Raw genomic sequence first — 57,671 nt, forward strand, 5'->3', positions numbered from 1 at the left:
CACCACCCGGAAGCAAAGTATTTCAATGTCTGAGTTGTTGACCGAAGTATCCGAATCAACGCTCGGTGGTGTCCTGTGGGACATGGACGGCACCCTGCTCGATTCGGAGAAGCTGTGGGACATCGCGCTTCGTGAGCTGTCCCTACGCCTGGGCGGACCGATGACGGAAGCGACACGCGTTGCCGTCATCGGTGCGTCGAGTCCCTTCGCCCTTGCGACGGTGTTCGACGCGCTCGGCCTGGAGAAGCATCCCGATGCCATCGCCGAGGCGAAGGACTGGATGTACACCCGCGTCGGCGATCTGTTCGAGGACGGCGTGACCTGGCGGCCGGGTGCTCGCGACGCACTGTCGACCGTGCGTGACGGTGGTTTGCGTTCGGCACTGGTCACCAACACCGAGCGAGTTCTGGTAGATCGGGCACTCGGCATGCTCGGCCGTGAGTTCTTCGACCATTCGGTGTGTGGCGACGAGGTCCCCAACGGGAAACCGGCAGCGGATCCGTACCTGCGCGGCGCGCATCTGCTCGGACTCGAGCCTGCGCAGTGCCTCGCGATCGAGGACTCGCCGACCGGCACGGCGTCGGCCAGCGCTGCGGGTTGCGCGGTGCTCGTCGTTCCGTGTGAGGTCGACGTCCCGGCCGGCCCTGGACGCGTGTTTCGAGAGTCTCTGGTGGACTTGTCCATTCACGATCTTCACGACGTTCACTCGAGCGCGGCACGTTAGGCTGGATTTGCTGTGGCTATTCCGAAAATTGTTCTCTTCTACCAGTTCACGCCGTTGGCGGACCCGGAAGCGATCAAGCTGTGGCAGCACAGCCTGGCCGAGTCCAACAACCTGACGGGCCGGATCATCGTCTCGCCGCACGGGATCAACGCGACGGTCGGCGGAGACATCGAGGATGTCAAGCGATATGTCCGTGGTACGCGTGGTTACGAACCCTTCCGTACCGCTGACATCAAGTGGTCGGACGGCCTCGGGGACGATTTCCCTCGTCTGAGTGTCAAGGCACGCTCGGAGATCGTGACGTTCGGTGCCCCCGACGAGCTGAAAGTCGACGAGAACGGTGTGGTCGGCGGAGGAGTTCACCTGGTGCCCAAGGAACTACACGAACTCGTCGACACTCGCGGTGACGACGTCGTGTTCTTCGACGGGCGCAATGCCTTCGAAGCCGAGATCGGCCGTTTCCGAGATGCGATAGTTCCGGACGTCGCCACCACTCGGGATTTCGTCAACGAACTCGACAGTGGCAAATACGACCATCTCAAGGGCAAAGCCGTGGTCACGTACTGCACTGGCGGAGTGCGCTGTGAGGTGTTGTCTTCGCTGATGCGCTCACGTGGCTTCGACGAGGTCTATCAGTTGGACGGCGGAATCGTCCGTTACGGCGAGACTTTCGGCGACCGCGGCCTCTGGGACGGTTCCCTGTACGTGTTCGACAAGCGGATGAACATCGAGTTCTCATCCGAAGCCAAGACTCTCGGCGTGTGTGTCGATTGTGGTACTCCGACCCCGCGGTACCGCAACCGGATCGACGGCGACGGCCGAACCCTCGAATTGCTCTGCGAGAGTTGTTCACCAGACCTCGAGCAGGACTGAGCTGTGCCCAAGGCTCCGTTGCCGATCCGAAACGGTCTCGGACCTGACCGGCTGCGGATGCCGGCGGAGTCGTCGGCGCGGACCGTCCTCGAGCACCTGGTCGGCGAGCATCCCGGGGAGCGGGACCTGTGGGCGGACCTCGTCAGCGCCGGGGACGTCGTCGACGAGCACGGGCGGAAGATCACGAGCCGAACGCCCTATCAGCCGACCCGGTTCGTGTACTTCTACCGCGAGCCGGCCCCCGAGATTCCGGTTCCGCACGAGATCGAGATCTTGTACCGCGACGACTCGATTCTCGTGATCGACAAACCGCACTTCCTGGCGACCATTCCACGGGGAGCGCACATCGTCGAAAGCGCAGTCGTGCGCCTGCGTCGTGACCTGGACCTTCCGGATCTTGCGCCAGTTCACCGCCTCGACCGGATGACGGCGGGTGTCATCGTGTTCACCGTGACACCGGACCTACGACGGCCGTACCAGGAACTTTTTGCCGAGCAGCGGATCGTCAAGGAGTACGAGGCGATTGCGGGCTTCGATCCGGAACTGACTTTCCCTCGCACGGTGCGCAGCCGCATCAACAAAGTTCACGGCGAGATGACGGCTACCGAAATCGCGGGCGAGCCGAACAGTGAGACCTCGATCGAACTGATCGAGGTGATCACCGACTCGGCCGGCCGGACGCTCGGGCGATACAGGTTGCTCCCACGGACCGGCCGGACCCATCAGCTTCGGCTGCACCTCAACTCGCTGGGCGTCCCGATCGTCGGTGACAACTACTATCCGGAGTATCTGCCCGCAGTGCCCGGTGACTTCTCGACTCCGTTGCGATTGTTGGCGCGAGCGTTGGAGTACCCGGATCCGATCACCGGGCAGACCCGCAGGTTCGTGAGTTCGCGCAGCCTCGACGCAGGCCTGTGAACACCGCTGTTCGTGGGCGTGTGAAAACCGCTTCCGTCCTCGTGAAAGAATGGCTACCCGTGAAGACCTTCGAATCCTTGTTCGCCGAATTGACCGAGCGCGCTGCTACTCGCCCCGAGGGGTCCGGCACTGTCGCCGCCCTCGACGCCGGTGTGCATGCTCAGGGCAAAAAGGTCATCGAGGAAGCCGGTGAAGTGTGGATCGCTGCGGAATACCAGAGCGATGAGCAGCTAGCCGAGGAAATTTCCCAGCTGCTGTACTGGACGCAGGTGTTGATGGTCGGTCGCGGACTGACCCTCGAGGACGTGTACCGACATCTGTGATCGGAGCTGACCAGCGAGATGTACTCCGTCTCGCTCGTCCAGGGCTTCCGATTCATGTCGTCTCACGTCACCCACACCTTCCGAAAGGACATCCACCATGCTGCGCGTAGCAGTTCCCAACAAAGGCTCACTGTCCGAGTCCGCCGCCGAGATTCTCAGCGAGGCCGGTTACCGTCGACGCACCGATTCCCGTGATCTGACAGTCCTCGATCCGGCCAATCAGGTCGAGTTCTTCTTCTTGCGCCCCAAGGACATTGCGATCTACGTCGGCTCCGGTGAGCTGGATCTCGGCATCACCGGTCGTGATCTCGCCGGCGACTCGGGTGCTCCCGTATCCGAGCGTCTGTCACTGGGCTTCGGCCGTTCGTCGTTCCGTTACGCAGCACCGGCCGGCAAGGACTGGGCCGTCGAGGATCTGTCCGGCCTGCGCATTGCAACGTCGTACCCGAACCTGGTCCGTAAGGACCTCACAGATCGCGGACTCGACGCCACCGTCATCCGTCTCGACGGAGCAGTGGAAATCTCGATTCAGCTCGGCGTCGCCGACGCGATCGCCGACGTGGTCGGATCGGGTCGTACTCTCCGCCAACACAACCTCGTGGCTTTCGGTGAATCGCTCTGCGATTCCGAAGGTGTCCTGATCGAGCGCACCGGCGCTCCGCAGGACGATCCCGCCCGCAACCAGCTCATCGAACGCGTTCGCGGAATTGTCTTCGCGCAGCAGAATCTGATGATCGACTACGACTGCCCGCGCACCATCCTCGACGACGCCATCAAGATGACACCCGGTATGGAGTCGCCAACGCTCTCGCCGTTGGCCGATCCCGACTGGGTCGCGGTTCGCGCGATGGTCCCGATCAAGGGACACAACCAGGTGATGGATGCCTTGGCCGAACTCGGTGCCAAGGCCATCCTCGCGTCGAACATCCGCTCGGTACGCGCTTTCTGATCACTGCCTGAATAGATTTACGCGCATTCGCGCCCGTTCCTGGAAATCAGGAACGGGCGCGAATCTGCAAAGTCTGGGCGATACGGCCCACGGCACCCTGCTCGTCGTAGAGCACGCCCGCACACATGCCGACGCCGTCCGGACCCGTTGTGGTTTCGGCGGCGACACCGACCCACTCTCCCTCGGGCACACGGAAGATATGCACCGTGAGATCTGTGTTGAGGAACGTCCAGTGCTCCGGGTCGAGCTTGGCGCCGACCCCGTTTGAGATGTCGGCCACCGCGAACAAACGCTCGAGAGCAGACATCTTCTCACCCTCGACCAGCTCTGGCTTGGGGCGCGCCCATACCTTCCCGGTTCCCACGCACCCGATCGGAGCAATCCAGGACCAGTCGAGGGTCTTGAGATAGCCGACGCTCCACAGACCCTCGAGAACGCCCGGGGTGCCGCTGTCGCGGGGTTCGAGCGGGGGATCGACTACGTGGACGACGTCGCCGGTATCCACCGTCTCCATCCGCCACGCCGTACCGCGCGCAACCGCGCGTGCAGATCCGTCGGCGGTGGTTGCCCACAGTTCGGCGACGATCAATTCGATTCGGCGACCGGGTCGTTCGATCCAGGACCGGACTTCGAGGTCGGCAATCGGAATCGGTCCGAGAATCTCGACGACGACGCGCGTCAGACGGGTTTCGTCGCGCGCACCGCACCGCTCGAGGGCTCGTACCAACAGCGCCGACGGGGGAGCGCCGTGCTGCAGTGTCGGGCCCCAGATGCTGACAGTTGCCTGCGTGCTCGCGAACCGCTCGTGCCCTTCCTCCGTCGTTCCGAGGTAGCGGTAGTACGAACTGTCCGTCATGTTATGAATTCTCCTTTGCGGCAACAGGTTCGGTGCTCAGTAGGTCCGGCCAACCTGGATACGGCGGAGGTGTTCCGCCGAACGAGGGGCACAGTGACTTGTGATCGCACCAGTCGCACAGTTTGCCAGGCTTGGGTCTGAAGTCTCCGGTCGCACCTGCCGCGAGGATCGCTTTCCAGATGGCGGAGAGGGTTCGCTCGAATCGGATGAGCTCGTCGTGATCCGGGGCGTACGTGAGAATCGAGCCGGAGGCCAGATAGATCAGGCGCAGTTGTGCGGGAACGATTCCGCGAGTGCGCAGCAGTACGAGCGCGTAGAACTTCATCTGGAAGAGCGCCTTGGATTCGGTGAACTCGCGAGGCGCTTTTCCGGTCTTGTAGTCGACCACCCGCACCTCACCCGTCGGTGCAACGTCTATCCGGTCGACGAAGCCGCGGAGTCGAACGCCGTTCTCCAATTCGGTCTCGACGTAGACCTCGCACGCCTCGGCATCGAATCGAGTGGGATCTTCGAGCGTGTAGTACGTCGCGACGAGCTTGCCGACTTCGTCGAGGAACGAATCCAGCTCGCCCTCCGGAACAAGGTCAGCGGCCTCGGGAGACTCGGCACTGACACGTTCCCACGCGGGACGGACGAGTTCGGCTGCGCGATCGGGAACCCGGTGACCGGTCGGGAGTGCAAACAGTGCTTCCAGTGCCGCGTGTACGACGGTGCCTCTGACCTGGGCTCTGGTTGGCGTTTCCGGAATTCTGTCGACTGCTCGGAAGCGATAGAGCAGGGGGCATTGTTTGTAGTCACCCGCCCGAGACGGAGAGAGCGCCGGCCGACTACGCGGGCGCTCGTGTGATGTTGCACCCGTTGGAGTGGGGGTTGGCAATTCGACAGAGCTCACACCTGGCAGGCTATGCGGTTGGTCCGACAACTCCGTCGGAGCCGGTGGCGAGGACACCGGAAACAAGCGAACAGGGATCATCTGCGCATGGCGAACGAGCTGCAACCAGAAGAAGGCACGACCGAAGTGGATGAGGTTGTGCAGTCCGCTGTCGCCGAGATTCCCGAACAAGAGCTTCCAGAAGCTGATCTCACTGCGCCGGGCAAGCGGCCGTCAGGTCCGTTCCGCGTCGGCGACCGAGTACAGCTGACCGACGGCAAGGGACGCCACTACACGATCGTTCTCGAGGCGAACCGCGAATACCACACCCACAAGGGCGGAATCGTTCACAACGATCTGATCGGTGCCGACGAGGGCAGCGTCGTCAAGTCGGTCAACGGCACGCCCTATCTCGCACTGCGCCCCCTGCTGGTGGACTACGTGCTGTCCATGCCGCGCGGTGCCCAGGTCATCTACCCGAAGGACGCAGCTCAGATCGTCCACGAAGGCGACGTGTTCCCCGGAGCGCGCGTGCTCGAGGCCGGAGCCGGCTCCGGCGCACTGACATGTTCGCTGCTGCGTGCCGTCGGACCCGAGGGCAAGGTCATCTCCTACGAGGTCCGCGACGATCATGCCGAACATGCGGTTCGCAACGTCGAGACCTTCTTCGGGGAACGTCCGCCGAACTGGGAACTGACCATCGCCGATCTCGCCGAGTTCGATCCGGAAGCGCACGGAGGCAAGGTCGATCGCGTCGTCCTCGACATGCTGGCCCCGTGGGACGTCCTGCCCGCCGTCTCGAAGGCACTCGTGCCGGGCGGCGTGTTGATCGTCTACGTTGCGACCGTTACTCAGCTCTCGAAGGTCGTCGAGGCGATGCGGGAGCAGGAATGCTGGACCGAGCCCCGCTCGTGGGAATCGATCGTGCGCGGTTGGCACGTCGTCGGTTTGGCGGTGCGCCCCGAACATCGGATGCAAGGCCACACCGCGTTCCTCGTGAGCGCTCGTCGTCTCGCCGAAGGAACCGTCACCCCGAAGCCGCAGCGGCGTGCGGGCAAGGGCTCGAACACCGCGGCCAAGTAGTCACACGAAAACAACAAGAGCGGCGATCCGGTATCCGGATCGCCGCTCTTGTCGTAGCTGGAAGTTATGCGGTGCAGGAAGCGCGGCCCATTTCCAGGAGCACGCAAGCCGAGGTGTCGGACAGCTTCCAGGAGCCGTCTTCGAGCTCCCAGGTCCACGGGGTGGCCGGGGCGGCGCCGTGCGGGCTGACGACGGCGACGTCTGCAGTTGCGGTCTGACCGTCGACCTTGACGTTGTCCACGTTGAACGTGATCGCGTAGGCCGGGTTACCGCCCAGTGCAGCACTCATCGTCTCGATGTTGGCCTGACGCTTGGTTCCGTCGACCACCAGAGCGGTCTTCTCCTCGATCGGCTTGGCCGGATCGATCAGCGCGACGAGCGAAGCGTTGAGCTCCTCGGCCGTCGGAGCCGCTGCGGCAGCGGCAGCTGACGTCGTGGCGGAAGCCGAGGCCTTGGCCGTGGTGCTCGAGGCGGCGGCGGAAGTAGAACTTGCAGCCGTCGAATCCTTGTTGTCGTCCGAGCTGCATGCACCCATGGTCAGGACGGCAGCGACAGCACAAGCGCTGATGAGAGTCTTGCGGATGATCACAGCGTTACCTTTCGTTGTAAAGAGAGACAGGCGCTGTCTCCATCTTGTAGGCAAGGCTAACATGACCAAAATCTGGCTCGAGACCAGTCGGCACGGTCCGCGCGCAGGTGTGAATTCGCACTCGCGCACCGTGTCTGGCGACAGTTGGGGCCTTATGCCGGTAGCGTTGATGGATCGCACTGGGAGGAGACGCACATGAGCTCGACAGAGAACCCGGATTCGGTTGCGGCAGCAGAAGAACTCCACGCGCTACGAGTGGAAGCACAAGTACTGCGCCGACAACTTGCACAATCGCCGGAGCAGGTGCGTGAGCTGGAGTCGAAGGTGGACTCGTTGTCCATCCGAAACAGCAAGTTGATGGACACCCTCAAAGAGGCCCGTCAGCAGCTCATCGCGCTTCGTGAAGAAGTCGACAGACTCGGTCAACCGCCGAGCGGTTACGGAGTCCTTCTCTCGGTACACGAGGACAAGACCGTCGACGTGTTCACGTCGGGTCGCAAGATGCGGTTGACGTGCTCACCGAACATCGACACGGACACCCTCGCCCTCGGGCAGACGGTTCGCCTCAACGAGGCACTCACCATCGTCGAGGCCGGCACCTACGAGCAGGTCGGTGAGATCAGCACGCTCCGTGAGGTACTCGACGACGGCTTGCGCGCACTGGTGGTCGGCCATGCCGACGAAGAGCGCATCGTCTGGCTCGCAGCGCCGTTGGCAGCCGTCTTCGCCGACCCCGAAGCCGACATCATCGCGTACGACGCCGATTCTCCGACCAGGAAACTGCGTCCGGGCGACTCGTTGCTCGTCGACACCAAGGCCGGGTACGCCTTCGAGCGCATCCCGAAGGCCGAGGTCGAAGATCTGGTTCTCGAAGAAGTTCCGGACGTTCACTACGACGACATCGGTGGTCTCGGGCGTCAGATCGAACAGATCCGTGATGCCGTCGAACTCCCGTTCCTCCACAAGGATCTGTTCCACGAGTACTCACTGAGGCCGCCGAAGGGTGTACTGCTCTACGGTCCGCCTGGTTGCGGCAAGACGCTCATCGCCAAGGCCGTCGCCAACTCGTTGGCCAAGAAGATCGCCGAAGCCCGCGGTCAGGACAGCAAGGACGCCAAGTCCTACTTCCTGAACATCAAGGGCCCGGAACTTCTGAACAAGTTCGTCGGCGAAACCGAGCGTCACATCCGGATGATCTTCCAGCGTGCTCGTGAGAAGGCGTCCGAGGGCACTCCGGTGATCGTCTTCTTCGACGAGATGGACTCGATCTTCCGTACCCGTGGTTCGGGAGTCTCCTCCGACGTGGAGACAACGGTCGTTCCGCAGCTGCTCAGCGAGATCGACGGTGTGGAAGGGCTCGAGAACGTCATCGTCATCGGCGCTTCCAACCGTGAGGACATGATCGACCCGGCCATCCTGCGTCCCGGCCGACTGGACGTGAAGATCAAGATCGAGCGCCCCGACGCGGAATCCGCTCAGGACATCTTCTCGAAGTACCTGGTGGACGGTCTGCCGATCAATGCAGACGACCTCGCCGAGTTCGGTGGAGATCGCACTGCATGCTTGAAGGCGATGATCGTTCGCGTCGTCGATCGCATGTACGCGGAGAGCGAAGAGAATCGTTTCCTCGAGGTCACGTACGCCAACGGCGACAAGGAAGTTCTGTTCTTCAAGGACTTCAACTCGGGGGCGATGATCCAGAACATCGTCGACCGCGCCAAGAAGTACGCGATCAAGTCTGTGCTCGACACCGGTGCTCCGGGCTTGCGTGTGCAGCACCTCTTCGATTCCATCGTCGACGAGTTCGCCGAGAACGAGGATCTGCCCAACACCACCAATCCTGATGACTGGGCACGTATTTCGGGCAAGAAGGGTGAGCGGATCGTCTACATCCGCACTCTCGTCACGGGCAAGAACGCCAGTGCGAGCCGCGCGATCGACACGGAGTCGAACACGGGCCAGTACCTGTAACGAAACGAACATCGATCGGGCCGGCCACTCCGCGAGAGTTGTCGGCCCGATCTCTGCGTCGCTGCCGTTGACTTCGTTGCGATTGGACCGGTCGGTCGCGCTGGTTTAGAGTCCCGCCGTGCAGATACATCTTCGACACAATCCGTCGTCCACAGTCGCTCGCTGCTACCTCGCGCCCGGCGAACCGCTGCGCGTGGAGAGCGGGGCGATGCTCGCGCATTCTGCCGGCGTAGTTCTCGAAGCGAAGGCGCAGGGCGGCGTCCTGCAGGGACTCAAGCGGTCGATGCTGAGCGGCGAATCATTTTTCGTCACGACGTATACCGCTCCGCCGCAAGGTGGTTGGGTCGACGTGACTGGTGTGCTTCCCGGAGATCTGATCCCGCTGACCATCACCTCTGATCGCCCGTTCTTCCTCAACCGTGGAACCTGGTTGGCCAACTCCTACGGTGTGACGGTCGAGTCCAAGTGGGGCGGCATGTCCAACCTCTTCGGCGGTGAAGGAGGCTTCGGCCTGCGGGCAAGTGGCGACGGTGAAGTAGTGCTGGCCGTCTACGGCGCGATCGACGTCATCGACTTGCAGCCAGGCGAGACAGTCACGATCGATACCGGTCACGTGGTCGCCTACGACCTCGGCATGAATTTCAACATGCGGCGCGCCGTTCAGGGGCGCACCATTCAGTCGATGAAGTCCGGTGAAGGATTTGTCTTCGACTTCACCGGACCCGGTCGCGTTCTCGCGCAGACCCGCAACCCCAGCGCGTTCGCTGCGTGGCTCTCGGCGATCACCCCGGGCTGATCACAGGTCCCACCAGTGTTCAGTCCCAGCGGTGTTCAGCTCCAGCAATAGTCGGCCAGCAGCGCGCGTGAGTCCGGAACGAACGGCCACGACGGGTCCTGCAGGTGGGCGCCGAGTTCTTTCGGCGTCCACCACCAACCTTCGGCGATCTCGCTGGGCTGATGTGCCATCGGCCCGTCGTATCTGAGTTCGAACGCAAACAGGTGACAGCGCAACGGAGAGTTGTTCCACTCGCCGTCCCAGGATTTTCGAGCGATCTCCGTCAGTCGGAGTGGCTGGTCTGCCGTTCCGAAGATTCCGAGTTCTTCACCGACTTCACGGATCGCAGTTTCCTGCGGCGTCTCACCTGGATCGACGACACCTCCGGCAAGACAGTCGTGATAGCCCCCGAACACCGCTTTCGTGTCGGTTCGGCGATGGACGTAGATGCGGGAGCCGTCCCCGGTACGAACCAGGACGCCCGCACTCGCGTGCCAGAGCCCACCCGAGTAGACGACCGAACGTGGTGCTCGGCCGATCGGATTACCCGTCCGGTCGTACACGGCGACTACCTCGTCCGCGGGATTCAGGTCTGCGGTGAGAGGTTGGTGCATTCCTCCAACTGTGCCACGCCTGTGGGTGCCGCGCCGCAATCACATAGGCTCTTGTGTCATGCAGCGGATCATCGGTGTCGAGGTCGAATACGGAATATCTTCACCCAGTGAGCCGTCGGCGAATCCGATTCTCACTTCAACCCAGGCGGTGCTTGCCTACGCCGCCGCAGCGGGCGTGCCACGGGCCAAGCGCACACGCTGGGATTACGAGGTCGAATCTCCGCTGCGAGATGCCCGAGGCTTCGATCTGGGGCGAATGAGCGGTCCCGCGCCGGTGATCGACGCGGACGAGATCGGCGCCGCGAACATGATTCTCACCAACGGGGCACGGTTGTACGTCGATCACGCCCATCCGGAGTATTCGGCGCCCGAGGTCGCCGACCCGCTCGACGCCGTGATCTGGGACAAGGCCGGCGAACGCGTCATGGAAGCGGCTGCGCGGCACGCATCCAGCGTGCCGGGTGCGCCACGGCTGCAGCTGTACAAGAACAACGTCGACGGCAAGGGTGCCTCGTACGGCACGCACGAGAACTACCTCTGCTCACGTGAGACCCCGTTCGCCTCGATCGTGACCGGTTTGACGCCGTTTTTCGCGTCCCGGCAGGTGATCTGCGGTTCCGGTCGTGTGGGTCTCGGTCAGTCCGGCGACGAGGCCGGATTCCAGCTTTCGCAGCGATCCGACTACATCGAGGTCGAAGTAGGCCTCGAGACCACTCTCAAGCGCGGAATCATCAACACCCGCGACGAACCGCACGCGGATGCGGACAAGTATCGCCGCCTGCACGTCATCATCGGTGACGCGAACCTCGCGGAGATGTCGACGTACCTCAAGGTGGGAACAACGGCGCTGGTACTCGACCTGATCGAGGCAGGTGTCGACCTCACCGATCTGCAACTGGCGCGTCCGGTCACCGCCGTCCACCACATCAGTCACGACCCCACTCTGCGCAAGACCGTTGCGCTGGCCGACGGACGTGAACTGACAGGGCTTGCGCTGCAACGCATTTACCTCGAACGTGTCTCGAAGTTCCTCGACCGTGAGGCCGATCGTGATCCGCGAGCGGACGATATCGTCGCCAAGTGGGCGATGGTTCTCGATCTCCTCGAGCGCGATCCCATGGAGTGCGCGAACATCCTCGACTGGCCGGCCAAACTGCGTCTGCTCGAAGGGTTCCGCAATCGTGAGGGACTCGCGTGGTCGGCGCCGCGATTGCATCTGGTGGATCTGCAGTACTCCGACGTGCGACTCGACAAGGGCCTGTACAACCGCCTGGTTGCTCGCGGCTCCATGGAGCGGCTTGTCACCGAACAGCAGGTTCTCGACGCGGTCACGAACCCTCCCACCGACACTCGCGCATACTTCCGGGGCGAGTGCCTACGCCGATTCGGTGCCGATATCGCGGCCGCGAGCTGGGATTCGGTCATCTTCGATCTCGGCGGTGAATCGTTGATCCGTATCCCCACCCTCGAGCCGCTTCGAGGTACCAAAGCGCACGTCGGAGCGTTGCTCGACTCCGTGGACAGCGCCGCGGAACTGGTTGATCAGCTCACTCACTGAAATCAGCCGATGCGGCTCGCCGTCGCGTCTCTCCACACCTGACGGTGCCGCTCGGTAGGGTGAAGGTCCGAGCGGGATCAGTTACCGACTCTGCTGGGCCGAACAGGATGCTCGCGAGAGCTCCCTTCACACAAGGAGGTCGACGGCGATGGCTCAAGAACAGACGCAGCGTGCCGGTGGCGGCGAAGACGACGAAACCACTGGTGGCGACGGCAGTGCCGGCCAGGAACGTCGCGAGAAGCTCGCTGCAGAAACCGACGACCTGCTCGACGAGATCGACGACGTGTTGGAAGAGAACGCCGAGGACTTCGTCCGTGCCTACGTCCAGAAGGGCGGCCAGTGACGGTGGATCGCGCGCCCCGGATCACAGACGGGGACACACGGTTGAGCTTCGGCTCGAATCTGTCGTCATTCTCGGAATACCTTCGGGTGCATGCACCGGAGCATCTTCCGCAGAACCGCTTCGCCGACACAGGAGGTGTTGTCATGGGCGGGGGAGACGTAGCTCCGCACGGCACCACCATCGTCGCGATCAGCTATGCGGGTGGTGTTCTGCTCGCGGGTGATCGCCGAGCGACGATGGGCAATCTCATCGCCAGCCGTGACGTGCAGAAGGTGTACGTCACGGACGACTACTCGGCTGCGGGTATTGCCGGTACGGCCGGGATCGCAATCGAACTGGTCCGGCTCTTCGCGGTCGAGCTCGAACATTACGAGAAGATCGAAGGCGTCCCACTCACGTTCGACGGCAAGGCCAATCGACTTTCGTCGATGGTTCGAGGAAATCTCGGAGCAGCGATGCAAGGTTTGGCGGTTGTGCCACTGCTCGTGGGTTACGACCTGGACGCGGTCGATCCGTCCACCGCCGGTCGCATCGTCTCCTACGACGTCGTCGGTGGGCGATACGAGGAGCGCGCGGGCTATCACGCAGTCGGATCCGGCTCCCTGTTCGCGAAATCGGCGCTCAAGAAGCTGTATTCACCGGGAATCGACGAGGACACCGCGCTTCGGTTCGCCGTCGAGGCGCTGTACGACGCGGCAGATGACGATTCGGCTACCGGTGGTCCTGATCTGACACGAGGGATCTATCCGACGGCGGTCACCATCACCTCGGCCGGCGCTGTGGAGTTGTTGCCCACCAGGGCTGCCGAGATCGCCAGGGAGATCGTCGCGGCTCGCACGGCGACCGTGAGTCCGGAAGGGGAGTCTGCGCTATGACGATGCCGTATTACGCATCAGCCGAACAGATCATGCGCGATCGTTCGGAATTGGCGCGCAAGGGAATTGCCCGCGGGCGCAGCGTCGTCGTTCTCACCTACCGCGACGGAGTGCTCTTTGTCGCCGAGAATCCGTCGCGTGCTCTGCACAAGGTCAGCGAACTGTACGACCGTCTCGGATTCGCGGCAGTGGGCAAGTACAACGAGTTCGAGAATCTGCGCCGCGCGGGCATCGTCCACGCAGACATGCGTGGGTACTCGTACGACCGTCGGGACGTCACCGGGCGTTCGCTCGCCAATGCGTACGCACAAACCCTGGGAACGATCTTCACCGAGCAGCCCAAGCCGTACGAGGTCGAGATCTGTGTTGCCGAGATCGGTCGCTTCGGAAGCAGTACGCCGGCTCAGCTCTACCGGATCACGTACGACGGATCCATCGCGGACGAGCAGGAATTCGTGGTCATGGGCGGCACGACCGAACCGATCGTGACGGCGATGCGCGAGTCGTACCAGCGAGACCTCGACCTCGAATCCGCAGTGCGGATTGCAGTCGGGGCGCTCCAAAAGGGCGGCCCGGCACCGGCCGGAACCACTGAGGCGGAACCACGAACTCTCGATGTGAGTGCACTCGAGGTTGCCGTACTCGACAGCAATCGTCCACGCCGTGCGTTCAAACGGATCGCTGGAACGGTTTTGGAAGAGATGCTTCCAGCTCCGGCCGCAGTCGAGGATGCGCCGCCGGCAAACGGCGACGCACCCTCGTAGATACTCCGTAGGTCTGGGAGTTACTGCAGGTCTGGAGTTACTGAGTGACTCGGTAGACGGCCACCGCGCCCGGTTCGGTGTCGAAATCGAACCGGCGCGCGTCTGCCACCACTTCACCGTCGGTGGCGATGGCTACCGGTGAATCGGCGACTCGAACCGACATCGACGAGACGAGTTCGCGAACGTAGACCCGCGAGCTGCCCAATGTTCCTGTGGCAGCCGCAAACAGCAGACGTGAGCGCGAGAATTTCTTGTCCGCGCGCAGATAGCGGACGTCGAGTAGTCCACGGTTCATCTCCGGACGCGACATCGGCACCTGATCGGCGGGGGAGTATCGCCCGTTTCCGACGAACAGCATCCAGATTGTGGTCCGCTTCCCGTCGATGGTCACCGTCATCGGCTCAGCCGCTGCGAGAACCCGGATCATCGCGGCTCCTGCGGCCGGCCATTTACCGAAACGCGGTTCCCATTTTTCCCTCAGGCGCACAGCATCCGGGTATCCACCGAGGCTGGCTGTGTTGAGAAACCGTGCAGTCACTCCGGAATCCGTGCGCACCACCGCGTGGTCGACGAATGCCGCCTGACCGGACTCGACTGCCTGTGCGGTCTCCTCGACATTCACCGCCCCGACGTCGCGGGCGAAATGGTTCAATGTTCCGCCGGGAAAAACCGCAAGTGGTAGCTCGTGCTTTGTCGCCGCGGTCGCGACCGTGACCACTGTTCCGTCGCCGCCGCATACACCCAACGCTTTCGGCGAGAGCTCGGGGATCTTGGCATCGATCTGCATGTCGAAGTCGATGTCCGCGTCGAACTCGTAGACGATCGCTTCCGGTAGTAGTTCTCGAATCGATTCCACGATCCCGTCGTCCTCGGAGCCTGAACCAGGATTGGTGAAGACCAACAAGCCTTCTCCGCGCGGGAGCGCGGGAACCACGCACTCGGGTCCGAGTTCGGCGGGTTCTTCGTCGCGTACCGCCCACCAACGACGCGTGCCGGCAGCGATAGCACCGCCGACCGCGAGGCCTGCGAAGACGTCGGACGGCCAGTGGACTCCGTTGTGAACGCGTGAGTACGCCACTGCTGCGGCCAGTGGTGCGAGAGCAGCTCCAGCAACCGGGGACTCCATGGCCACTGCCGCGGTGAATGCCGCGGCCGAAGACGAATGTCCGGAGGGGAACGAGGACGACGTCGGAATGTCGACGCCTCGCTTCGGGCTCAGCCAGACGCGTGCCGGTGGGCGTCGGCGGGGAAAGAGGGGCTTGAGTATGCCGTTGGCCAGCGCGCTGGAACCGGCCAGTGCGAGCAGCCCGCGTGCTGCTGCCCTACGGGGCCGCCCGCCGATCATCGCGAGCAAGGCGGCGACAACCATCCACAAAACGCCGTGATCGGCGGCTCTGGAGAGAAACCGCATGGTCGGGTCGAGCACGGAAGGGCGCAGTGCTCCAGTGCTTTCCATGACTTTGACGTCGCTTCGGACAACTTTTCGGCGAATAAGGCTCACACCGTCACACTATGCTGCCGCCCGACGTTGTCGAGTCGTGACTTACGACGCGATCGAAGTACACGGGTGAACCTCGCATTCTGGTTGTACTGTCGAAGTGTGCAGAGACGAATCATGGGTATCGAGACGGAATTCGGCGTTACCTGCACCTTTCACGGGCACAGGAGACTGAGCCCCGACGAGGTTGCTCGTTACCTCTTCCGTCGTGTCGTGTCGTGGGGTCGCAGCTCCAACGTCTTCCTCCGTAACGGAGCTCGCTTGTACCTGGATGTGGGTTCGCACCCGGAGTACGCGACGGCCGAGTGCGACAGCCTCATCCAGCTGGTCAATCACGACCGTGCCGGTGAGCGTGTGCTCGAAGAACTGCTGATCGACGCCGAGGCGAGACTCGCCGAGGAGGGTATTGGTGGCGACATCTATCTTTTCAAGAACAACACCGACTCGGCCGGAAACTCGTACGGCTGCCACGAGAACTTTCTCGTCGCGCGCGCCGGTGAGTTCTCCCGCATTTCGGATGTCTTGTTGCCGTTCCTCGTCACGCGCCAGTTGATCTGCGGCGCCGGAAAGGTACTGCAGACTCCGAAGGCAGCGACGTTCTGCCTCTCGCAGCGCGCGGAACACATCTGGGAGGGCGTCTCGTCGGCTACCACTCGCTCGCGTCCGATCATCAACACCCGCGACGAACCGCATGCCGACGCCGAGAAGTACCGCCGCCTGCACGTGATCGTCGGCGATTCGAACATGGCCGAAACGACGACGATGCTCAAGGTCGGTTCTGCCGCACTGGTGCTCGAGATGATCGAAGCCGGGGTGTCGTTCCGCGATTTCGCGCTGGACAACCCGATTCGTGCCATCCGCGAGGTCAGTCACGACGTGACCGGTAAAAAGCCGGTTCGCCTTGCTGGTGGACGTCAGGCCAGTGCCCTCGATATTCAACGCGAATACCACGCCAAGGCAGTCGAACATCTGCGTAACCGCGAACCGGACCCGCAGGTGGAGCAGGTAGTCGACCTGTGGGGTCGCACCCTCGACGCCGTCGAAGCTCAGGATTTTGCGAAGGTCGACACGGAGATCGACTGGGTCATCAAGCGCAAGCTGTTCCAGCGCTACCAGGACCGTCACGGTTTCGATCTGTCCGATCCCAAGATCGCGCAGCTCGACTTGGCTTACCACGACATCAAACGCGGCCGGGGCGTCTTCGACGTTCTCCAGCGCAAGGGCTTGGTCAAGCGGGTCACCGAGGACGAAACGATCGACGACGCCGTCGAGAATCCGCCGCAGACCACGCGCGCCAAATTGCGGGGCGACTTCATCACCGCAGCCCAGGCAGCAGGCCGGGACTTCACAGTCGACTGGGTTCACCTCAAGCTCAACGATCAGGCGCAGAGAACGGTGCTGTGCAAGGACCCGTTCCGCTCCGTCGACGAGCGTGTCGAGCGTTTGATCGCTTCGATGTAGGTCACTCAATTTCGAGATGTACAAGACGGCAGGTCTGTTTTGCGGCGACGCGCCGGGCACGAAAGTGTCCGGCGCGCGTTCGGTTATCGGATAGCCACTAGGATTTCGGCGTGGCGACATCAAAAATCGAGCGGTTGATGAACCTGGTGATCGCATTGCTGTCCACCAGACAGTTCCTCACGGCGGAGAAAATCCGTGACAGTGTGGCCGGGTACAACGATTCCGCGAACTACGAAGCGTTCAGTCGGATGTTCGAGCGCGACAAGAACGAACTTCGTGACCTGGGTGTCCCGTTGGAAACCGGTCTGGCAGGACGGTTCTCGACCGTCGAGGGGTATCGGATCAATCGCAATGCCTACGAGCTTCCGGACGTGGACCTCACCAGCGAGGAATCTGCTGCAGTCGCCGTCGCGGTGCAGTTGTGGGAGTCGCCGGAACTGATTTCGGCAGCCCAGAGTGCACTACTCAAACTCCGAGCGGCCGGCGTCCAGGTCGACTCAGAAGTCAGTGCCGCCCCGGTCACCGCGATTCCCGCGCGCACCCGCGGTTCGGAGCCCGCGCTCGGCAAGCTTCTTGCAGCGGTCGACGCCGGCCGAGCAGTTCATTTTCAGCACCGCGGCGCATTGAACGAACCGTTCACCGAGCGGACCGTCGAGCCGTGGGGCGTCGTCACGCACAACGGCAAGTGGTACCTGGTCGGGCACGACGTCGACCGTGATGCGGTGAGGACCTTCCGGCTCTCACGGATCGGTGACGACGTCAGGGAGTTCGGCCCGGCCGGTTCGGTTCACAAACCTGAAGGTGTCGACCTTCGCGAGGTCGTCGATCGCGTGACCGGTTCGGGCGTCGTGACCGGGACGGCTACGGTGTGGGTCGCAGACGGCCGCGCCCATGAGCTTCGGCGGCTTGCGACGTCGTCGTCCGAACGGCGGTTGACCGATCGCGACGGCAGCGTACTGGCCATCCCCGTTCGATCCTGGGAATGGACCGCTCGGTTGATCGCCGGTCACGGGTTGGACGCATTGGTGCTGGACCCACCGGATTTGCGTGCTGAGGTCGTCGCGAAGCTGCGCGCCGCCGCGGCGAGCCCGATCACCGGCAATGGACAGGGGGACCACTGATGAGCAATCGACTGTCGTCGCGGTTGGCACGGCTGCTCAACCTCGTGCCGTACTTCATCGCAAATCCTGGCATCAGTCCCGCCGAGGCCGCCGAGGAGCTCGGTGTCAGCACCACTCAACTGATGACCGACCTCAATCAACTGTGGGTGTGCGGACTGCCCGGTTACGGTCCCGGTGATCTCATCGACCTGTCCTTCTCCGAGGAAAGTATCGAGGTCACGTTCTCGGCCGGGATCGATCGCCCGTTGCGCCTCACCTCGACGGAGGCGACGGCGTTGCTGATCGCCCTGCGGTCCTTGGTGGAAATGCCCGGCATGGTCGATCCGTCCTCGGCGCAGCGTGCCATCGCGAAGATCGAGGACGCAGCAGGCTCGGCCGCGGCACGAGCCATCGGTCAGGACCGGGACACATCGCCGGCGCCGGACATCGCCGAAGACCCGATAGCAGCGACGGTCAGAGCCGCGCTCGCAGACAAGACCGCCCTGCGATTGACGTATTACTCCGCCTCGCGCGACGCGGTCTCCGAGCGCATCGTCGACCCCGTTCGTATCGTGTTGGTCGACAACTACAGCTACCTCCAGGCGTGGTGCCGTCAAGCCGAGGGAGTGCGGTTGTTCAGATTCGATCGGATCGACGCCGCCGTCCAACTCGACGAGCCCGCCGACCCGCCGCCGCAGGCCCTCGAGGAGGATTCGAATCTCGAATTGTTCAGCGGCGACGGTTCCCTTCCGGAAGCGCGGTTGTTCATCACCAAAGAGTGGGTGTGGATGCTCGACTACTACCCGTTGGACGTCGAGCACGTGAACGACGACGGGTCGGTCGAGGCGACGATGAGTTTCGGAACACTTGAATGGATGGCAAGGCTGGTGTTGGGATTCGGTGAGGGCGTTCGGGTCCTTCATCCGCCGGAACTGGTCTCCGAAGTCCATGATCGAGCCGTTGCGGCGCTCGACGCCTATGACGTAATCGGTTCGTAAAACTTCGGGAAACTTCACGTTCAGTGAGTTCGCAGGAAACAAACAGGTAAAAGGTAGCTGAAGTAAGTGCTTTGGCACCTCCGAGCGCCGGTTGTGTCCGGTAGCATCGAGGAATCTGATCATGGGAGGTCGTTATGGGTGCAATGCAGCCGATGCATTGGCTGATTGTCGCTGTTGTCGTCGTAATTCTGTTCGGGTCGAAGAAGCTTCCCGATGCAGCACGCGGTCTGGGTCGTTCCCTCCGCATCTTCAAGAGCGAAGTCAAGGAAATGCAGAACGACGATGCGGCGCCCGCAAGCGCGCCGGTCGCACAGCCTGCTCCAGCACAGTTGCCGACGGCCAACACCGCGGTGGTCGCAAACGGTGCAGCAGCACCTGTTGCGCAGCCGACCGAAGTCAAGCCGCTCTAGTACACACTGCGTTCTAGCCGGGGTGAAATATTCGTTCACCCCGGTTGTCTGCTGACCAAGACCAGGATGCACAGTGCGTATTCCGTTAGACCCGCGTAACCGCAAGCGGAAGGTCAACCCAGACGGCACCATGTCGTTGGTCGACCACCTGTACGAATTGCGGACTCGTTTGTTGTTCGCATTCCTCGGCGTGATCATCACCACGGCGTTCGGCTTCTTCTGGTATTCACACTCGATACTCGGTCTCGAAAGTCTGGGCGATCTGCTTCGCGGACCGTACTGTGAGCTTCCGTCCGAGAGTCGCGCCAACCTCAGCACCGACGACGCGTGCCGATTGCTGGCGACCGGGCCGTTCGAGCAGTTCATGCTGCGATTCAAAGTGGCGCTCACCGCCGGCATCGTTCTTGCCTGCCCGGTGTGGCTTTACCAATTGTGGGCATTCATCACCCCGGGCCTATACGCCAAAGAGCGTCGCTACGCGGTCGGATTCGTCACCGCAGGTGCCGCTCTCTTCATTCTCGGCGCAATCCTGGCGTACCTCGTCGTGGCGAAGGCTTTGCACTTCCTCCTGACCATCGGTGACAACGTCCAGATCACCGCGCTCAGTGGTTCGGAGTACTTCGGCTTCATCATCAATCTGCTGCTCATCTTCGGCGTCAGCTTCGAAATCCCACTGCTCGTCGTCGTGTTGAACTTTGCCGGCATTCTGACGTACGAGCGTTTGAAGGCCTGGCGTCGAGGATTGATCTTCGGGCTCTTCGTATTCGCTGCAGTTGCCACGCCAGGGTCGGATCCGTTCTCGATGTTGGCGCTCGCGCTGGCTCTGACGCTTCTCTTCGAGGTCGCGGTCCAGATCGCTCGCCTCAACGACAAACGTAAGGCCAAGCGAGCCGGTGAAGACTGGGGCGCACTGTCCGACGAGGAAGCTTCCTCCATCTCGGCTCCGTCCGATCTGAACGAGGCTTTCGACAATCCGACCAAACCCAAGGCCGAATCGAGTGGATTGTTCGGACGTAAGTCCAAGTCCAAGGCTCCGGTCGCGGAGAAATCCGACACCGCCGGCGACAACGCGCCCGGCCAGGATTTCACTGACACTCTCTGAGCGCCGTGCCACCACGTCGGCGGCGTGTGAAACCCTGACGAGGTGGTTATGAACAAGAGTGAACTGAGCACGTTCGCGTCCAGCCTGAAGTTCGAACTCGATCCATTCCAGGTGAAGGCATGCGTTGCGCTCGAAGCGGGCCACGGCGTCCTTGTCTGCGCGCCGACCGGTGCAGGCAAGACCGTGGTCGGCGAGTTCGCTGTCCACCTGGCTCTCGCGGCGGGCCGCAAGTGTTTCTACACGACGCCGATCAAGGCGTTGAGCAATCAGAAGTACGCCGAACTCGTCGAGCGGTACGGCCCCGGCGAAGTCGGTCTGCTGACGGGTGATTCGAGTATCAACTCCGACGCACCGGTGGTCGTCATGACCACCGAAGTCCTGCGGAACATGCTCTACGCCAACTCCGAGGCACTGCGCGGGCTTTCGCACGTCGTCATGGACGAAGTGCATTACCTTGCCGACCGGTTCCGCGGGGCGGTGTGGGAGGAAGTGATCCTGCACCTGTCCGAGGACGTACGCCTGGTGAGTTTGTCGGCGACCGTGAGCAATGCCGAAGAATTCGGTGCCTGGATGGAAACCGTCCGCGGCGACACCACTGTGGTCGTGGACGAGACTCGGCCGATCCCGCTGTGGCAGCACATCATGGTCGGTAGGCGAATCTTCGATCTCTTCGACAGTCGTAGTCATCCTGCTGCCGGGCCGAAGACCGTGCTCGTCGACCAGGATCTGGTTCGCCACGTCAAGCAGCGTCAGGCTCTCGAACGCGTCGAGAGCTGGCAGCCGCGTGGCCGCGGACGACGCGGCAGCTACCAGAGCTCCAACGATTTCCGGCCCTTGCCACGACCTGACGTCATCGCTCAGCTCGATCAGTCCGGACTGCTCCCGGCCATCACTTTCATCTTCAGCCGCGCCGGTTGTGATGCGGCTCTTGCACAGTGCCTGCGGTCCAGACTGGATCTCACTTCGCCGGAGCAGGTCCGCGAGATCGACACCATCATCGAGAAACACACCGGGGAACTACCCGAAGAGGATCTCGAAGTTCTCGGATATCGGGACTGGTGCAAGGCACTACGACGCGGACTGGCATCTCACCATGCCGGCATGCTGCCGGCATTCCGCCAGACAGTCGAGGAACTGTTCGTCAAGGGGCTCGTGCGGGCGGTCTTCGCGACCGAGACGCTGGCCCTCGGCATCAACATGCCGGCACGCACGGTGGTGCTCGAACGTCTGGTCAAGTACAACGGTGAATCGCACGCCGAACTGACGCCGGGGGAGTACACGCAGCTGACGGGTCGGGCCGGCCGACGCGGCATCGACGTCGAAGGCCACGCTGTGGTCCTGTGGCAGCCCGGGGTCGAGCCGACGGATGTCGCCGGCTTGGCGTCGACACGGACGTTCCCGCTCCGCAGTTCGTTCCGCCCCTCGTACAACATGTCGATCAATCTCGTCGAACGCATGGGCGCGGCGGATTCACGGAAGCTGCTCGAGCGTTCCTTCGCGCAGTTCCAAGCGGATCGCTCGGTGGTCGGCCTGGTGCGTGGCATCGAGCGGAACGAAGAAGCACTGAAGGGTTTGCAGGAGAAACTCGGCGGTGCGGACGGTGAGTACTTCGAATACGCGTCGTTGCGTGAGCGGCTCAGTGCGCGCGAGCGCGCGCTCGAACGTAAGGGCCGCGAAGACCGACGCGGAGATGCGGTGGAGTCCCTCCGTGCACTCGCCCGCGGTGACGTGATCGCAATTCCCATCGGTCGTCATTCAGGGGTGGCAGTGGTCCTCGTCCCGGACAACGATCCGAAGGACCCGCGTCCGCTGGTTCTGACGGCCGATCAGTGGGCCGGCCGACTCTCCTCGGGTGATTTCCCGGAAGCAGCCGACGTTCTGGGAAAGATGCGACTGCCCAAGCATGTCGATCACCACACCGCCCGGATCCGGCGCGATCTGGCCTCGGCGTTGCGTAGTACCGGGATCAGTGCCCCCCGGCGAAAGAAGCGCCACAAGGCGGGCGCATCCGAAGATGCCGAGGTCGCTACTTTGCGACGTGCTATTCGCTCGCATCCGTGCCACAGCTGGCCCGATCGTGAACATCTGAGCCGGATCGGTGAGCGCTACAACCGGCTGGCCAGGGAAACGCAGTCGATGAGGGAAAAGGCTGCGGCCACCACCAACTCGTTGGCGCGGACGTTCGACCGCATCATTGCGCTACTCAAAGAGCGTGAGTACATGACTGCCGAAGCAGCGCCCGAAGTCACCGAATCCGGACGACGACTCAGCCGCATCTACTCGGAAAGCGACCTTCTGGTCGCCGAATGCCTGCGGACCGGGGCGTGGACAGGACTCAGCCCGGCTGAGTTGGCGGCCGTCGTGTCCTCGGTGGTCTACGAATCACGTCGGGACGGGGACACCGTCGATCGGGTGCCGACAGCGGCGCTTCGTCACGCCCTCAACGACACTCAACGATTGTGGAGCGAACTGCGGTCGGACGAGATTCGCCACAAGCTGCCGCCGACGCGGGAACCGGATCTCGGATTCGTCACTGCCGTTTATCACTGGGCGAGCGAAAACTCGCTTGTCGACGCACTGATCGCGGCTGGAGTGCAGGGTCGTGCGCTGTCTGCGGGTGACTTTGTACGTTGGTGTCGTCAGGTGATCGATCTCCTCGATCAGGTCCGCCTGACTTCGACGGACGCCGACGTCGCGAAGACTGCGGCGCGGGCGGTAGCTGCAATTCGTCGCGGGGTAGTTGCTGTCGACGCAGCATGACCGCAACTATGTGGTTTGATTCGCAGACTGGTATTTCGAGTGGGAGGCGAACATGAGCGGGCCTTACGGACCGAACGATCCGAATCGGCAATGGGGTCCTGGTGATCAGCAGCAGCCGAACGAGCAGCAGTGGGGGCAGAATCCTCAGCAGCCGGGCGGACAACAGCAGCCTGGTCAGCAGCCCGGCCAGCAACAGCCGTGGGGTCAGCCTGGTCAAACACCGCAGCCCGGTCAGCAGCCCGGCCAGCAACAGCCGTGGGGACAACCTGCCTACGGCCAGCCGGGTGGTCAGCCTGCGTACGGTCAGCCGCAGCAGCCTGGACAAGGACAACCCGGCCAGCAACAGCCGTGGGGACAACCCCAGCAACAACCTCCCGCACAGCCGTGGGGTCAGCCCGGGCAACAGCAGTCACCTGACGCAACCCAGGCGTGGGGTCAGCCTCCGGCTGCCGCACCGCAGCAGGCGTGGGGCGCCACGGCCCCCGGGCAGACTCCGGGACAGCAGAACCAGTGGAACCAGGCTCAGCCGTTCCCGAGTCCCGGTGCGCCCGGAAACCAGTCGGGTAAGTCGAAGAAGCCCCTGATCTTCGGTGCGATCGGCGTTCTCGTCGTTCTTGCCGCTGTCGTGGTGGCCCTGGTGTTCGGAGTCTTCGGCAAGAACACACTCGATCAGAGCGCGGCTCAGGCCGGCGTCGAGAAGATCGTCACCGAGTCCTACGGGGCGAAGAACGTGAGCAACGTTCAGTGCCCCGCGGACCAGGAAGTCAAGTCAGGCAACAAGTTCACCTGCACGCTTTCGATCGCGGGTGTGAAGTCGAACGTGACCGTGACGTTTGTCGACGACAACGGCACGTACGAGGTCAGCCGCCCGAGCTGACGCCCTATTGGTCGGAACGGCCTGCCGCCGCAGCCTCGAGCGCGGCGGCAAGCCGGCCGGCCGAGCGCTCGATGTTCAGCGAGGCCGCCACTTCCTCGAGGCGTGCGGGATCGACGGGGGTCGCCGGGAGTCGGTCGTCCTTCGAGAACTGAACGTCCGCGTCGCGAACCACTCGTACGACCGGCAACGCAGCATCAAGGTAAGCCATTGCCTCAGGTGAGGTCAGTTTTGCGCGAATCCCCTTGGCCATATCCGATTCAGGATCAGCTGCGGCCGCCCGAAGTCCGGCCAACGAGCCGTAACGGAGCATCAGTGTCGACGCAGTCTTCTCACCGACACCCTTGATGCCGGGTAGACCGTCGGAGGCGTCTCCGCGCAGTACCGCGAGTTCGGCGTAAGCCTCGCCCGCACGGTCACCGGGGACTCCGTATTTCTCCGCAACCTCGACCGGTCCGAAGAGTTCCGCCTTGGACAGGCCACGGCCCACGTACAGGACACGGACGGGCACGTACTCGTCGGTGACGACCTGCAGTAGGTCTCGGTCACCACTGACGACGACGGTGAGATCTTCGCGCTCGGTGGCGGCAAGCGTTCCCAGTACGTCGTCGGCTTCGAGTCCGACTGCACCCGCCGTCGCGATACCCGCTGCAGCGAGCACGTCCATGATCATGTCGACCTGAGGCGTCAACGTGTCCGGAACTTCTTCGGACGCACCGTCAGAGCCTTCCTCGACGCGATGCGCTTTGTACGTCGGGACTGCATCGACGCGGAACTGCGGTCGCCAGTCCAAGTCCAGGCACACGGCGAGACGACTCGGCTGGTGTTTGGTGATCAGGGAAGCCACCATGTCGGTGAAACCGCGCACGGCGTTGACAGGTCTTCCGTCGGGATCGACGAATGACTCGGGCAGCGCGTAGAACGCACGAAACCACAGGCTGGCACCGTCGAGGAGAAGCAATGGCCCACTCATGGTCACCATCCTGCCAGTCGGCACTAACCTGTAAGCCATGACGTCTCCAGCCGAACAGGATTCCCGATTCTCCAGCGCCGTGTACGGCGCACGTATCGCTCGCGCCGCGGAGTTGGCTCGATCAGCAGGACTCGACGGTCTGGTGGTGACTCCAGGTCCGGATCTGCGGTACCTGACGGGTTCTCGGGCTGACTCGTTCGAGCGCTTGACCGCGTTGGTCATCGCCGCGGACACGGCGAAGGCGTCCGTCGTACTTCCTCGGTTGGAGTTGGCGTCGCTGAAGGAATCGGCAGTGGGCGATCTCGGGTTGACCGTCCTCGACTGGGTCGACGGTGTCGACCCGTATGCGATTGTGGCGGCGCAACTCCCGACCGGCGCGAAGGTTGCGGTGACGGATGCGATGCCTGCGCTGCATCTGATCCCGCTCGCAGACACCTTGGGCGCGTTGCCGATTCTCGCCACCGGCGTCTTGCGCGAATTGCGGATGGTCAAGGACGGCGCCGAGATCGAGGCATTGCGGCGAGCCGGTGCGGCCATCGACCGTGTTCACGCCCGCATGGCCGAGTTCTTGGTCGTCGGACGTACGGAAGCTGAAGTAGGCGAAGCGATTTCGGTGGCGATTCTCGAAGAGGGGCATACCGAGGCCGCGTTCGTGATTGTCGGTTCGGGCCCGCACGGCGCCGATCCTCATCACGAGGTTTCGGACCGGGTGATCGAGAGCGGCGATATCGTGGTCATCGACATCGGCGGACCGGTCGAGCCCGGATACAACTCGGACTCCACTCGCACGTACAGCATGGGGCAGCCTTCCGCGGAGGTTGCCGCACAGTTCGCGGTACTCGAGGCGGCGCAGCAGGCTGCGGTCGATTCGGTGCGGCCAGGAGTCTCCGCAGAATCCGTGGACGTTGCAGCCCGCGAAGTGCTTGCCGCACAAGGGCTTGCAGAGGTATTCGTTCACCGCACCGGTCACGGTATCGGGCTGTCCGTGCACGAGGAGCCGTACATCGTCGAGGGCAACACCATCGAACTCGTCGAAGGTATGGCCTTCAGCATCGAACCGGGAATCTACTTCCGCGGCAGTTGGGGTGCCCGTATCGAGGACATCGTCGTCGTGACCGCCGACGGTTGCGAGTCGTTCAACAACCGTCCGCACGGCCTGACTGTCCTCGCCTGATCAGCTTTTCTTGAACGCAGCGGACCCGAGTATGCGTGTGACGTCGATTTCGATGACCACGCGCGCGGGATTGACCCGTGGCTGGCGGTACCGCTCGGCATAGCGCCGAACGGCGTCGGCCACGGAGTCCGCGTCGGTGAGCACGCGTGCCGGCCCCTCGAGCGTGAGCCAGCGGCCACCGTCGACCGAACTGACGGCGGCGTATCCGCCACGCGCTGCGTTGATCGCCTTCTGTGAGCCACCGCTGGTGATCACGCGCGCTTTTCCGGCTTCCTGGTCCCAGGTGAACCCGACGGCAACGACGTGTGGGGTGCCGTTCGGACGCAACGTCGTGAGTGTCGCGAGGTGGTATTCACCGACGAACTTCAGCCCGTCTTCAGTGAGAGTCTGCTGTGACGATGGCGTGGTGGAGGGGGTGAGCGTCATGCCACGACGGTAATCCAGGACACTGGAGCGGTGACTGCGGGTGCGAACGTGAATGACATCGAGACGGTACTGCTCCTCGGCGGACGAAGTGAGATCGGCCTCGAGATCGCGGTCAGGCTCGCGCCGGGCCGCAACATCGTTCTGGCTGCCAGACGCAGCGGAGAGCTGTCGGAGCAGGAGCAGATGCTCAAAAACGCCGGCGCTGTCGACGTCTCCACCGTCGAGTTCGACGCCGACGCCGTCGACACGCACGGAGAGCTCCTGGGCGCCGTAGTCGCCGAGCACGGCCGGATTTCGATTGCAGTGCTGGCCTTCGGGATTCTCGGCGATCAGGCGCGTGCCGAAACCGACGCGGCGCACGCGGTCGCGGTGGTGCACACCGACTACGTGGCTCAGGTCAGCATCCTCACGCATCTCGCGGAGATCATGCGCGGACAGGGAACCGGAAAGATCGTGGTGTTCTCGTCCGTCGCCGGCGTCCGGGTTCGCCGCGCCAACTACGTCTACGGGAGCGCAAAGGCCGGCTTGGACGGTTTTGCCAGCGGCCTCGGCGACGCGCTGCACGGTTCGGGCGTGCAGTTGATGCTGGTACGGCCCGGGTTCGTCATCGGCAAGATGACCGAGGGAATGTCGCCTGCCCCGATGTCGAGCACTCCGTCGCAGGTCGCGGACGCCGTCGTGCGGGGACTGAACTCCGGGGCGACGCGTGTGTGGGTACCGCGAATTCTGCAGCCGGTGTTCTTCGTCATGCGGCTTCTGCCTCAGACGATCTGGCGCCGGATGCCGCGATGACCACACACCCGGTGGTGATCGTCGGCATCGGCGCCGACGGCTGGGATGGGCTGTCCGAGAGCGCAAAGGGCGCAATCCTGGGCGCGGAGGTCCTGATGGGGTCGCCGCGCCAATTGGACTTGGTCCCGGCGACACATCTCGGGGCACGGCGTGCGCCCACCAGGCTGACCTGGCCGTCTCCGATGATTCCGGCGTTGCCGTCGATGTTCGCCGAGAACGCGGACCGCAGAGTATGCGTGCTCGCCAGCGGTGACCCGATGTTCCACGGTCTCGGTGTCACATTGGTCAGGCTGCTCGGCGCGGACAACGTGCGAGTGATCTCCCACCCGTCGTCGGCGGCGTTGGCGAGCGCGCGAATGGGATGGGCATCGGCCGAGATCGACGTCGTGAGCCTGGTCAACCGAGACTCGGCGACAGTATTGGCTTCCGTGACTGACGGTGCGCGACTGCTGGTGTTGAGCAACGGGCGCTCGACACCGGGGGAGGTGGCACGTCTGTTGTCCGGCGCGGGCTTCGGTCGATCGATCGTGACCGTGCTGGCCCAGTTGGGCGGGGCCGGGGAATCGCGGACCGTCATGGTCGCAGACGAGTGGGATCACGCGGACGAGGACGTGGACGCGTTGAACGTTCTGGCCGTCGAGTGCATCGCGGCCGATCCTCTCTTGCGGCTGACTCGAATCCCGGGGCTACCGGATGCTGCTTTTGTCGGCGACGGTCAGATGACGAAGCAGGAGATCCGTGCGTTGACGTTGTGCGCGCTTGCCCCGGCGCCGGGAGAACACCTCTGGGACGTGGGCGGTGGGTCGGGAACCGTCGCCATCGAGTGGATGCGAACTCACCCACGTTGCACTGCAACAACATTCGAGAAGGTGGCGAGCCGCGTGTCGCAGATCGGTGCCAATGCACTCAATCTCGGCGTGCCCGCGTTGAACGTGAAAGGGGCCGCGCCGGAGGCGTTTGCGGACGAAACTCGACGTCCCGATGCGGTGTTCGTCGGCGGCGGCGTCACGCAACCGGGAATGCTCGAAGCGTGCTGGGAGCAGTTGAGCGTGGGTGGTCGTCTGGTCGCGAACGCCGTGACCGCCGAGTCCGAATCGTTGCTGCTCGGCTGGATGAGTCGCCATGGTGGGACGCTTCGACGCTTTCAGGTGCAGCGCGCCGAGCCGTTGGGAACGTTCAACGTTTGGCGACCGCAACTTCCGGTGGTCCAATGGTCCGTCACAAAACGTCAGCCGTCTGCAGGCGCAGACACAGATACGCCGGAGGAATCCACACAATGACCGTTCATTTCATCGGTGCGGGTCCCGGTGCGGCAGATTTGATCACTGTCCGCGCGCAACGGATCATCGCTGCGAGCCCTGTGTGCTTGTACGCAGGCAGCCTTGTTCCAGCGGAGTTGCTCGAGTGGTGCCCGGTCGGAGCTCAGGTCGTGGACACTGCTCGGCTGAGCCTGGACGAGATCACCGCGATTCTTGTCGAAGCGGATTCCGCTGGGCTGGACGTCGCGCGTTTGCATTCCGGTGATCCGTCGATCTTCAGTGCAGTGGCAGAGCAAGCTCGTCGCCTGGACGCCGCAGGAGTCGATTTCGACATGATTCCCGGTGTTCCTGCATTTACCGCGGCTGCAGCCGCGCTGGGGCGCGAGCTGACTGTCCCAGGCGTCTCGCAGACCATTGTTCTCACCCGAGTCTCCACCTTGTCGACGGCGATGCCGGAGGGCGAGGATCTGCGGTCCCTCGGCCGCAGCGGCGCGACGATGGTGATTCACCTCGGCGCTCATCGCATCGAACAGATCGCATCCGAGTTGGCCGACAATTACGGCGAGGACTGCCCGGTCGCGGTGGTCGCCTTCGCCTCACGGCCCGAGGAGATCGTTGTTCGAGGCACTTTGAAGACGATCGTCGAACTTGTTCATGCGGCCGGCATCACGAAGACGGCCGTCGTGATCGTCGGCCGAGTGTTGACTGCGGAGGGGTTTCCGGACAGCTACCTCTACTCGGCAGCGCGCGAGAGAAGCACACACTGACCTCGACAGGTACTCGTCGCCGCGTACTCCTGCTCGGCGGCACAGGCGAAGGTCGAGTGATCGCTTCTCGCTTGGCCGGTTCAGCCGACCTCGAGGTTGTCACATCGCTGGCCGGCCGGGTTCGTGATCCTCGATGGCCGGAGGGGGAAGTGCGTATCGGCGGGTTCGGGGGAGCCGAAGGGCTGTCGGAGTGGTTGTCGGCCAATGATATTCGTGCAGTGCTCGACGCCACGCATCCGTTTGCCGCTCGCATCACCCAGAATGCGTTCGAAGCGTGCCTTGCGAATTCCGTGCCGTACGCCATGTACCGACGCCCGCCCTGGCGCGAGCAACTCGGTGACACTTGGCTTCCGGCACACGATCTCGATCACGCCGCAGAGTTGGTGCCGACGGTCGGCTCACGCGCTTTTCTGACGATCGGGAGGCAAGGAGTTTCGGCGTTCGACCGCGTGAAGAGCGTCTCGTTTCTCGTGCGCTCGATCGATCCGCCTTCAGGGACATTGCCGCCTCACGCGCAATTGCTGCTCGCACGTGGTCCATTCGACATCGAAGCGGAAGTCGATCTGATGCGAACTCACAGCATCGACGTCGTGATCACCAAGAACAGTGGCGGCGAGCAGACGTACGCAAAGATCGCCGCAGCCAGGCAATTGTCGATCCCGGTGATCGTCGTCGAACGACCACCGATCCCGGCGACCGTCCCGGCATTCGATACCGAAGCCGAGGCGATGGACTGGCTCACGGCTTTCGGTCGTGGAACGGCGCTGTGAGGCCGACATCGCGTTCGCTTCAGGTTCGTCTAAGGTTCCGTGACCATACTGGAGGGATGTTGGGATTTTTCGACGCCGCACTGCGGGACCGCGCATGAGAGTGTCGGTTCCCGGAATGAGCCGTCGAAAACCATCGGGAATTCACGTGCGGACGCTCCATGCTCGCGTGAAATTGCTGACTGCAGGCCTGGTGGCGATCGCGGTGATCGTGTCGGCGTCGGCGGTGTACATAGTGTTCAACGCGTATTTGCAAGGCAACGTCGATCGACAACTCGAGCGCACGAGTGACGCGATCACCGACACCGTCAATTTCGGCGGTGTCACACCGGTTCTGGGATTGACGGCCGGCGCGGATACAGCGGTCATCCAGGCGGTGGGGCTTCTTACTGCCGACGGCGCCTTGGTGACGGCGACTCCCGGTCTGCCGCCGTTCAGCACGAGCGCAGACGCCATCAGGTCGATCGCAGACGGCAATTCGTCGCAGACAATCGCGACGGTTGATGCGTATCGAATTCTTGTCGAGCCCTCGGTTGCGGGCCAGACTTTGGTTGTCGCGCAATCCCTGGGGCCGACGCGTTCGGTACTCAAGCGACTGGCAGTGGTGTTGGCGGCACTCGGGGCGGCCGGAATCGCCCTAGCTTACGCGGCCGGAGATGCTGTGGCACGCACAGGATTACGGCCGATTGCGCGACTTACTGCGGCGACGCGGCGGGTCGCCGAAACGGATGATCTTGCGCCGATCCCGGTGACCGGTGACGACGAGTTGGCGTCGTTGACAGTCAGTTTCAATCGGATGCTCGGGACGTTGTCGGAATCGCGGGCACGCCAGAGAAGTCTGATCACCGAAGCGGGCCAGGACCTTCTGGCTCCTTTGACTGCACTTCGCACCAATATCGAGTTGTTGATGTCTTTCGATACCAAGTCCGGCGCGATTTCCGAGGCGGATGCAACGCAGCTGCGTGAGGAAATCACCGACCAGATGATGGAGTTGACGCTCCTCGTCGGAGAGTTGGTGGACCGTGCGCGGGTTGACGAAAGCACGTTGGGGAGAGGAGATTCCCTCTAAATCGGACGTCTGACCAGCGACTTTGTTGCATTCGTAATTGAAGCAATGGAAGGAGCGCTGGTAATGTGGGGCAATTGTGAAGTTTTTGGGTATAGCTGGAGTGTGGCGCGAACCGTGGGGTTTGCTGGGCGGGGGCCTTTGGAGGACGAGAGGGATTCAGTGGTCAAGCAAGCACGCGCCGAGCTGACTCGGCAGCAAATCGTTGCCGGCGCGGCCGCGCAGTTCGAGAAGACTGGTTACGGCAGCACCAGCATGGCCGACATAGTCTCGGGGGCCGGTACTACCAAGGGCGCGTTGTATTTCCATTTCGCGTCGAAGGACGAGCTCGCGCAATTCATCATTGCCGAACAGCATCGGCTCTCGATCGAGTCGGTGCAGGCGATTTCCGCGACGGGCAAGGACCCGTTGGAACAGATGATCATGCTCACGCACGAAATGGCACGCCAGATTGTCGACGAGCCGATCGTTCGCGCGGGCATTCGCCTCACGCTGGAACTGAGCACGTACGAGGGGCCGGTGGAACCGTACGCCGAATGGATCTCGGCAATCACCGATCTCACCGCCAGAGCTCAGGCGGAAGGTGAAATCCGAAAATCGGTCAGCGCAGAATCGTTCGGCAGGTTCATGCCCTCGGCATTCACGGGGGTACAGCTGGTTTCGAACGTTCTCACCCGACGCTCGGATCTTCCGGATCGTGTCGACGAGATGTGGCAGATCCTGCTTCCGGGGATCGTCAGCGACGAACTTTCCGGTGACATCGAGCGCCTCGTCAAGTCGCGGTGGACTCCGGCGGCGGCGTAGCCTGCGGGACATGGCCGTCACGCGGATAGTTTCGGATCTGTCGAGTAGTTCGCTCGAGGCCGCGCAGCGCTTCTACACCGAAGTGCTGGGCCTCGAAGTTGTCATGGATCACGGGTGGATCGTGACGTTGGCTTCGCCGACGGATCCGTCATTGCAGATCAGCGTCATGACGCACGACGCTCATGCGCCCGTAGTACCGGACGTCTCCGTCGAGGTGGACGATCTCGACGCGGCGTACGAGGCCGCGGTGCAGCGCGGCGACACCATCGTCTATCCCGTCACCGAGGAGCCGTGGGGTGTCCGCAGGTTCTTCGCTGCCGACCCCGACGGCCACGTGATCAACATCCTCAGCCACCGACGCGAGCAATGATGGCGTCCCGCCCGGGCGGGCTGACGTACCTCGAGGTGGGCGCAACGTCAGGCGTTCTCCCCGCCGGCTATCACCACGTTCACGAGAGCGCGACGGTCGGATCCGGACGGGAGGATTTCGAGGTTGCCGCTCGAACCGTCGCGAATTGGGGAATGCACCGCGGAGCCGGACTGGCCGTACGGACGGCAGCCCCGACCGCCGTGGCGGGTCAGGATGCGACTTTCGGACTCGGTCCGGTAACTATCCCCGTTCGGATCGTCTATGTCGTAGACGAACCCAATCGCAAGGGCTTCGCGTACGGAACCCGCGCAGGCCACCCCGAATGCGGGGAGGAGTTGTTTGTCGTCCAGTTCGACGAGACCAGCCAAGCGGTTCGTATCGAGATCGTCGCATTCTCCAAGCCTGGAACGTGGTGGGTACGTCTCGGCGCTCCGATCGGACGTCGAGTACAGGCGTTTGTCACGCGCCGCTACATCCGTGCCGTCCGCCAGAGCGTCGCCCGATCGCGGGTCTGACCCGTTGTAGGCGTCAATTCAATCCAGCGTACGAATGCAATCCCGACACGACGTAGTTGATCGCAAACATGTTGAAAAGCATGGTGGCGAGCGCAGCAACATTGATCCATGCCGCACGCATGTTCTTCAACCCGGCGGTAGCGCGCGCATGGAGGTACGCGGCATAGAGAACCCAGGAGATGAACGAGACCGTCTCCTTGGGGTCCCAGCCCCAGAAACGTCCCCACGCGGCCTCCGCCCAGATCGCCCCGCAGATCACCCCGATGCTGAACAACGGGAACCCGACGACCGTTGTTCGGTAGGCCACGCGGTCAAGCAATTCGGATGACGGCAGTCGTGCCGCAATCCAACGCAACGCGCGTTTCTTCGACTGCGGGCCCACCTCGGCAATCATGAAAAGTGCGCTGACCGAACTTGCGAACGTAAGGATGCCGGAGGCGGCGACGATGATCGTGACGTGCACGCCGATCCAGTACGAACGAAGAGCGGGTACGACCGGCGCTGCCTCGGCATACATGCTTGCGGCGGCGACGAACAGAAGCACCACGGTGGGTGACAGAACGAAGATGGTCAACGATCGAATCGGGTACCGCCGCAGATGACCAGCCAGCATGCCACCAATGCCGCGCTGAGGAAAAGCGCGTACTCGTAGAGGTTTCCGAGAGGCCATCGGTGCGTCGAGATGCCGCGAAGTGCAAGCGCGGTGACGTTGAGGACCAGGGCGACGACGATGAGAGACATGGCAGCGCGACCCGCACGATGGGCGCGGGTTCGATTCGGCAGCAATGCGATCCGGCCGGGCAATGCAGGATTCGATGCACTTCCGGCATGTGCGAGTGCCGGTCGCACCGTGGCAGAGAGGGGTGTGCTGGAGAAGTCGACGACGGAAAGAACCAGGGCGAGAACGTAAATCGCGAAAGACGACGCGAAGGCGTAGTCGCTGTACTGCGCGAGAACTGGATCGACCGACATCAGACTCCTCATAACGACCGGTTGGTTGTCATTTGGAATCTACTACACACGATCGTAGAACTGGCAGGGCCGTCTGTCGGATCAGTGGCCCGGAAAATGATTGGACGAGCTTCGGTTGGGGTTGATAGCTTGTGCGAGACCGTGACAACACGCCAGGAGGTGAGACCCATGAACGCTGTAACCATGTGGGTGCTCCCACTCGTGTTCACGGATCGGCGATTGACGTAGGTGTCGCCGGGAGCGCCCCGAGTAGGCAATCCCGAAAGGTAACACCATGCAATCCAATTCTCCGACCATCGAATTCACTTCCGAGACAACGTCGAACGGTGTCATCGAACGCCATTTCGTTGTAGACGACATCACCGGCGTGCTCTGGTCACTCGCGTCCGGATCTGTCGAATCACCACTTCTGCTGTCCGGGCACTCCGGCGGCATGCACAAGAAGGCGCCGGGACTTGTTGCCAGCGCACTCCACAGTGTGAGCTCCCACGGGTTCGCAGTCGCCGCGATCGACGCGCCCGGACACGGCGACCGGCCGCGGAACACACAGGACGAACAGTGGGTCGAGGCGATCCACCAGGCTAGGGCGGCCCACGAACCGATCGCCCCGATCGTCGTCGAGTACAACCGATCGTTGGCGGAGCGTGCAGTGCCGGAATGGCAGGTGACCATCGACGCTCTGCAAACGCTGCCCGACGTCAACGCCGACGCTCCGATGGGCTTCGGCGGCGTGTCGCTAGGGGTCGTGACCGGGCTGATGTTGGCCTCGGTCGAGTCTAGGATCGCTGCCGTGAGCTTCGGGGGAGTTTTTGTGGACGACTCCCTCATCGAAGCGGCACGAAAGCTCGCGGTCCCGGTCGAGTACCGGATCCCTTGGGACGACAAGGATTACGACCGCACGTCGGGGATAGCGTTGTTCGATGCCTTCGGCTCGAAGGAGAAGACGCTGCACGCCTACTCGGGCAGGCACTATCCGGTGCCCGACTACGAGCGCGACAGTTCGGCTCGGTTCTTCGCCCGCCACCTCGGCGGGAGCGGTGGCGCTCCTGTGAGCTGACGTGAACACGTATCGGCGTCCGGCCTGTGTCGGACGCCGATACGATTTTGATCCTTCGCTCGCTAGAAGCCGTCCAGCTTGGCCATTTTTGTTGAGGCGCGCGAGGGCGCGCGCAAGCATGGCCCTCGACCGGGGGTGCTTACAGCTCGAGGTGCAGTGCCCGTGGAATAGGGGGCCAGAGTGTTCGATAGCGACGAGTGGTCCTTACGGTCCGCCGGGCGGAACGAACTTGTTCGTGATCCAGTTCGATGCTTCGATCTCGTTGAGGATTGTCCGGAGACTTCGGTGGCTAATGCTCGTGCTGTGCCGAGTGTCCGGTCAATACCGAACATCGAACAAGACTGGAAACTTTCTCGTGTCCGACCTGAGGCGACGACATGTCTTTCAACCGCGCATGTCCAGCCATGCGTCGACTAACCGTCCGATACCTGACCTGGGGGCGGTACTTGAGTGGGCCGATATCGCACGGCGACTGCACCCGACTGGAACTCGTGGCGATCGACGAGTTCGAGTTGGATGCGCTCGTGCAGACCGGCGAGCAACGTCGGTCCGTGTCCGGCAAGGACCGGTTGCACAACGAACTCGTACTCGTCGATCAGTCCCAGGTCTGCCAATGCCAGGGGGAGTGTCACGCCGCCAACCCACAGACCTTCGCCGGGCTGCTCCTTGAGCCGTTGAATCGCTGACCCCAAGTCGCCTTGCACGAGTTCGGCATTCCAATCGACCCCGCTCAGCGTGCTCGACACGACGTACTTCTTAGCCCGGTCCATTGCCTCGGCGAACGGGATCTCCCACTCGTCCATCCAGTCAGGCCACGCCCCCGTTGCGGGCCGCCGCCACGCCGACTCCATCATCTCGTAGGTCACCCGGCCGAACAGCAAGGCATCGGCTCGTTCCATCTGAGCGGTCCAGTAGCGCATCGACTCCTCGTCGGGTGGGAGCCCCGCCTCGTGATGGCAGCAGCCGTCGAGTGTGACGTTGATCGAGTATCGAAGTGGTCTCATCTCGTTGTTCTCCCCTGATAGGCGCAGAGTGACAGCACCGGACCGTACTCAGACTACTGCCGGGCCGTCGGTGTAGATCAGGTTCGGGACCTGGAGTCACGCGGGGGTCGACCGAACAGTAACCAGACGAGCGCACCGAGTACAGGCACCGCGATCACCAGTGCCGATCACCAGTGCCGACCACCAGAATTTGCCGCCCGAGCGTTCGAAGTCAGTGCGCACGATCGCCACGAGCGCGCTAATCGTGATGAAGATCCAGGCAAGAACGAAGGCGGTGAAGGTGATGTCCATCCAAAGCGGAATGGTGGGGTTGGGGGTCGATTCGTTCACGCTTCCAAACCACTTTCGACGACTGTGCCTTGATGAAACAACACGCTCCATCGATTCTCGGTGAACCGCCAGATGGATGATCGCTCGGTAACTCGTTGCGCTTGCGCCAGCCGGTACGTCACCAGATACGTGTCAGGTGCAATCCGGCTCAGCGCGGGTCGGTCAACCCTCCATCCGAGTTCGGCCGCGTCGTTCACTTCGCCGCGGAGTCGCCGGGTCTCGACTACGGACTGCACGTAATCGCGGGTGTACCGCGCACCCGAGGCTCCGATCTCCCGGAACTCCGGGTCGACGACCGCATCGAACTCGTCTCGTGACATCGCTACTCGAGTTCGGTGAAACAGAGGTTCGAACTCCATCAACTCGTCGAGGATCGGGCGCAACTCGTGCGGAGTCGTCACGACTGCTCCGAGAACTGCGCCCTCATCTCGATCCCTATCTCCGCGTGTCGCAGGAGGAAGGCCTTCTCGTCATACCCCTTGCGCCGCAACCAGAGAGTGACCTCGCTGTTGCATTTGCTTGCATTGCACGAGCGGCACGCCGGTGCGATGTTGTCGAGTGTGTAGCGCCCACCGCGGGAGATCGCCAGCACGCAGTCACGTTGCGGCGACTCGTCCGACTCGCCGCAGTACGCGCAGCCACCCCAGGCCGCTTTGAGCGCGGACCACTGCTCGACGGACAGATCGTGCTCCACCAAATCCATCCGGCGTTTCCGTTTACGCGCGTATCTTGCTTTCCGGGTCCGGTTGACGGGCATGACGCCATGCTATCGCCGTGCGGCGTTCACTCCGGGTAGCGCCGCGGGGTGAACACCTGACGGCCCGAACCGGTTTCGACGACGGTTGTCATCGACGAACCGACGATGAGCAGCGTCCGCATGTCGATCTCGGAAGGCTCGAGCTCGCCGAGGGTCACGACGCGAACTGATTCCTCGGCACCGGCAACATCGCGGCCGATGACGACGGGAGTCTCGGGGGAGCGGTGCTCGAGCACGAGGTCCTTCATGGCTTGGACCTGCCACGTCCGGGACTTCGACGCCGGGTTGTAGACCGCAAACGCCATGTCCGCGGCTGCAACTGCCGAGATACGGCGCGCGACGACATCCCACGGCTTGAGGCGATCAGACAACGAGAGCACCGCGTAGTCGTGCCCGAGGGGAGCACCGACGCGACTGGCGACAGCGTTTGCCGCCGTCATGCCGGGAAGGATGCGGACCGGCACGCCGCGCCACTGGTCTTCGGCGGCAACTTCGAGAACTGCTGCAGCCATGGCGAATACGCCGGGATCTCCCGACGAGACGACAGCTACACGGGCGCCGTTCTTCGCCAGGTCCAACGCCATCGCGGCGCGTTCCGCTTCGACGCGGTTGTCGCTGGAATGGCGACGCTGGCCCGGACGCGTCGGCACGCGATCGACGTACGGGCCGTAGCCGACGAGGTCGGTTGCCAACGAAAGCTCATGCGCCACTTCGGGTGTGGTCCAGGCGGTGTCGCCCGGCCCGAGTCCGACCACGACCACCTCGCCGCGAGACTCGGTCGCAGGTCGAGGGTTGTTCGACGGGCTCGGAACGATGGCGATCGAAAAGTACGGAACTCCGTCCGGGTCGACCTCGGCAGCGGATTCGACGCGTTGACGTGTGGTGCTCGCGCGCTCGACGTAGTGGGCCTCGCCGAGGCGACCGGAATCCTCGAGCGATTGGAGGACCGGTGGGAAGGTACGTCCGAGCTTGAGGATGGCCGCGGCGTCGGTTTCCTTGAGCCGCCTGGTCAGCTCGGCCTGCGGCAACGTTCCGGGCAGGATCGTGAGGATCTCTTCACCCTCGACCAGCGGCTTTCCGAGTGCAGCAGATGCCGCGCTGACGGAGGTGACGCCGGGAATCACTTCGGCGTCGAAGCGATCGGCCAGTCTCTTGTGCATGTGCATGTAGGAGCTGTAGAAGAGCGGATCGCCGGCGGCGAGCAACGCGACGGTTCGACCGGCCGCGAGGTGAACTGCCAGCCGTTCGGCAGCTGCTTCGTAGAACTCGTCCATCGCGCCCTGGTATCCGCCGGGATGATCAACGGTCTCGGTGGTCACGGGGTAGACGAGGTGTTCTTCGATCTGTCCTTCGCGCATGTACGGCGCTGCAACTCCGCGGGAGATGCTCTTGCCGTGCCGCGCGGAGTGGAACGCAACCACATCGGCCTCGCCGATGACGCGGGCGGCCTTGACGGTCACCAATTCGGGATCGCCGGGGCCGATACCGACACCCCAGAGCTTGCCTGCACTCATTCGACTTCGCTCGCAATCGCATTGACGACGGCGGCGGTGATCGCGCTGCCGCCGCGTCGGCCGCGGAGAACGAGATGATCGATCCCGCTGGCGTGTTCGATGAGGGCTTCCTTCGACTCGGCAGCGCCGATGAAGCCGACCGGACCTCCGACGATGGCGGCCGGACGGGGTGCGCCGGCTTCGATGAGGTTCAGGAGATGGAACAGTGCGGTGGGTGCGTTTCCGATCGCGACAACAGCGCCCTCGAGCTTGGCTCCCCACAGTTCGAGAGCAGCCGCCGAGCGAGTGTTGTCGATGGTCGACGCCAGCACGGGAACCCGCGGATCGCCGAGGGTGCAGATGACGTCGTTGCCGGCGGGCAGACGCTTGCGCGTGATGCCGGCAGCCACCATCTGGGCGTCGCAGAAGATCGGCGCGCCGTCGCGCAGAGCTGCGCGCGCAGCCGAGACGACACCGGGTGTGAAGGCGACGTCGTCGACGAGATCGACCTGGCCACTTGCATGAATCATGCGCACTACAGCTTGCGAGACATCCGCCGGGAAACGGCTCAGGTCGGCTTCGGCCCGAATGGTGGCAAAGGACTGGCGATAGATTTCCGCGCCGTCACGGATGTACTCGATCATGTGCCACACGATAGAGGCATCACCGATCGGGCGGATTCACCCGGTAACCGTCACCCGTCGCGATCACATCCGCTACGTCCCCGCGGGGACGTCCGCAGCTGCGGTCGCACCCGGCCCAGTGCTGGCGCCCGACAACCGGAAGTTCTGCCTGCTCGACGGCGGTGATCGCGTCGGCGCGCACGTCGGCGAGCGACTTCTCGCATCCCGGACTTCCGGTGCAGGCGGTGACCTCGAGCCACGGTGAGTTCTCGTCGAAGATCAACCCCATGGGTGCCAGCACCCGGACTACCTGCTCGGCTGCCCATTCGTCGAGGTCGAAGATATGCACCGATCGCCACGGCGTCACGACGACGGGCTTGTCGACGGCGGCGAGGAACTCGGCCAGCCGAGCGTCGAGCAGTCCGAATCGCAGGCCGCCGCCCAGAGCTACGGTCCCGTCGCGCTGCTCGAGCCAGCCGATAGTGGGCCGTGCATCCGGCGTGAGGTCCGCCGCAACGGTGGACTCGGCGCTCAGACCCAGCTGCTCGAGGGTGCGTTCGATTCCGTCCGGAACCTCGGCCAGGCGCCAGTGCTTGTCGCGGACGTCGAGGAATGAACGAGCCGCCGCGAGGAGCAATTCGACGGCGTCGTCCGCCTGGACGAGATGAGTGGTGCGGTGACCGGCGAGCACCAGTGAATGCTCGGTGGCGCTGCGCGCATGGAGTCCGAAATCGCCCCGTAGCCCGGTGATGTCTCCGCGCCCGTCGTCGAGGGTGAACAGGGTTCGCCCTGGCAGATCTGCCAATGCTTGATCCGCTTGGATCGCCGAATCGAGACGGTGGACCAGTTCACGAATGTCGGCGACGCCCCCGATACGGCCGGACAGTGGGGACGCGAGGATGTTGCGCACTCGTTCGTGCGTCGCGGACGGCAGCAGACCGGCCGAAGCGATACGCGCCGCGAAGGCTTCGGGGTCCGAGACCGAGCGCAGTTGTACGTTGCCCCTCGAGGTGAGTTCCATCTGCCCGTTGCCGAGATCGCGCGCTGCGTCGGCGAGCGTCTGCAATTGGACCGGGGTGAGGAGTCCGCCGGGTAGGCGCACGCGTGCCAGTGCGCCGTCGGCGGCGTGGTGAACTTGCAGTGCACCCGGGCACGCGTCTGGCTGTGAACGGTCCGTGGGCATGGCTCCAGGGTACGACCTGTCATGAGTGCCTTCTGCGGACCGGTAGCATCACCACCACCAGTGACGGCAGTTGAGGAAACCGGTGAGAGTCCGGTGCGGTCGCGCCACTGTGAGTGTTGCTCGAGCGGGACGTGTTTCCGCTCGGAAACACGAGTCAGACCCTCAACCGCCGTCGATGACAGATCTGTGCCACGGGGCGCGAAACCCCAGGAAGGCTTCACCCGTGATTCTTCTGCTCTCCACGTCCGACACCGATCTGCTGAGCGCCCGCGCCAGCCAGGAAGCCGGCGACGGCGTCTCCTATCGCTGGGCCAACCCCTCACGCTTGCTGGTCTCGGAGGACTTGCCGCCCTTGCTCGACGGCGTCGACCTCGTGATCGTTCGTATCCTCGGTAGCCGTCGCAGCTGGGAAGACGGCCTGGACATGGTCCTCGCCTCCGGACTCCCCGTAGTCGTTCTCGGCGGCGAGCACGCGCCGGACGCCGACCTCATGGAGTGCTCGACGGTTTCCGCCGGTGTCGCTGCCGAGGCTCACAACTACCTGACCGAGGGTGGCGCACAGAATCTGGCACAGCTGCACCACTTCCTGTCCGACACCGTCCTGCTCACCGGCCACGGGTTCGAACCGCCGGCCCACCTGCCTTCCTGGGGCATCGCTGATTTCGCGCCCGATCTCGACTCGGCGAGCGGTCCGGTCATCGCAGTTCTGTACTACCGCGCCCAGCATTTGGCCGGAAACACCCGGTACATCCAGGCGTTGTGCGACGCGGTCGCCGAGGCCGGTGGCACCGCGCTGCCGATCTACTGCGCATCTCTGCGAACCGCAGAAGCCGAACTTCTGAGCACGCTCCGCCGCGCCGACGCCATGGTCGTGACAGTTCTTGCTGCCGGTGGCACGAAGCCCGCGACCGCGTCCGCCGGTGGCGACGACGAAGCCTGGGATGTCGCCGCACTCGCTGCGCTCGACGTCCCCATCCTGCAGGGCCTGTGCCTGACCAGTAGCCGCGCCACCTGGGACGAGAACGACGACGGACTGTCGCCTCTCGACGTCGCGACCCAGGTCGCGGTGCCGGAATTCGACGGCCGCATCATTACCGTCCCGTTCTCCTTCAAGGAAATCGACTCCGACGGACTGTCCACGTACGTCCCCGACGTCGAGCGCGCTGCCCGTGTCGCCGGGATCGCGGTCCGTCACGGCAAGCTGCGCCACATTCCCACCACCGAGCGTCGCGTTGCTCTGATGCTCTCGGCGTACCCGACCAAGCACGCCCGCATCGGCAACGCCGTCGGTCTCGATACTCCGGCGAGCGCAATCGACCTGGTCACCGAAATGCGTTCTGCCGGTTACGATCTCGGTCCGGTCGACGGTCCGGACGCAGTTCCCGGCCTGGCGGCGAAGGACGGCGACGCGCTGATCCATGCCCTGATCGCGGCCGGCGGACAGGATCCCGACTGGCTCACTGCCGAGCAGCTCGAGGGCAATCCGATCCGCATCTCGGCAGCGAAGTACCGCGAATGGTTCGCCACCCTGCCCGAGGAACTGCGCAGCGGTGTCGAAGAGCACTGGGGCGCAGCGCCCGGAGAGCTGTACGTCGACCGCTCGCAGGATCCCGACGGCGAAATCGTCATCGCGGCACTGCGATTCAACAACATCGTCCTCATGGTCCAGCCGCCGCGGGGATTCGGTGAAAAGCCCGTCGCGATCTACCACGACCCGGATCTGCCGCCGAGCCACCACTACCTCGCGGCCTACCGCTGGATCGCTGCAACACCGGACAACGGCGGATTCGGCGCCGACGCCGTTGTGCACCTCGGCAAGCACGGAAACCTCGAATGGTTGCCCGGCAAGACACTCGGCATGTCGAGCAACTGCGGCACCGACGCGGCCCTGGGCGACCTGCCGCTGATCTACCCGTTCCTCGTCAACGACCCGGGTGAAGGAACACAGGCAAAGCGTCGCGCCCACGCGACTCTCGTCGATCACCTGATCCCGCCGATGGCCCGCGCCGAAAGCTACGGCGACATCTCCCGTCTCGAGCAACTGCTCGACGAGCACTCCAACATCTCCGCACTGGACCCGTCCAAGCTGCCGGCCATTCGCCAGCAGATCTGGACGCTGATGCGGGCGGCCAAGATGGACCACGACCTCGGCCTCGCGGAGCGTCCCGAAGAAGACGTGTTCGACGACATGCTCCTGCACGTCGACGGTTGGCTGTGTGAGATCAAGGACGTCCAGATCCGCGACGGTCTGCACATTCTCGGCCGCGCACCCGAGGGCGACGCCGAAATCGAACTGGTCCTGGCCATGCTCCGTGCCCGTCAGATGTGGGGCGGCGAACAGAGCGTCCCTGGTCTGCGCGAAGCTCTCGGGCTCAGCGAAGACGGCGACGAGTCCCGCAACCGTGTCGACGACGTCGAGGAAAAGGCGCACGGTCTGGTTCGCGGCATGTACGACGCCGACTGGAACCCCGCTGCGGCAGAACAACTCAGCGACGACGAGACCGTCGTGAAGATCCTTCAGTTCGCGGCCACCGAAGTGGTTCCACGCCTCCGACAGACGAACAACGAGATCAAGCAGGTCCTGCACGCGCTCGACGGCGGCTTCATCGCCGCCGGCCCGAGTGGGTCACCGCTGCGCGGCCTGATCAACGTGCTTCCCACCGGTCGTAACTTCTACTCCGTCGATCCCAAGGCAGTTCCCTCACGACTGGCGTGGGAGACCGGTCAGGCGATGGCCGAGTCGCTCGCCGCTCGATATCTCGCCGATCACGGCGAGTACCCGCGCTCGGTGGGTCTGTCCGTGTGGGGTACCGCCGCCATGCGTACCTCCGGCGACGACATCGCCGAAGTGTTCGCGCTCCTCGGTGTTCGCCCTGTCTGGGACGAAGCAAGCCGACGCGTGGTCAACCTCGAGGTCATCGATCTCGACGAGCTCGGCCGCCCGCGCATCGACGTCACCGTCCGCATCTCCGGATTCTTCCGTGATGCGTTCCCGCACGTGCTCGCACTGCTCGACGACGCTGTTCAGTTGGTCGCCGCATTGGACGAGACGGACGAGCAGAACTACGTGCGCGCCCACGCGCAGGCCGACCTTGCCGAGCACGGCGATGCCAGGCGTGCGACCACCCGCATCTTCGGTTCGAAGCCCGGAACCTACGGCGCCGGCCTGCTGCAACTCATCGACTCCAAGACCTGGCGCGGTGACGACGACCTCGCCGAGGTGTACACCAACTGGGGCGGCTTCGCGTACGGCCGTGGGCTCGACGGAATGCCGGCAGCTGACGACATGCGCAGTGCTTACCGTCGAATCAACGTGGCGGCCAAGAACACCGACACGCGTGAGCACGACATCGCCGATTCGGACGACTACTTCCAGTACCACGGCGGCATGGTTGCCACCGTGCGCGCGCTGACCGGAAAGTCGCCCGAGGCATATATCGGCGACAGCACTCGACCGGAATCGGTTCGCACACGCACACTTTCGGAAGAGACCGCACGTGTCTTCCGGGCGCGCGTGGTCAATCCCCGCTGGCTCGACGCGATGCGCCGTCACGGGTACAAGGGTGCCTTCGAGATGGCAGCCACGGTCGACTACCTCTTCGGGTACGACGCCACCACCAACGTGGTCGCGGACTGGATGTACGAAAAGCTCGCCGAGACCTACGTTCTGGACGAGCAGAACCAGAAGTTCATGACGCAATCCAACCCGTGGGCACTACACGGAATCGCCGAGCGGCTCCTCGAAGCCGCCGAGCGCAACATGTGGGAGCACCCCGAGCAGAAGACGCTCGACGGCTTGCGTCAGGTGTACCTCGAAACCGAAGGCGAGCTCGAGGGGGAGTAGACCTCGAGCATCACCGGCAGATCCGGGCGCTGAAGTGAGTCAGCGTCCGGACTTGATGATCTGAGCGATGTTCCGCTCCGCCAGAGCAGTGATGGTCAGTGACGGGTTGACGGTGCCGGTGCTGCCCGGAATAGCGGCGCCGTCCATCACGTACAGGCCGTCGTAGCCCTTGACTCGCCCGTAACCGTCGGTGGCCTTGCCCAGAACCGCACCGCCTAGGGGATGCGCGGTGAACGAGGAATTGACGTCCTTCGCGAACGGCAATGCCGACGGCAGCGTGGTGCCGGCGAAGGCCATCTTGTTCTGGACGGCGCGTAGTGCGTCGACGGTGGCGTCGTTGCCGTTCTTCGGCCAGTTCAGCACCACCCGATCGGAGCCGCCGTCGTAGGCGAAGTCGGCGCGCTGCGAGTCGAGGGTCATCCCCAACGTTCCGAGCATGCCGATGTTGACGGGTAGGCCGGGGACGTACCAATTTTCCAGGGAGAGTGGCATTCCCGACTCGTCGACGATGCGTGATGCCGACGGTGCGGCTTGCGCAGTGCCGTCACTGAAGCCGAACGAGCGCACCATCCCGGCGTCGCCGTTCGTTCCCCAGCCCTTACCGACGTGTTCGTTGAGGTTGGGCAGCGCGCCCGTCGCCTGGGCGCGTACCAACAGTTCGGACGTGCCGATCGAACCGGCGCCGAGGAACAGACGGTCACAGGTAAGAGTCTTCCGGGCCAGAACGCCACCCGTCGGATCCGTCGATTCGACGTCGACGACGTAGCGTCCATCACGTTCGCGACTGATCGCGAGCACCTGATGTCCGTAACAGACGGTGGCTCGTCCGGTGGCTTCGGCGGCAGGAATGTAGTTCTGTGTGAGGTCGAACTTCGCGCCGTTGGAGTTACCCATGTTGCTGTCACCGACAGTGGCCGAGGCTCGGGTTCGGCCGTCGAGTTCTGAGCGCACCACGTCCCAGTTCCAGATCCCGTCGATCCGCTGCGGATCGAATCCGGCACGACGAGCGTCCTGATCCCAACGACGCGAGTGACCGAAGTTCGGGGTTTGGTAAATGTCTTCGGGCAACGGGCTCAGACGCAGCATCTGGCGCACTTTGGGGTACCAGGTGGACGCCATCTCGTCGTAGTCGAGGGAGTTGCCGAAGACTGCGTCGAAGAATCGGCGCTCGGGCGCGATCATCACGCCGGTGAAGATGATGGAACCACCGCCGACTGCAGCGCCGCGCCAGACCGAGATGTGTTCGTAGTCGGTGGCATCGAGGACGCCGCTGAAGTAGTCGCACGCCACGGGGAGTCCGGTGAGGTTGGTGAACGATGTTCGCCGGAAGACTCCGCGGCCGTCGGCCAGCATGTCGGAGGTGTGAATCTCCCGTTGCGGATCGTGGGGCCACCGAAGTCCGCGTTCGAGGATGGTGATCTGGGTGCCGCTCTGCGCCAGTCTGAGGGCGGTGGCGCTTGCGCCGAATCCGGACCCGATGACGATGGCTTCGGAATGCTCCGGGGGAGTAGGAGAGGGTGCGAACAACTCGGGGACGAGCGCGCGGTAGTGATCAGCACCCATCGGAAGCGCCCGCAGTGGTGCGGGGGTGGCGTGGCTGGTCGACGTCGAGATGAGCGGTGTCGCGGCGGCAACTGCTGCCCCCGCCCCGGCGGCTTTGAAAAAGTCACGACGCTGCATGTCACGGCGCTGCATGTGTAAGTTCGACTCCCCAGTTCGACGGTTTGCCTTAGAATAACTCGAGATGGAGTTCGAGGACGAAACGGCGTGTCCGACGTCAAGAAGAACCGGATAAAACGTGCATAAGTGGCACTTCCCGGGTGGTACTGATCGGTCGCCAGATAGTCGCGGAAACCTGTCGATGTTCAGCGAGAGGCGCTCGCACCTATCCTCGAGGAGTGAACTCCGACTTCAAGCGCGTCTCCGAGGCCAAGTACGTCCTACTCACGACCTTCCGCAAGGACGGAACGCCGGTGGCGACTCCGCTCTGGGCCGCGCCGGACGGCGACAAGCTCCTGATGTGGACCGCCACCGATTCCTACAAGGTCAAGCGGATCAGGCGAAACCCGTCGGTCACCGTCGCTGCGTGTGACGCTCGGGGAAATCCCAAGGGTGAACCGGTGGCCGCCGTCGCCGAGATCCTCGACGGACCGGGCACCGATCATGCTCGCGACGCGATAGCACGTCGGTACGGAATCCTCGGCTGGATCACCATGAAGGGCAGTCTCCTTCGCCGCGGCAAGACCGGAACGATCGGACTTGCCGTCACTGCAGCCTGACCGCGCGTCAGTTGCCGAGCAGATCGTCCAACGCTGAGTCGAAGCGCGGATAGGTGAATGTGAAGCCTTTGTCCGCCAACACTTTCGATACGGCTTGACGACCCGTCAGGCCCAGGGCAGCGTCGCTGCGAAGAAGGAACGCGCCGATTCTGACCATGAAAGCGGGTGTCGGCGGCGCAGGTGGCCGGTGAAGGTGCTTGCGCAGCCCGGCCATCAGTTCTGAATTGCGGACGGGATCCGGAGCCGTCGCGATGACCACGCCCGAGGCAGCCGAATCGGGTTCGAGTGCCCAACGAACGATCGACAGCCAGTCCTCGATGTGAATCCAACTGGTCCACTGCCTACCCGAGGCGACGCGTCCGCCCAGACCGAGACGCACGAGCAACAGCAGTCGCTCGAGCGCCGGTGTGCCCTTCTCCAACACGACACTGGTTCGCAGGATCACCACTCGTGACGCGTTTGCACCCTCGACCGCTGCCTCCCAGTCCTTTGCGACGTCGGTCATCTGAGGTGGCCCGTCAGCGAGGGGAGAATCCTCGTCCAATCGTGCCTCACCCGCATCGCCGTAGATCGCGAGCGTGCTCGCCTGGATCCACACCGGAACAGGGTTCGCCAGTAGTTTCGACGCTTCAACCAGCGCGCGGGTCGGATCGACTCGGGAACTGGTGAGCAGTGCGATGTTTGCCGGGGTGGGTCGGCGATCGACCAACTCGCCGGCCAGATTGATCACCGCGGCGCCGTCGAGTTCTCCCGCCCAGTCGCCCACCGTGACACCGTCCCACTGAACCTGCCTGTGCCTGCCGGGTTTCGGTGAGCGAGTCAGGACCACGACGTCATACCCACGGTCCGCGAGATCGTCGCTGATCCGGCGGCCGAGAGCACCGGTGCCGCCGGCGATCACGACCTTCGTCATCACTGCGCCTGGCTGACCGAGGACATGTGGAAGTCGGGAATCCGCATCGGCGGCATGGCCGTGCGGGTGAACCAATCTTTCCACTCCCGGGGAAGCGTGATCTCGGTACGTCCAGCCTCGGTGACCCGCCGCAGGAGATCGAGCGGACTCTCGTTGAAACGGAAGTTGTTGACGGCGCCGACGATCTTGCCGTCCTCGATCAAATACACCCCGTCACGGGTGAGTCCGGTCAACAGCAGCGTCGTCGGATCCACCTCACGGATGTACCAGAGGGTTGTGAGCAGTAGACCCTTCTCGGTACCTGCGATCATGTCCTCGATCGAGGTGTCGTCACCACCGGTCAGGATGAGATTGTCGCCGGGAACTGCCACAGGTCGACCGAATTCTCGTGCAGCGTGGCGCGGGTACGCCAGCGCATTGACGACGCCGTCTCGGACCCAGTCGACGGGTTCGATCTCCATACCGTTGTCGAACAGTGAGACGGATTCACTCGACGACGTCGTGATCACGAACGGCGCGGATTGCAAGCCCTCGGCGCCGGGGTCGGAGGTGAGTGTCAGTGGCAATCCGAGCTTCTCGCCGATCCGGGTACCACCGGTGGTGGACAGTGCGGTGTGGCCCTCTTCGGCGCCGCGACCCTCCATGGTCCACATCAGATAGATCATCAGGTCCGCCACAGCCGACGGCGGAAGAATTGTCTCGTAGCGGCCGGCAGGCAGACTGACGGAGTTACCCGCCCAGTCGAGTCGAGTGGTCAACTGCGACAAGAGCTTCGGTATCGAGATATCGCTGAAATCGACAGTTCCGGATCCGACCCAGGCGCTGGCGTCGCCGCGCTTGCCGTTGATTTCCACGGAGCCGGTGGCCTGAGCCGTTCTACGTCGCACGCCCGTCGAGGTGCCGAGCCAGGTGGTGTGCAACTGGTGGTGAGCGAAGCCGAACAACTGGTCGCCGCCGTCGAAGCCCTTCGCCAGGTCGGCAGCCAACTGAGCAAAGACACCGATGTCGGTCAGGGCGGCCGGCAGGTCCCAGTCGGTCTCTGCCGCCGACTGCGTGATCAGGTCGGACGCGTCGTCAGCCGGAGTGGCTGTGCGCGCAGCTTCCTCGCTTGCCTGTACGAGTACGGAAATCTGCTCCGGATCGACACTGCTGGAACTGACAGTGCCCACCTTCGCGATGTCACCCTCGCGCACGATCGAGATCACCGTCCACGTCCGGGACAGCGAAACTCCGTTGGTGGTCATCGAATTGTTGGCCCACCGCAGCGACGCCTCACTCGCATCGGTCACGATCACCAACGATTCGTCTACCGTCCTCGCGGCCAATGCACGCTCGACGACCTGCTGCGGATCGATCACTGCTGAGCCTCCGAACGAGTATTGAGGATGTTGACTCCGCGGAACAGAGCGGACGGGCAGCCGTGGCTGACCGCCGCAACCTGACCGGGTTGCGCCTTGCCGCAGTTGAACGCCCCCTGCAGGCGCCAGGTCGACTCACCGCCAACGGCTTCCATCGAGCCCCAGAAATCCGTCGTCGTCGCCTGATACGCCACGTCGCGCACCTGACCGTCGAGCTTTCCGTCACGGATCTTGAAGAACCGCTGACCGGTGAACTGAAAGTTGTAGCGCTGCATGTCGATCGACCAGGACTTGTCACCGACGACGTAGATGCCGTTCTCGACTCGCGAGATCAGGTCTGCAGTCGAGGTGTCCGTAGAAGGGTCGGGGGAGAGCGAGACGTTGGCCATTCGCTGGATGGGAACGTGATGTGCGGAGTCGGCGTACGAGCAACCGTTGGAACGCGTCAGCCCCAGCCTCGGCGCGAACACGCGGTCTAGTTGATACCCGACCAGTGTTCCCTCTGCCACCAGATCCCACCGTTGAGAGGCGACGCCGTCGTCGTCGAATCCGACGCTGGCCAGGCCGTGCTCTTCGTTTCGGTCGGCGGTCACGTGCATGAGTGGCGTTCCGTATTTCAGCGTTCCCAGCTTGTCCGGCGTCGCGAACGACGTACCGGCGTAGGCCGCTTCGTAGCCGATCGCGCGGTCGTATTCGGTGGCGTGTCCGATGGATTCGTGGATCGTGAGCCACAGATTGGTCGGATCGATCACGAGGTCGGTCGGACCCGCTTCGACGGTCGGTGCCTTGGTCTTCTCGGCCAGCCACTCCGGGATCTGCGCGAGCTCATCGCCCCAGTTCCATGTGCTCTCCGCCCCGAGGTACTCCCATCCGCGGCCTACCGGCGGCGCCAAGGTGCGCATCGATTCGAAGCTGCCGGCCGACTTGTCGACGGCGGTCGCCTCGAACTCGGGGTGCAGACGCACCCGTTGCTGGGTGATCGACGAACCGGCCAGATCCGCGTAGAAGGTCTGCTCCTTGACCTGGAGGACACTCGCCGTGACGTGATCCACGCCGTCGGCGGCTTGAAGCCGTCCGGAGTAGTCGACCAGCAGGCCTACCTTCTCGGCCGTCGGTGTCGCGAAGGGATCTTCGAGGTACGGCGACACCCACGTCGCGTCGGCGTAGACGGGCTCGTCGGCGAGGGTGACCGGATCCCGATTGAGCGAGCGCAATGCCTTCGCGACCTCGACCGCTTGGCGTGCCAGCGCAGCAGCGACATCGGGGGACACCTCGGCGTGCGAGGCGAATCCCCACGTGCCGTCGACGATCACACGGACGGCGACCCCGATCTCGTCTCCGTCGGACACCGCCTGAACTACGCCGTCGCGCAACCTGATCGACTGTGTGAGCACGCGGTGGACACGAACATCGGCGTGCTGGGCGCCGGCCGTTCTCGCTGCCGACAGCGCCGCATCAGCGACAGCTCGCAGCGGGAGGGCGAGGAAATCTGCATCGACATCTCGGGTGACGGTCACGCACACGACGCTAGCCGACGACCGACGATCTCAGCCGAACTGCTGCCATCCGAGGCGAATCACCATGGCGATCACGACAACCAACAGCGTGATCCGCACGAACCCGGAACCCTTGCTCAGCGCCATCTGCGAACCGATCACCGCGCCGAGAACGTTGCACACCGCCATCGCCAAACCCAAACTCCACCAGACATGCCCGGTGACGGCGAAGTAGGTGAGCGCGCCGAAATTGGAACCGAGATTGATCACCTTCGCCATGGCCGCGCTTCGAACGAATTCGGTTCCGAGGAAGGTCGCGAAGCTGATGATGAGGAAGGTGCCGGTGCCGGGTCCGAGCAGACCGTCGTAGAGGCCGATGAGTCCGGCGGAGAGCAGCAGGACGAGGACGGTCTTGCGCTGCGTCGGACGATGAGTGGCGATCGTCGTGCCCAGCGTCGGACGCATGGTCACGAAGACGGCGACGGCGACGAGGACGACCATCACGATCGGAATGAAGTACTTCTTGTCGATCAGCGAAACGGCCGCCGCCCCGCACGCGGCCGTCACCGCAGCCAACGCGGCTGCCGGCGCCATCTGCCGCCATTCCATCGGGATTCGGCGGGAGAACGTGTACACCGCAGCACTCGTCCCGGTGAATGCCGTCAATTTATTGGTGGCCAGTGCCGCCTGTGGGGTCAATTGGGGTGCGACCAGAAAGAGCGCCGGCAACAGAATCAATCCACCGCCGCCGACCACGGCGTCGACCCAACCCGCCGCCGTCGCTGCCGTCATCAGCAGTCCCCAATCAGCAATATCCACGGCGGTGACTCTTTCACAGCTGTGACACTCTTGAGCACATGCGGAGGTTCAGCCTGTGGCTGCGAGGAAAGCCGATGATCGCGGACAGCGCGCTGGCGCTCGTGTTCTTCGCGCTCGAGGTAGTCACGTTCGTCAGTTCGCCGCGTGAGGAGCGGTGGCCTCAGCTCGTCGTCGGATTTCTGATCTGCCTTCCCGTCGTGTGGCGTCGCAAATATCCGCGTGTGTCCGCTGCGTCCATTTTGTCGATGTCGTACTTCGCAACCTTGATGATGTGGGCGACCGGGGATCCGGCTGCGGAACATCCAGGCCTGTTGGCGCTCGGGGTCTCGCTCTACACACTCGTTGCGTATGTCGATCGACGCACCGGGGCGATTTTCGCGTGCTTCCTTGCCCTGGACATGACACTCTCGTTGCTCGTCATCCGCGAAGACGTGATCCTCACGATCATCATCGCGACCCTGCTCTATGCACTGGCCTGGATCACCGCCGAGTTCTTGAGCGCCCGCCGCGCCTACGACGAGGAAGTGGCCGCCAGACTCGAAGTGGCCGAATACGAACGGGATCGGCGTGCCGAGGATGCGGTGGCCACGGAAAGAACCCGAATCGCCCGCGAACTCCACGATGTCGTCGCCCACGCGGTCAGCGTGATGATCGTCCAGGCGGACGGCGCGTCGTATGCGGTCGATTCCAATCCCGCGTTGGCCAAGAAGGCGCTCGGCAACATCTCCAGCACCGGACGCGACGCCCTTGCCGAGCTTCGCCGTACCGTCTCGCTGCTGCGCACCGAGGTCAGTAGTGATGCGATGCCGCAACACGGAACTGCCGGCATCGCCAAGGTCGTCGAGATGATGCGGGCCGCTGGTCTCGGCGTGCGCCTCGAGCTGACCGGCGAGCTCGACGACGTCAGTCCTTCAGTCAGCCTGGGAATTCATCGCCTCGTTCAGGAATCACTGACCAATGTCCTCCGCCACGCCGGCGCAAACCCGAAGGCACGAGTCACCGTGCGCCGCACCGACACCGCGGTACTACTCGAGGTCGTCGACAACGGAACGTCGAGTTCGACCTTCTCCCACGGTTCGGGGAATGGACTGGTCGGAATGCGTGAGCGGGTGGCGGTACTGCACGGGACGCTCGAGACCGGACGACGCCCCGACGGCAGTTGGCGTGTGTACGCAGAGCTGCCGCTCGAGATCCACGATTGATACCGGCTCGCCGCAATCGCATTGGCACCGACGTCTCAGGCCCGATAGGTTTACGCCGTGCCCATCACCGTGCTGCTAGTCGACGACCAGGAACTCATGCGGATGGGCCTGAACATGGTGCTCGAAGCACATGAAGACATCTCGGTTATCGGTGAGGCCGGCGACGGGGCCGCGGCGGTCGCAGCGGCGGTGGCGCTGAAGCCTGACGTCGTGTTGATGGATGTGCGGATGCCGATTGTCGACGGGGTGAAAGCGACCGAGCAGATTCTTGCCTCCGGGATCGAATCCAGGGTCCTGGTGATGACGACCTTCGACCTGGACGAACACGCTCTCGGTGCCTTGCGCGCCGGAGCCAGCGGCTTCCTTCTCAAGGACACCCCGCCCGAGGATCTCGTGTCGGCAATCCGCAGCGTGGCAGCCGGTGACGCGGTTGTTTCCCCGAAGGTGACACGTCGTCTGCTGTCGAGGTTCATCGTGGACGGTCCGGCGCCCCGGCGCGATCCGGTAGTTCTCGACATCCTGACCGAACGCGAACGCGAAGTCCTCGGACACGTGGCCACGGGGCTGTCGAACATCGAGATCGCACAGCAGCTGTACCTGTCCGAATCGACGATCAAGTCGCACGTCGGACGCATTCTGACCAAACTCGATCTGCGTGATCGTGTGCAGGCTGTGGTGCTGGCCTACGAGACCGGACTGGTGACTCCGGGCGCGTAGGCCAGCCGCCTGTCAGGCAGCGAGCGTTTCGCTCTGCTCAAGCATCAAAAGCGCCCACTGTTGGCAGCACGATGCAGGTCTTCCCGTCTGCGTAATCGACATTGCCGAACAGAGCGGCAAACACCTTGCCGTCACCGGTGTCGACGACCTTCGAGAGCAACGGCGTATCGAGTACGGGCAACTTCTCGTCCAACGGGACGATGCCGCCCTTGAACGTGCCGACGTTGATCCAGGCAACACTCAACCCGGAGGTCTTGGGTATGCCGACGTAACCCGGGATTGCCTGGAACCGGAGATGGTCGGCCTCGACCCACGGCGGCAACGGGAAGTTCGGACCGGCCTGTGCGGAGCTGAGGGTGACGGTGACGGGTTCACCGGCCACGCCACACCCGACCGTCGGTGCGGGGTACATGAACGACTGCGGCTTGGTGACGCCGATGTCCGGGAGATCGAGGGCGGTCGTGATCTGATCAGCGCCTGCCGTGCCGATCAACTGCTGAACAGCAGCAGAGGCTTCGGGGGAGATGGCTGCGGCCTGCGCGATCAGCGCGGCAATTCCTTCGGGTACCACCGGTTCTGCGGCCGCGGTTCCCGCGCTGATCATCGCGCTGCCGGCGGTGAGTGCCACGACTGCGGCAGTGCCGGCGATGGCAGCGGGAATGCGTCGGGCGAGTGTCTTGCCGGGGAGTCGGCTCATGTCGGGCTCCTTCATTTCATGAGGCCGGGAAATGCGGCCCGAAGTGACTTGACCATGCGCAGAGTCTCAACGTCAACTTAAGGTTTAGAATCGTTAGCGGAGCGTTAGTTAACGCCAGGCAAGTCGCACGTGCGTGAGAGAAGGCCCGTGTGACTCACGGCACCCACCTGTTTTGCACCTCTGCGTCGTTGTCGGGAGAAAAACCGGCCCCTCGAGCGTTGAACGAATAGACCGTCTGAAAGGGGACGTCATGATCGCCGCCGTATTTCTCCTCTACGTGATCGTCGAGATCGCAGCCTTGGTCATCGTGGGCAACGCCATCGGTGTCGCCTGGACAGTGCTGCTGTTTCTCGCCGGATCGCTTGTCGGATTGATCCTCATGCGCTCGCAGTGGCGACGGGTCATGGACGGGTTCCGTAAGGCCACGCGGGGTGAGGGATCGCCGTCACTGGCGGTCGCCGACGGCGCCCTGGTCGCGGCGGGCTCCGCGTTGATGTTCGTACCCGGACTCGTGACTTCGGTTCTGGGCCTGCTGCTTCTGATTCCGCCGACCCGCTGGGCGCTGCGCCCGCTTGCAGTGCTCCTGGCAGGTAAGCGCGCAGCAGCATTTGCCGCCGGTGGTGACGCCTTCGCCGGAACCGTCGGCTACGCGGCGCGGATGCGCGGAAACGGCGAGGTGATCGACGGCGAGATCATCGTCGAGACACCCGAAACCACCGAGTACGTCGCCAGCAACGGCAAGGAACTCGTCCTCGAGGGTGAGATTCTGGACACGGATACACCCACCCGTTCGCGGGGGCCGCAGTACTAACAGGCAGACTGGGTGCTCGTGACTACTCGTCTGCTGGTCAACGGCCGGATCTACAGTTCATTTGCACCTGATGCGACCTCGATCGCCATCACCGACGGCACCGTCGTGTGGGTCGGCGACGAGCGCGCCGGACGGGCGTTGCACCCCGCCGCGGAGATCGAAGACCTGGGTGGTGCGTTTGTCACTCCCGGGTTCGTCGACACCCACGTCCACATCACCGCACTGGGACTCAATCTCGTCGGCCTCGATCTCGTGGGCGCGAACTCTCTGGACGAATGTCTCTCGCGAGTACGAACATTCGCAGCCGCGAACCCCGAAACTGCCCATCCCGACGCAGTCATCTGGGGACACGGTTGGGACGACACCGAGTGGGCCGAGCAGACCCCGCCGTCGACCGCAGATCTCGACGCGGCCGCCCCTGGCCGCAAGGTGTATCTCTCGCGGATCGACGTTCACTCGGCCGCGTGCTCGAGCGCATTGCGCGACGGGATCTCCGGCCTCGCCGACACCGCTGGATACTCAGCCGAAGGCCCGTTGACGTTCGACGCACACCACCTGGCGCGCAATGCCGCTCGGAATCTGCTGACGGAAACTCAGCGCGCGTCTGCTCGTACCGCTGCGCTCGATCTCTGCGCCTCACGCGGAATCGTGGCCGTTCACGAGTGCGGGGGACCGGACATCTCGGGATTGACCGATTTCCAGGAACTGTTGGCCCACGATCACGGCGTGGAGGTTCGGGGCTACTGGGGTGAGCGTGTCGACAGCGAAGAGGATGCTCGCGCGCTCCTCGACAAAACCGGAGCAGACGGACTCGGCGGGGATCTCTTCATCGACGGCTCGCTCGGTTCGCATACCGCGTGGTTGCTCGAACCCTATGCAGACCAACCTGATTCGACGGGCAATGCCTACCTCGACGTCGACGCGATCGCCGCACACATCCGGGCCTGTACCCTCGCGGGCGTCCAGGCCGGGTTCCATGCCATCGGTGACGGCGCCGTCTCGTCGGCAGCTGCCGCGTTCCGCAGGGTCGCCGACGAACTGGGTGGCCCCAAGGTCGCCGCGTTGGGTCACCGCCTCGAGCACGCGGAAATGATGTCTATGGCCGACGCGGAAACCTTTGCCGCCTTGGGTGTCATCGCTAGCGTCCAACCGGTGTTCGACGCACTGTGGGGTGGCACCGACGGTCTGTACGCCACGCGCCTGGGAGTAGAGCGCGCAGCAGCGTTGAATCCGTTTGCACCTGCTGCCGGTAAGGGTGTCTCGCTCGCATTCAGCTCCGACGCCCCGGTCACCCCCATCGAGCCGTGGGCGATGCTGCGCGCCGCTGTCCAGCACCGCACCGACGGAAGTGGAATCTCGCCGCGTGCGGCCTTCTCCGCGGCAACTCGCGGCGCCTGGCGCGCGGGCGGAGTGCGGGACGGCGCCGCGGGAACCCTCAATCCGGGCGCACCGGCCTCCTACGTGTTGTGGGAGGCAGGCGAACTCGAAGTGAGCGCACCCGCCGACTCGGTTCAGCGATGGTCTACCGATCCGCGCTCGCGCGTACCCGCTCTGCCGAGGCTGGCGGAAGATGCGCCGATTCCGGTCTGCATCAAGTCGGTGCATCGCGGATGCGTCGTCTATCAGCGCGGCTCGTCGAGTGAGTGAGGCCGGCGCAGAGGCGTCTGTCGGTGATCGCTCCCGTGTGAGCGCTGTGCTCACCGGTTCCGCATGGCTACGTTCGCTGTACGCGGCCGCAGGTGGATTCCTGATCTTCGCAGGGTTCCCACCCCGCCCGCTGTGGTTCTTGGCGCCCGTCGGGATCGCTCTTCTGACGTGTGTGTTGACGAACTTCGGGCGCGGCGGACTGCGCCTTCGTGCTGGCTTCGGTTACGGATACTTGGCCGGTCTCGGATTTCTGGTGCCGTTGCTTCCGTGGATCGGTGTGTTCGTAGGTGCGGTCCCGTGGATCGCGTTGGCCGCGGTGGAGTCGTTGTTCATCGGACTGTTCGGGCTGCTTGCGGTTCTGGTGGCGAGGTTGCCATGGGCACCCTTGTGGATTGCTGCGACCTGGACGCTCACCGAGTGGCTTCGTTCCAGCGTTCCTTTCGGCGGATTTCCTTGGGGCAGGCTCGCATTCGGTCAATCCGAAGGGTGGCTCCTCCCTCTTGCGAGTGTCGGCGGTGCGCCGCTGCTCAGCTTCGCGGTGGCCCTGACCGGTACCGGCTTGGCAGCAGTTGCAGTCGCTGTCGCGGCCAAACGATGGGACCGAGGATTCTTCGGAGCTGTTGCCGCTGCCCTCGTGCCCGTGATCATTGCTCTCGCGGTGTCGCCGTTCTTGTCCACCATGGATTCCGGTGATCGAACGATCACCGTCGCCGCCATTCAGGGAAGCGTTCCGAGGTTGGGCTTGGACTTCAACTCGCAACGCAAGCAGGTCCTCGACAACCATGTCGCCGAAACCGTGAAACTTGCTGCCGAGGTGGACGCGGGCCGCGTCGATCAGCCTGACGTCGTGATCTGGCCGGAGAACGCCTCGGACATCGACCCCCTGCGAAACGCCGATGCCGCTGCCGACATCACCCGGGCCTCCGAAGCGATCGGAGCGCCGATTCTTGTCGGCACCGTACTCGTGAACGCCGATCGTACGACCACCAATTCGGTGATCGTGTGGGACGGCGCCAACGGTCCTCAGGAACAGCACGACAAGAAGATCATTCAGCCGTTCGGCGAATACCTGCCCTACCGAAGCTTCTTCCGGAACTTCTCCTCGTACGCCGATCGCGCGGGCAATTTCGTTCCCGGCGAGGGCAACGGCGTTGTCCATGCAGCGGGGGTACCCATCGGTGTCGCGACTTGTTACGAGGTGGCGTTCGACCGGGCGTTCCAGGAATCTGTGCGCAACGGTGCACAGTTGCTGGCGGTACCGACCAAC

Annotated in this window: 56 protein-coding genes, 1 pseudogene and 1 riboswitch (1 of these 58 running past the window's edge); of the genes and pseudogenes, 36 read left to right on the forward strand and 21 right to left on the reverse strand. The window is 63.6% G+C overall.

The window, feature by feature from the left end:
- Positions 1-25 precede the first annotated feature (25 nt).
- The 5 genes from QM609_RS16815 to hisG all read left to right on the forward strand — a co-directional run bounded on the left by QM609_RS16815 (position 26) and on the right by hisG (position 3,787).
- A complete protein-coding gene (locus tag QM609_RS16815; RefSeq protein ID WP_042450985.1) occupies positions 26-724 on the forward strand; it encodes an HAD family hydrolase in 699 nt (232 codons plus the stop codon).
- A gap of 12 nt (positions 725-736) precedes the next feature.
- The gene (gene trhO, locus QM609_RS16820; RefSeq protein ID WP_030536336.1) at positions 737-1,597 is read left to right on the forward strand and encodes an oxygen-dependent tRNA uridine(34) hydroxylase TrhO; all 861 of its coding nucleotides are present in this window, start codon (positions 737-739) and stop codon (positions 1,595-1,597) included.
- 57 nt (positions 1,598-1,654) lie between these two features.
- Positions 1,655-2,515, forward strand: a complete 861-nt coding sequence (locus QM609_RS16825; RefSeq protein ID WP_047270562.1) for a pseudouridine synthase — start codon at positions 1,655-1,657, stop codon at positions 2,513-2,515.
- A gap of 59 nt (positions 2,516-2,574) precedes the next feature.
- Complete coding sequence (locus QM609_RS16830) at positions 2,575-2,838, forward strand: phosphoribosyl-ATP diphosphatase (protein WP_003944933.1); 264 nt, start codon at positions 2,575-2,577, stop codon at positions 2,836-2,838.
- A 97-nt stretch (positions 2,839-2,935) separates the two neighbouring features.
- Positions 2,936-3,787, forward strand: coding sequence for an ATP phosphoribosyltransferase (gene hisG, locus QM609_RS16835; RefSeq protein ID WP_003944905.1), 852 nt, complete (start codon positions 2,936-2,938; stop codon positions 3,785-3,787).
- 46 nt (positions 3,788-3,833) lie between these two features.
- Here the strand turns inward: hisG and QM609_RS16840 are convergent, their stop codons facing one another.
- Positions 3,834-4,643: a thioesterase family protein gene (locus QM609_RS16840; RefSeq protein WP_003944950.1), complete on the reverse strand. Its 810-nt coding sequence runs from the start codon at positions 4,641-4,643 to the stop codon at positions 3,834-3,836.
- A 1-nt stretch (position 4,644) separates the two neighbouring features.
- A complete protein-coding gene (locus QM609_RS16845) occupies positions 4,645-5,535 on the reverse strand; it encodes a RecB family exonuclease (protein ID WP_370852750.1) in 891 nt (296 codons plus the stop codon).
- Positions 5,536-5,673: 138 nt separating this feature from the next.
- On the opposite strand from QM609_RS16845, the gene QM609_RS16850 reads away from it, so the two are divergent.
- Complete coding sequence (locus QM609_RS16850) at positions 5,674-6,597, forward strand: tRNA (adenine-N1)-methyltransferase (RefSeq protein WP_007729892.1); 924 nt, start codon at positions 5,674-5,676, stop codon at positions 6,595-6,597.
- A 64-nt stretch (positions 6,598-6,661) separates the two neighbouring features.
- Here QM609_RS16850 and QM609_RS16855 read toward each other — a convergent pair whose 3' ends face one another.
- The gene (locus tag QM609_RS16855; RefSeq protein WP_003944789.1) at positions 6,662-7,186 is read right to left on the reverse strand and encodes a WKL family lipoprotein; all 525 of its coding nucleotides are present in this window, start codon (positions 7,184-7,186) and stop codon (positions 6,662-6,664) included.
- A gap of 195 nt (positions 7,187-7,381) precedes the next feature.
- Between QM609_RS16855 and arc the strand changes: the two genes are divergently transcribed.
- Both arc and QM609_RS16865 read left to right on the forward strand, forming a co-directional pair.
- A complete protein-coding gene (gene arc, locus QM609_RS16860; protein ID WP_003944870.1) occupies positions 7,382-9,157 on the forward strand; it encodes a proteasome ATPase in 1,776 nt (591 codons plus the stop codon).
- Positions 9,158-9,275: 118 nt separating this feature from the next.
- Positions 9,276-9,953, forward strand: a complete 678-nt coding sequence (locus QM609_RS16865; RefSeq protein WP_003944961.1) for a TIGR00266 family protein — start codon at positions 9,276-9,278, stop codon at positions 9,951-9,953.
- A gap of 35 nt (positions 9,954-9,988) precedes the next feature.
- Here the strand turns inward: QM609_RS16865 and QM609_RS16870 are convergent, their stop codons facing one another.
- A complete protein-coding gene (locus tag QM609_RS16870) occupies positions 9,989-10,546 on the reverse strand; it encodes an NUDIX hydrolase (RefSeq protein WP_007729886.1) in 558 nt (185 codons plus the stop codon).
- A gap of 58 nt (positions 10,547-10,604) precedes the next feature.
- On the opposite strand from QM609_RS16870, the gene dop reads away from it, so the two are divergent.
- From dop to prcA, 4 genes are all read left to right on the forward strand, one after another.
- Entirely contained in the window at positions 10,605-12,104 is a 1,500-nt protein-coding gene (gene dop / locus QM609_RS16875; protein ID WP_042450979.1) for a depupylase/deamidase Dop, read from the forward strand.
- A gap of 148 nt (positions 12,105-12,252) precedes the next feature.
- The gene (locus QM609_RS16880) at positions 12,253-12,447 is read left to right on the forward strand and encodes a ubiquitin-like protein Pup (protein WP_003944925.1); all 195 of its coding nucleotides are present in this window, start codon (positions 12,253-12,255) and stop codon (positions 12,445-12,447) included.
- On the forward strand, positions 12,444-13,322 hold the full coding sequence (prcB, locus tag QM609_RS16885) for a proteasome subunit beta (protein WP_037131810.1): 879 nt from the start codon (positions 12,444-12,446) through the stop codon (positions 13,320-13,322). The genes QM609_RS16880 and prcB overlap by 4 nt, the downstream gene beginning before the upstream one ends.
- Positions 13,319-14,086 carry a proteasome subunit alpha gene (gene prcA / locus QM609_RS16890; protein ID WP_003945006.1) on the forward strand — a complete coding sequence of 256 codons (768 nt, stop codon included), beginning with the start codon at positions 13,319-13,321 and terminating at the stop codon, positions 14,084-14,086. Before prcB ends, prcA begins: the two co-directional genes overlap by 4 nt.
- A 37-nt stretch (positions 14,087-14,123) precedes the next feature.
- Here the strand turns inward: prcA and QM609_RS16895 are convergent, their stop codons facing one another.
- Positions 14,124-15,542 carry a bifunctional phosphatase PAP2/diacylglycerol kinase family protein gene (locus tag QM609_RS16895; RefSeq protein WP_007729871.1) on the reverse strand — a complete coding sequence of 473 codons (1,419 nt, stop codon included), beginning with the start codon at positions 15,540-15,542 and terminating at the stop codon, positions 14,124-14,126.
- Between the two features lie 144 nt (positions 15,543-15,686).
- On the opposite strand from QM609_RS16895, the gene pafA reads away from it, so the two are divergent.
- The 7 genes from pafA to QM609_RS16930 all read left to right on the forward strand — a co-directional run bounded on the left by pafA (position 15,687) and on the right by QM609_RS16930 (position 24,292).
- A complete protein-coding gene (gene pafA, locus QM609_RS16900; protein WP_007729869.1) occupies positions 15,687-17,045 on the forward strand; it encodes a Pup--protein ligase in 1,359 nt (452 codons plus the stop codon).
- A 110-nt stretch (positions 17,046-17,155) separates the two neighbouring features.
- Positions 17,156-18,166: a helix-turn-helix transcriptional regulator gene (locus QM609_RS16905; protein WP_003944939.1), complete on the forward strand. Its 1,011-nt coding sequence runs from the start codon at positions 17,156-17,158 to the stop codon at positions 18,164-18,166.
- A complete protein-coding gene (locus QM609_RS16910) occupies positions 18,166-19,143 on the forward strand; it encodes a helix-turn-helix transcriptional regulator (RefSeq protein ID WP_030536343.1) in 978 nt (325 codons plus the stop codon). The genes QM609_RS16905 and QM609_RS16910 overlap by 1 nt, the downstream gene beginning before the upstream one ends.
- A gap of 134 nt (positions 19,144-19,277) precedes the next feature.
- The gene (gene tatA / locus QM609_RS16915; protein ID WP_003944836.1) at positions 19,278-19,553 is read left to right on the forward strand and encodes a Sec-independent protein translocase subunit TatA; all 276 of its coding nucleotides are present in this window, start codon (positions 19,278-19,280) and stop codon (positions 19,551-19,553) included.
- A gap of 73 nt (positions 19,554-19,626) precedes the next feature.
- Complete coding sequence (tatC, locus tag QM609_RS16920; protein ID WP_003945030.1) at positions 19,627-20,655, forward strand: twin-arginine translocase subunit TatC; 1,029 nt, start codon at positions 19,627-19,629, stop codon at positions 20,653-20,655.
- Positions 20,656-20,703: 48 nt separating this feature from the next.
- Positions 20,704-23,415, forward strand: coding sequence for a DEAD/DEAH box helicase (locus QM609_RS16925; protein ID WP_003944907.1), 2,712 nt, complete (start codon positions 20,704-20,706; stop codon positions 23,413-23,415).
- A 52-nt stretch (positions 23,416-23,467) separates the two neighbouring features.
- Entirely contained in the window at positions 23,468-24,292 is an 825-nt protein-coding gene (locus tag QM609_RS16930) for a DUF4333 domain-containing protein (protein ID WP_003944884.1), read from the forward strand.
- A 4-nt stretch (positions 24,293-24,296) separates the two neighbouring features.
- Here the strand turns inward: QM609_RS16930 and QM609_RS16935 are convergent, their stop codons facing one another.
- Complete coding sequence (locus QM609_RS16935; RefSeq protein ID WP_003944862.1) at positions 24,297-25,262, reverse strand: 5'-3' exonuclease; 966 nt, start codon at positions 25,260-25,262, stop codon at positions 24,297-24,299.
- Positions 25,263-25,299: 37 nt separating this feature from the next.
- On the opposite strand from QM609_RS16935, the gene QM609_RS16940 reads away from it, so the two are divergent.
- Positions 25,300-26,436: a M24 family metallopeptidase gene (locus tag QM609_RS16940; RefSeq protein WP_047270523.1), complete on the forward strand. Its 1,137-nt coding sequence runs from the start codon at positions 25,300-25,302 to the stop codon at positions 26,434-26,436.
- On the opposite strand, the gene QM609_RS16945 is transcribed toward QM609_RS16940, so the two are convergent.
- Positions 26,437-26,862, reverse strand: a complete 426-nt coding sequence (locus tag QM609_RS16945) for a PPOX class F420-dependent oxidoreductase (RefSeq protein ID WP_007729859.1) — start codon at positions 26,860-26,862, stop codon at positions 26,437-26,439. It lies immediately after the preceding gene.
- 30 nt (positions 26,863-26,892) lie between these two features.
- Between QM609_RS16945 and dprE2 the strand changes: the two genes are divergently transcribed.
- The 8 genes from dprE2 to QM609_RS16985 all read left to right on the forward strand — a co-directional run bounded on the left by dprE2 (position 26,893) and on the right by QM609_RS16985 (position 33,202).
- Positions 26,893-27,654, forward strand: a complete 762-nt coding sequence (gene dprE2, locus QM609_RS16950; RefSeq protein WP_050655279.1) for a decaprenylphospho-beta-D-erythro-pentofuranosid-2-ulose 2-reductase — start codon at positions 26,893-26,895, stop codon at positions 27,652-27,654.
- Positions 27,651-28,934 carry a bifunctional cobalt-precorrin-7 (C(5))-methyltransferase/cobalt-precorrin-6B (C(15))-methyltransferase gene (locus QM609_RS16955; protein ID WP_050655278.1) on the forward strand — a complete coding sequence of 428 codons (1,284 nt, stop codon included), beginning with the start codon at positions 27,651-27,653 and terminating at the stop codon, positions 28,932-28,934. Before dprE2 ends, QM609_RS16955 begins: the two co-directional genes overlap by 4 nt.
- Positions 28,931-29,680, forward strand: coding sequence for a precorrin-4 C(11)-methyltransferase (gene cobM / locus QM609_RS16960; protein ID WP_003944967.1), 750 nt, complete (start codon positions 28,931-28,933; stop codon positions 29,678-29,680). The genes QM609_RS16955 and cobM overlap by 4 nt, the downstream gene beginning before the upstream one ends.
- A complete protein-coding gene (locus QM609_RS16965; RefSeq protein ID WP_050655277.1) occupies positions 29,677-30,450 on the forward strand; it encodes a cobalt-precorrin-6A reductase in 774 nt (257 codons plus the stop codon). The genes cobM and QM609_RS16965 overlap by 4 nt, the downstream gene beginning before the upstream one ends.
- A gap of 145 nt (positions 30,451-30,595) precedes the next feature.
- The gene (locus QM609_RS16970) at positions 30,596-31,516 is read left to right on the forward strand and encodes a HAMP domain-containing protein (RefSeq protein WP_007729850.1); all 921 of its coding nucleotides are present in this window, start codon (positions 30,596-30,598) and stop codon (positions 31,514-31,516) included.
- Between the two features lie 159 nt (positions 31,517-31,675).
- Positions 31,676-32,317: a ScbR family autoregulator-binding transcription factor gene (locus QM609_RS16975; protein WP_019748499.1), complete on the forward strand. Its 642-nt coding sequence runs from the start codon at positions 31,676-31,678 to the stop codon at positions 32,315-32,317.
- 10 nt (positions 32,318-32,327) lie between these two features.
- Positions 32,328-32,687, forward strand: coding sequence for a VOC family protein (locus QM609_RS16980; RefSeq protein ID WP_019748498.1), 360 nt, complete (start codon positions 32,328-32,330; stop codon positions 32,685-32,687).
- A complete protein-coding gene (locus QM609_RS16985; RefSeq protein ID WP_081305394.1) occupies positions 32,687-33,202 on the forward strand; it encodes a DUF1990 domain-containing protein in 516 nt (171 codons plus the stop codon). Before QM609_RS16980 ends, QM609_RS16985 begins: the two co-directional genes overlap by 1 nt.
- 13 nt (positions 33,203-33,215) lie before the next feature.
- On the opposite strand, the pseudogene ccsB reads toward QM609_RS16985, so the two are convergent.
- A pseudogene (gene ccsB, locus QM609_RS16990) lies at positions 33,216-34,174 on the reverse strand (c-type cytochrome biogenesis protein CcsB).
- A gap of 274 nt (positions 34,175-34,448) precedes the next feature.
- Between ccsB and QM609_RS16995 the strand changes: the two are divergent.
- Complete coding sequence (locus tag QM609_RS16995) at positions 34,449-35,231, forward strand: dienelactone hydrolase family protein (protein ID WP_050655275.1); 783 nt, start codon at positions 34,449-34,451, stop codon at positions 35,229-35,231.
- A 413-nt stretch (positions 35,232-35,644) separates the two neighbouring features.
- Here QM609_RS16995 and QM609_RS17000 read toward each other — a convergent pair whose 3' ends face one another.
- The 7 genes from QM609_RS17000 to cobG all read right to left on the reverse strand — a co-directional run bounded on the left by QM609_RS17000 (position 35,645) and on the right by cobG (position 40,621).
- Positions 35,645-36,235, reverse strand: coding sequence for a dihydrofolate reductase family protein (locus QM609_RS17000; RefSeq protein WP_042450962.1), 591 nt, complete (start codon positions 36,233-36,235; stop codon positions 35,645-35,647).
- Between the two features lie 96 nt (positions 36,236-36,331).
- Positions 36,332-36,565 (reverse strand): hypothetical protein, encoded by a 234-nt coding sequence (locus tag QM609_RS17005; protein WP_228232699.1) that lies wholly within the window; start codon positions 36,563-36,565, stop codon positions 36,332-36,334.
- A complete protein-coding gene (locus QM609_RS17010; protein ID WP_003944882.1) occupies positions 36,562-36,966 on the reverse strand; it encodes a nuclear transport factor 2 family protein in 405 nt (134 codons plus the stop codon). Before QM609_RS17010 ends, QM609_RS17005 begins: the two co-directional genes overlap by 4 nt.
- The gene (locus QM609_RS17015; protein WP_076948440.1) at positions 36,963-37,322 is read right to left on the reverse strand and encodes an HNH endonuclease; all 360 of its coding nucleotides are present in this window, start codon (positions 37,320-37,322) and stop codon (positions 36,963-36,965) included. The genes QM609_RS17010 and QM609_RS17015 overlap by 4 nt, the downstream gene beginning before the upstream one ends.
- A gap of 26 nt (positions 37,323-37,348) precedes the next feature.
- The gene (cobJ, locus tag QM609_RS17020) at positions 37,349-38,836 is read right to left on the reverse strand and encodes a precorrin-3B C(17)-methyltransferase (RefSeq protein WP_030536355.1); all 1,488 of its coding nucleotides are present in this window, start codon (positions 38,834-38,836) and stop codon (positions 37,349-37,351) included.
- Positions 38,833-39,459 carry a precorrin-8X methylmutase gene (locus QM609_RS17025; protein ID WP_007729839.1) on the reverse strand — a complete coding sequence of 209 codons (627 nt, stop codon included), beginning with the start codon at positions 39,457-39,459 and terminating at the stop codon, positions 38,833-38,835. The genes cobJ and QM609_RS17025 overlap by 4 nt, the downstream gene beginning before the upstream one ends.
- A 19-nt stretch (positions 39,460-39,478) precedes the next feature.
- Positions 39,479-40,621 carry a precorrin-3B synthase gene (cobG, locus tag QM609_RS17030; protein ID WP_050655274.1) on the reverse strand — a complete coding sequence of 381 codons (1,143 nt, stop codon included), beginning with the start codon at positions 40,619-40,621 and terminating at the stop codon, positions 39,479-39,481.
- Between the two features lie 51 nt (positions 40,622-40,672).
- Positions 40,673-40,805: riboswitch (cobalamin riboswitch) on the forward strand.
- 39 nt (positions 40,806-40,844) lie between these two features.
- Here cobG and QM609_RS17035 point away from each other — a divergent pair.
- Complete coding sequence (locus QM609_RS17035) at positions 40,845-44,465, forward strand: cobaltochelatase subunit CobN (RefSeq protein WP_283337316.1); 3,621 nt, start codon at positions 40,845-40,847, stop codon at positions 44,463-44,465.
- A 39-nt stretch (positions 44,466-44,504) separates the two neighbouring features.
- Here the strand turns inward: QM609_RS17035 and QM609_RS17040 are convergent, their stop codons facing one another.
- On the reverse strand, positions 44,505-46,160 hold the full coding sequence (locus QM609_RS17040; protein WP_082238998.1) for a GMC oxidoreductase: 1,656 nt from the start codon (positions 46,158-46,160) through the stop codon (positions 44,505-44,507).
- Between the two features lie 203 nt (positions 46,161-46,363).
- Here QM609_RS17040 and QM609_RS17045 point away from each other — a divergent pair, with 203 nt between their 5' ends.
- Positions 46,364-46,744 carry a PPOX class F420-dependent oxidoreductase gene (locus QM609_RS17045; protein ID WP_050655272.1) on the forward strand — a complete coding sequence of 127 codons (381 nt, stop codon included), beginning with the start codon at positions 46,364-46,366 and terminating at the stop codon, positions 46,742-46,744.
- Between the two features lie 7 nt (positions 46,745-46,751).
- On the opposite strand, the gene QM609_RS17050 is transcribed toward QM609_RS17045, so the two are convergent.
- The 4 genes from QM609_RS17050 to QM609_RS17065 are packed head-to-tail and all read right to left on the reverse strand — an operon-like array spanning position 46,752 to position 51,330.
- Positions 46,752-47,657 carry a TIGR01777 family oxidoreductase gene (locus QM609_RS17050; RefSeq protein ID WP_037131792.1) on the reverse strand — a complete coding sequence of 302 codons (906 nt, stop codon included), beginning with the start codon at positions 47,655-47,657 and terminating at the stop codon, positions 46,752-46,754.
- Positions 47,657-49,015: a metallopeptidase TldD-related protein gene (locus tag QM609_RS17055; protein ID WP_003944802.1), complete on the reverse strand. Its 1,359-nt coding sequence runs from the start codon at positions 49,013-49,015 to the stop codon at positions 47,657-47,659. Before QM609_RS17055 ends, QM609_RS17050 begins: the two co-directional genes overlap by 1 nt.
- On the reverse strand, positions 49,012-50,532 hold the full coding sequence (locus tag QM609_RS17060; RefSeq protein WP_003944822.1) for a TldD/PmbA family protein: 1,521 nt from the start codon (positions 50,530-50,532) through the stop codon (positions 49,012-49,014). The genes QM609_RS17055 and QM609_RS17060 overlap by 4 nt, the downstream gene beginning before the upstream one ends.
- Before the next feature lie 30 nt (positions 50,533-50,562).
- Positions 50,563-51,330: a TSUP family transporter gene (locus QM609_RS17065; RefSeq protein WP_050655271.1), complete on the reverse strand. Its 768-nt coding sequence runs from the start codon at positions 51,328-51,330 to the stop codon at positions 50,563-50,565.
- Between the two features lie 38 nt (positions 51,331-51,368).
- Here QM609_RS17065 and QM609_RS17070 point away from each other — a divergent pair, with 38 nt between their 5' ends.
- Positions 51,369-52,532 carry a sensor histidine kinase gene (locus tag QM609_RS17070; protein ID WP_030536362.1) on the forward strand — a complete coding sequence of 388 codons (1,164 nt, stop codon included), beginning with the start codon at positions 51,369-51,371 and terminating at the stop codon, positions 52,530-52,532.
- 57 nt (positions 52,533-52,589) lie between these two features.
- Complete coding sequence (locus tag QM609_RS17075; protein ID WP_050655270.1) at positions 52,590-53,249, forward strand: response regulator; 660 nt, start codon at positions 52,590-52,592, stop codon at positions 53,247-53,249.
- A gap of 37 nt (positions 53,250-53,286) precedes the next feature.
- Here QM609_RS17075 and QM609_RS17080 read toward each other — a convergent pair whose 3' ends face one another.
- Entirely contained in the window at positions 53,287-53,946 is a 660-nt protein-coding gene (locus QM609_RS17080; protein ID WP_003944837.1) for a hypothetical protein, read from the reverse strand.
- Positions 53,947-54,196: 250 nt separating this feature from the next.
- On the opposite strand from QM609_RS17080, the gene QM609_RS17085 reads away from it, so the two are divergent.
- The 3 genes in view from QM609_RS17085 to lnt are tightly spaced (at most 37 nt apart) and all read left to right on the forward strand, a layout consistent with a single transcriptional unit that may run on beyond the window.
- Complete coding sequence (locus QM609_RS17085) at positions 54,197-54,757, forward strand: FxsA family protein (protein WP_003944915.1); 561 nt, start codon at positions 54,197-54,199, stop codon at positions 54,755-54,757.
- Positions 54,758-54,769: 12 nt separating this feature from the next.
- Positions 54,770-56,404 carry an amidohydrolase gene (locus QM609_RS17090; RefSeq protein WP_050655269.1) on the forward strand — a complete coding sequence of 545 codons (1,635 nt, stop codon included), beginning with the start codon at positions 54,770-54,772 and terminating at the stop codon, positions 56,402-56,404.
- A 37-nt stretch (positions 56,405-56,441) separates the two neighbouring features.
- On the forward strand, positions 56,442-57,671 hold the 5' portion of the coding sequence (lnt, locus tag QM609_RS17095; RefSeq protein WP_050655285.1) for an apolipoprotein N-acyltransferase. It continues 339 nt past the right edge of the window; 1,230 of the gene's 1,569 nt are visible here — the first part of the coding sequence; the start codon lies at positions 56,442-56,444; its stop codon lies off the right edge, out of view.

Origin of the sequence: Rhodococcus sp. IEGM 1302 (genome assembly GCF_030056935.1) — a bacterium.
GTDB lineage: Bacteria > Actinomycetota > Actinomycetes > Mycobacteriales > Mycobacteriaceae > Rhodococcus_F > Rhodococcus_F qingshengii.

Bases quoted from the DNA above. Each gene is read 5' to 3' on its own strand.
- hisG (WP_003944905.1), top strand. From the start codon at position 2,936: ATGCTGCGCGTAGCAGTTCCCAACAAAGGCTCACTGTCCGAGTCCGCC.
- cobM (WP_003944967.1), top strand. From the start codon at position 28,931: ATGACCGTTCATTTCATCGGTGCGGGTCCCGGTGCGGCAGATTTGATC.
- QM609_RS16925 (WP_003944907.1), top strand. From the start codon at position 20,704: ATGAACAAGAGTGAACTGAGCACGTTCGCGTCCAGCCTGAAGTTCGAA.
- QM609_RS17080 (WP_003944837.1), bottom strand. From the start codon at position 53,946: ATGAGCCGACTCCCCGGCAAGACACTCGCCCGACGCATTCCCGCTGCC.
- QM609_RS17050 (WP_037131792.1), bottom strand. From the start codon at position 47,657: ATGACGAAGGTCGTGATCGCCGGCGGCACCGGTGCTCTCGGCCGCCGG.
- QM609_RS17000 (WP_042450962.1), bottom strand. From the start codon at position 36,235: ATGAGACCACTTCGATACTCGATCAACGTCACACTCGACGGCTGCTGC.
- arc (WP_003944870.1), top strand. From the start codon at position 7,382: ATGAGCTCGACAGAGAACCCGGATTCGGTTGCGGCAGCAGAAGAACTC.
- QM609_RS16840 (WP_003944950.1), bottom strand. From the start codon at position 4,643: ATGACGGACAGTTCGTACTACCGCTACCTCGGAACGACGGAGGAAGGG.
- QM609_RS17025 (WP_007729839.1), bottom strand. From the start codon at position 39,459: ATGATCGAGTACATCCGTGACGGCGCGGAAATCTATCGCCAGTCCTTT.
- dop (WP_042450979.1), top strand. From the start codon at position 10,605: ATGCAGCGGATCATCGGTGTCGAGGTCGAATACGGAATATCTTCACCC.
- QM609_RS16995 (WP_050655275.1), top strand. From the start codon at position 34,449: ATGCAATCCAATTCTCCGACCATCGAATTCACTTCCGAGACAACGTCG.
- QM609_RS16955 (WP_050655278.1), top strand. From the start codon at position 27,651: ATGACCACACACCCGGTGGTGATCGTCGGCATCGGCGCCGACGGCTGG.
- QM609_RS16815 (WP_042450985.1), top strand. From the start codon at position 26: ATGTCTGAGTTGTTGACCGAAGTATCCGAATCAACGCTCGGTGGTGTC.
- QM609_RS16940 (WP_047270523.1), top strand. From the start codon at position 25,300: ATGACGTCTCCAGCCGAACAGGATTCCCGATTCTCCAGCGCCGTGTAC.
- prcA (WP_003945006.1), top strand. From the start codon at position 13,319: ATGACGATGCCGTATTACGCATCAGCCGAACAGATCATGCGCGATCGT.
- QM609_RS16985 (WP_081305394.1), top strand. From the start codon at position 32,687: ATGGCGTCCCGCCCGGGCGGGCTGACGTACCTCGAGGTGGGCGCAACG.
- QM609_RS16930 (WP_003944884.1), top strand. From the start codon at position 23,468: ATGAGCGGGCCTTACGGACCGAACGATCCGAATCGGCAATGGGGTCCT.
- tatA (WP_003944836.1), top strand. From the start codon at position 19,278: ATGGGTGCAATGCAGCCGATGCATTGGCTGATTGTCGCTGTTGTCGTC.
- QM609_RS17070 (WP_030536362.1), top strand. From the start codon at position 51,369: ATGCGGAGGTTCAGCCTGTGGCTGCGAGGAAAGCCGATGATCGCGGAC.
- QM609_RS17040 (WP_082238998.1), bottom strand. From the start codon at position 46,160: ATGCAGCGCCGTGACATGCAGCGTCGTGACTTTTTCAAAGCCGCCGGG.
- QM609_RS16980 (WP_019748498.1), top strand. From the start codon at position 32,328: ATGGCCGTCACGCGGATAGTTTCGGATCTGTCGAGTAGTTCGCTCGAG.
- QM609_RS16935 (WP_003944862.1), bottom strand. From the start codon at position 25,262: ATGAGTGGGCCATTGCTTCTCCTCGACGGTGCCAGCCTGTGGTTTCGT.
- QM609_RS16870 (WP_007729886.1), bottom strand. From the start codon at position 10,546: ATGCACCAACCTCTCACCGCAGACCTGAATCCCGCGGACGAGGTAGTC.
- cobJ (WP_030536355.1), bottom strand. From the start codon at position 38,836: ATGAGTGCAGGCAAGCTCTGGGGTGTCGGTATCGGCCCCGGCGATCCC.
- QM609_RS17085 (WP_003944915.1), top strand. From the start codon at position 54,197: ATGATCGCCGCCGTATTTCTCCTCTACGTGATCGTCGAGATCGCAGCC.
- QM609_RS16880 (WP_003944925.1), top strand. From the start codon at position 12,253: ATGGCTCAAGAACAGACGCAGCGTGCCGGTGGCGGCGAAGACGACGAA.
- QM609_RS16910 (WP_030536343.1), top strand. From the start codon at position 18,166: ATGAGCAATCGACTGTCGTCGCGGTTGGCACGGCTGCTCAACCTCGTG.
- QM609_RS17015 (WP_076948440.1), bottom strand. From the start codon at position 37,322: ATGCCCGTCAACCGGACCCGGAAAGCAAGATACGCGCGTAAACGGAAA.
- QM609_RS16945 (WP_007729859.1), bottom strand. From the start codon at position 26,862: ATGACGCTCACCCCCTCCACCACGCCATCGTCACAGCAGACTCTCACT.
- QM609_RS16825 (WP_047270562.1), top strand. From the start codon at position 1,655: ATGCCGGCGGAGTCGTCGGCGCGGACCGTCCTCGAGCACCTGGTCGGC.
- cobG (WP_050655274.1), bottom strand. From the start codon at position 40,621: ATGCCCACGGACCGTTCACAGCCAGACGCGTGCCCGGGTGCACTGCAA.
- QM609_RS16895 (WP_007729871.1), bottom strand. From the start codon at position 15,542: ATGGAAAGCACTGGAGCACTGCGCCCTTCCGTGCTCGACCCGACCATG.